This is a genomic window from Shewanella sp. 10N.286.52.B9 (genome assembly GCF_002873635.1).
Taxonomy (GTDB): Bacteria; Pseudomonadota; Gammaproteobacteria; order Enterobacterales; family Shewanellaceae; genus Shewanella.
This window is the reverse complement of record NZ_MCTY01000233.1, coordinates 995-58,665: the sequence shown is the minus strand read 5'-3', so window position 1 is coordinate 58,665 and position 57,671 is coordinate 995. Positions and strand designations below refer to the sequence as shown.

Here is a 57,671-nt window from a genome sequence, read left to right as displayed (position 1 = left end):
AGTGAACACTTGAAGGCTTGCCAGCTCACAAATATTGCCAACTACCGATCTAACTCACAATAAATCAGCATTAAAGCCTGCTTATAAGTAAACTAAAACACGCTAGAACGTTTAAAAATTGCACTGACTCACAAAAATGAATAATAACGCCATTGGGATCAATAAAAAGGTTAATGCAAACACTGAGGATAAAAAAAGGGAGCCCGAAGGCTCCCAGTGGTTTATTTGCTATGAGAAGCAGGGGATCTCATAGCTGATGAAACATCAATTATTGCTAACTAGTGTGCCCCTCCAGCATGCATTATATCAATACCGTAAGTCTTACCTTCAGCATGACAAGTTGCACAAGATTCAACCGGCAGATTAGCAGTTGAAGCTGGATCGCCCTCAACTATCGCACCATTACTCTTGAAGTGAGCCATTGCTGAGGCACTTGAGTGAGCGTGACAAGTACGACATGCTTCAGCGGTTGGGCTAATGAACATTGTTGCACCAGCATCTACTGCAATTGCGCGTTTACCTGAGGTAAGACCACCATCTGCTGCGAATAAACTCACATCATCTTTATGACAAGCTGCACATTCGGTAGCCACTGCTGGGTAACCTTGTGTTTCCATATCAGAATTTAAGTGTATTGCAGGGAAGCCACGGTTATCATCCCAAAGACCTGAATGGAAACGGTGAGCGACAGTGAATAAGTCACGGTTGCTATAGGTTAAGCCTTCAATTGTTTCAAATACTGGGTCGCCATTTTCGTCAACTGCATCTGTTTTATATTCAACAGCCACATGATAAGAGCCACCCCAAGTGTCGTTATGACAACCTACACATTGGTCGAAACGTTCGTTACCGTAATGCTTAGCGATACCTAATGAAGTATGACAAGTATTACATTTAGCTTCATCAGCGGTTACCCGTGCAGGGTCGCTAAAGCGAGATATCGTTGCGCCGCTACCATCAGCATTGGCGAGATTCCAGTAAGCTGGCGCCATAGTGACTGCTACATAACCAACATCATATTGCGCTTCGCCGCTTGAATCTAAACACTCAATAAGCATGCCTTCTGAATCGGCACATACTGAGAAGCGTGGCGTTACAGAAATACTCTTTCCGTCTAGATTAAACTCACCTAATTGAGTCACCATTAACTGACCAGCGGATGCAACAACACCATTTAGATTAACCGAAGCACTACCGTAGTAAGTACCATCAGTGTCTATCCAGCCGGTTTTCATTTCATCGTATTTAGTAAAGTTAGTGAACTCGAAACCATCTTCAACGGCAACACCATCAATAGTGACATCAAATGTAATCACCATTTCATCCATGTCAACTGTTGCGCTTTCAGTGTAACTCACACTATTTAAAGCAATTTCAATTGAATCAGTGGCAATCGCTCTCGCTGCAACATTATGTGCTTGCATTGGGCTTAAGCTACCTGCGCCATGACAACCAGAACAGGCTGCATCACTTTCAGGTACGATACCTAGGTGGTTTTCACCAGTGGCTAAATCTACATCGGTATGACATGACACACATGCTTCTGCGTAAACATTATCATTCCATTGCATACCGTTATCATGACATGCGGTACATTGATTTATTTCTGATGGGAAGCCAATTTCGCCAAACATCTCTGCAGCTTCACCTTCTAGATCGTCAATATGATGACCAGCGTGTAATGTGTGGATCATTGCATTCCAATTAGCGTTAAAGCCTTTTTCTGGATCATCCTCTCCACCCGCATAAGCAGGATTATGACAGGCTACGCAATTTTCAACTTTTTGATAATTATGGTGGGCACCAATATTGGCAATTCGAATATCAGTGGCTTCATACCCATCCATTTGAGTATGACACTTAATACAAGAGGCGTTAGACACTGAATCTTTTTCAGATACAGCTAGCTCACCTGTTGCTGGAATAAAATCAACCGGAGTAGAAAGAAGCTTGTCTGCAATGCCTTCACCAGTGCTGTCTACAACATCATAGCTACGAACCATAACGCGATGTAAGTTATTGGCATCGCCATCTGCAAGCACAACCGGTGCATTGCCTTCATGTTCCCAAGTACCAGTGTAAGTGCCAGGGTTTGCTTCATCTTCAACTAAGGTACAAGCTTCAACTTCTGCGCCGCCGCGGGCTTCTGCCATACCTGTTGGCGTACAATACATACTTGAACCAAATTCATTGGTTAGGGTATGGCTTTCCCACAATAGTGGCGCGCCAGTATCCGTGGTATTGGCCGCTTGATTCATCACATAAAGCGCTACTTTGTCTAAGCCACTAAAGGGCACATCTTCGCCTTTAGCTGTTTTGCCTGTTACCGTAAATTTGATAGCAAAATCATCACCTCCTACTACCACGATATCTGCAGGGGCTAAGCTCAACACAAAATCAGCAGCAGATGCTACTGTATCAACAACACTTCCCGCTGGTGCTCCTGGTGTACCTGGTGTACCTGGCGCGCCGGGTTCTCCTGGGGCACCATCTTTACCATCATCTCCATCACTACAACCCGCTAGACCAATAGCAGCGATTAACGCTGCTGCTAGAATCGACCTTTTATATGTTCTCATTATCGGATCCCCTATATAGGTATTTAAATCTGCTTTAGCAGTAACTTTAATATAAAAGATACCCCTTTAGATGTATCAAAAGAGTTTCATATATGTGACTGAAATTTAAAGATTTAGATCTTGCAATTTTACAAATCGAAGTTGGCAATTTCGATATATGAAATTTGTATAGGTTATTGAGTTTTATACTGATAATGATTGTTATTAACGAAACAGATTTGCGCTAAAAGAATGGTGGAAACAAGCATAAAAAATGCACAGTTCAAGGTGAATGACTCGACAGCCATAGCGCTTCTCTAGCCCATTAAAATGATATTCAGCGGCAGCTCCCCCAGCACAGGGAAATGGCTAAATAGCACATAAGCGATTTAGGCAGCGATTAACTTAAGCACTGAATTAATAATAATCTTTCTGCTGTCATCACAATAGCGGCGGTATGAGGAGGTTCTTTCAATAAGGTGGTATTGCGGCGCGGCGCCATGGCCAAGCAATTTTTCTCTTTCGGTTTCCGGTAAGCTTTCAACACGTAGTGCATTAAAGTGATTTAACACTGCAGCTTCTGATGTGGCTATAAAGCTGAAACTTCGCATGGTCAACAAGTGACAAAACCACTCTTCAATGGAACTAACTCGACTGATATTAAGCGGCTCAATCCCTGATTGACGGCAGTAAATTTGGAAGAAATCTAATTTATCATTAAACCCCTTGGTATCGAGCAGCAAAAAGGGATAGTTAGCTATGTCATCTAAACTTATAGCATCATAGCCCCAAATAGGATGATTCGTTCTAGCCACAATCGAAGTGGAATCACTATGACCGAGGCTTTCAGATAATAAATCGCTGGCGCTGGCTGGGCCAAGGTTAATCCCTAAATCAATGTCACCTTGGTGGATCAACTCTTCAGAATGCTCATTCCATATATGCATTCTGACTTTACCTAACTTATCCATTATGTCGTCGCTGCCAAGCGCCATTGAAAGTGAAGTCATAATGATGGGAGTTACCGCAATATTGAGCACGGTTGATGAATTAGTACAGTTACCTTCATGTACGATGCGTTCAATATTTGAGGCTGACTCGCAAAAACTACATATGGGCTGATAAAGGTGCTCTGCTAGCGCGGTAGGTCTTAACCCTTGTTGACGTCGATAAAATAACTCATCATCAAAGGTTAACCGTAACGCCGTTAAACAACGGCTTATTTTAGGAGCTGAAACGTTTAATTCTTTCGCTGCAAGGTTAGCAAAGCCTGTTTCATAAATAGTTTTAAAGACCAACAAACAGAACACGTCTAATTCGCTGATTTTCTTAAGCGCTTTGAAATCCATGCAATTACCTAGTAATAACCTTGTTAATATTAGGCTTAATCTAACATAATTGTAACAAGTAAAACTTGATCAAGCCCAACCTTATAGAATTAATTTAAGTTTTTTTAAGGTTTTATAAGATTTACTTAAGATTGATTTCAGTTTGAGTGAGCGAGCGAAACTCCCCGACTAACAATTGCTTATCCAAGTTAATATTGCCCACCGACTCACGATGTAAACCAATCACCGGATTCCTGAAGCGGCCAAACATACGCTTAATTTGATGGTACTTACCCTCTTGTAACGTCACCCGTGCTTGATACTCTGAGATGATTTCAAGTTGCGCCGGTAAAGTGGTGATATCTTCAAAACCAAAATACATCCCTTGATTAAAAGCGCTGATATATGAGTCATCAATGGGATTTTCTAACGTCACCAAATACTGTTTGTTTACTTTGGTTTCAGGCGACATCAAAGCTTGCGACCATTGGCTGTCATTGGTAATTAACAGTAAGCCAGTAGAATTTAAATCAAGCCTACCAGCAATATGCATCATTTCAATATTGACGCCAGTTAATAGCGACAAGGCCGTGGGATGAATATCATCTTTTGTCGCGCTCACCACACCCACAGGCTTGTGTAACATATAGTATTGTTTTTGCTGGTTCTGAATAAAGTCACCATCAAGCATAATAGCGGTAAACTCATTAATTTGATGGTCCATCTCTTTACAAGTCTCACCATCAACATTGACCCGCCCAGCCAGTAAAATTAGCCTTACCGCCTTTTTAGGTAGCTGTAATTTTTTAGCTAAAAACTGATCTAAACGACTTCGTTTACTTTGCATTTATAAGCTCAATTTAAGTGATTTATTCTTATTTAACTAGTTAAAAGAATTAACTTATTACTAATCAATTTAGTGGATAGTTTGAGTTGGCAAACTAAATCGCATACCCTATTTGAGAGCGAATCTAAAAGGGAGTGATATGTTTTTGCAGCCAGTCTATCCGATTTTACAGCCAAATATGAGTATTGTAGAGCTAAAACAAGCCATTACTGATTTTGATATTTGGCTAGAGCAACAGATTAGTTGTAGCCCAATTACCGAGATCCTGACATTTCGCGCTCAATTTTTTGATAAACTTCTCAGTCATATTTGGCAAAAGTTTACTTTTGATACAAAAGAAATCTCTCTCAATGCTGTAGGTGGCTACGGCAGGCAAACTCTACACCCTTTTTCTGATATCGATATTTGTATTATTCATGACCACAACTTATCCACCGATGATGCCAATAAACTCAGTGATTTTCTGACTCAATTATGGGACTTGGGTTTAGATTTAGGCCATGCAGTAAGGCGCCTAGATGATACTTTTGTCGCCTGTAAAGAAGATGTCACCATCGCCACCACTTTACTTGAAATTCGCAATATTTGTGGCCATGAAAACCATCAACACCAAGTTATCAGCAAACTCTATGGCGAAAGTATTTGGAGTAGCGCAGCCTTTTTTGAAGCCAAGTTTAATGAGCAACAAGTCAGGCATCATAAAGCCCAAGGCACCGCCTTTAATATTGAGCCCAATTTAAAAAATAGCCCTGGCGGCATGCGTGATATTCAAACGATTACTTGGATAGCTCGCAAACATTTCTCCATTGACGATCTTAAAGATCTTCGTCGTCTTAATTTTTTAACTGCTGATGAATACGCAGAACTAATGGAGTGCCAAAACTTTATTTGGCGAGTGCGATTCTCATTGCATCAAGCGTCAAACCGCTCTGAAAATAGACTTTTATTGCAACATCAAGCTGAAGTCGCTCGCCTACTGGGATTTGGTGACAGCGGTAATATCACCATTGAAAAAATGATGCGCCAATTGTTTAGAGCAATGAAGCGTATTCGTGAATTAAACCTGATGTTGATGGCTTATTTCCAACGCGAGATATCGCCACTGAAACACAATAATTGTATCGATATCAATGACAATTTTGAGATCTTAAATGGCCAAATAAATGCAAAAAATCAAGATGTGTTTATTGATAGACCGCAGATCATGTGGATGTTTTATTATATTGCCGAATACTATCAACAAGTAAAAGGCATTACCCCTGAGACCTTAAGGTTGATCAGGCAAGTACGTCGTCGTTTAATGGGTGATTTACAAGACTTTCATGTCTGCCGTGAACTGTTTGTCAAACTATTCAAGCACCCACAAGGCATGGGGCTGGCAATTACCTTAATGCATCAACATGGCATCCTTACCTCATATTTACCCCAATGGCGTGAAGTGGTTGGCCAGATGCAGTTTGATTTATTTCATGCTTATACTGTGGATGAACACACGCATAAACTGCTAAAAAACTTATATGCACTAACCCATGATGACATTAGTCACGATCACAAATTGGCCGCTGATATCTATGCTCGGTTCCAAGCCAAAGAAACCATTTTATTTGCCGCACTATTTCATGATCTTGCTAAAGGACGTGGTGGTGATCACAGTGAACTCGGCGCAGTAGATGCCAAATTATTTGCCAAATTCCATGGTTTAAAAAACTCACAGCAGCAATTAATTAGCTGGTTAGTGGAACAACATCTATTAATGTCCATCACCTCCCAGCGTATGGATATTCAAGATCCTGATGTCATTACTGCTTTTGCAAAATCCGTGGGCAGCCTCACTAAACTTGATGCTTTATATTGTTTAACGGTGGCCGATATTCAAGCCACCAATGATGATCTATGGAATGATTGGAAAGCCAGTTTATTAACCGACCTCTACTTTGCCACCCGTAAAGCCCTCAGGAATGGTCTTGAAAATGTATTGCAACTGCGCAGCGTGGTTAGGGAGCACAAACAAGAAGCCCTTAATATCATCAATGCCGATTCACAATTAACAGATGAACACCAAATACAGGCTCAATCTGCTGCTATTCAAAAACTATGGAAAAACCTGCCGTTATCCTTTTTCGGTAATGCAGAATCCAGTGAAATAGCAAAATACACCCTAGGAATACTTTCGCATCAGCAACAAGCTCAAGCAGATTCTGAATCGTTAATTATTGTTGATGATAGTAATGTCAAAGGCTGTAGTGATGTTTTTGTGTATACCAAAGACAGAGCAGGCTTGTTTATTTCTCTGTTTAATACCCTATCAACCTTGAAGATATCAGTGAAGCAAGCACAGATTTCACAAACTAAAGACGGTTACGTGGTTGAAGCTTTTAAAGTACTCGACTTTGACGGTAAACCGATTTTCAGTGCTCAGCGCCGCAAACAAGTCACCAGCAAGCTACGTCAAGTGATAGACAATAATGTAATGCCGCCGAAAAAGCGCCCTTTAAGACACACCCAAAGTTTTGATAACAAACCCACCATTGAATTTATTCACTCTAAAAAAGCTAACCGCACCTTAGTGCATATTTTAGCGCTAGAAACCCATGAGTTTATGGGGCAAATAGCCAGTGCATTCAGAGCACTAGAGCTTACAATTCATTCTGCAGCCATCAGCACAGTCGGTGAGCGAGCTGATAACGTGTTTACCCTTTCCAACCAATACGGTGCACAGCTTTCAGAAGAAGAACAAACCGATTTACAGGAAAAATTAGTGAAATCGATCACTTCAACCTTATAATTATCTCAATTAATGTTGTCAATGAGCGATACATGTCTACCAGCGAAACAAAAACAACAGCTTATAGCTATAGTGTTGAATATATTTTAGATCGATCTCATTTTGAAGAAACCTTCGATGAGTCAGTTGTCATTAATACCAGTCCAAAGCGTTACTTAAAATCTGTGGCATTTTTAGTCGCTGGATTTTTAATGACCATCACCGAGTTAAGCCCCTATGTTGCTTACTTCTTTATTGGTTTAGGGGCAGTTGAAGCACTGCAAGTTAGGTTTAATCGCGCTTGGTGGTTAATGAGGCAACTAATAAGTAAGTCAGCGAATAACCCAGTAAATTTAACCATTGACGATAACGGTATTCATTCAAAGTCGACTTATATTGATCATCATTTAGCTTGGGGTGATGTTTATCGCATTGCAGAAACAAGCCAAGGTTTTTTACTCACAACCCAATTAACCAAGCATTATGTTTCTAAGCGCTGCTTAGATGACACTTGCAGTGATTTTATTCGCAAAAAAATGAACTAAGCATCTGTTTACATAACGTGTTAACACTTAGAGGAACAATTATGACTAAACCATCATTAAGTTTAAGTATTGTCGTAAGCCTTGTTATCTGCAGTTTTTTCAGCACAGATACCAATGCCAATGGAATACCAGCCCCTGAGGATACCGTAAAATCATTAACGGCGGCCTGTGAAAATATGGCCGCTGAAGAACAAATTGAAGCCATCGAAAAACAGCAATTTATTACCGACTGCATCAATGCTCAGTTAATTGAAATGGGCTATCAAAGGCAAGCACCGCTAGAGATTGAACAATCAAATACTGAACCAGTTGAGCAAGAATTAAATTAACGCCGTGACGCCTTTGGTTAAAAACGGCTTAATGTAAATTAATCACACCAGTATCAGTTTGTATCATTAAGGTAAAATCAGTGTAGCTAAATAATGAACAATGTTAACATTATGTTTATTGAAGTTTTATTGATTAGGTAGCAGCCTTAGATGTATCGATTATTGCTCATACTTACCATTGTTATTGCTGGTATCAAGCCAGCGCAAGCTGAAGACACCTGTCAAATTGATGGCGACTGCATTGTGGTTGGTCAATGGGATGTCAGTCTAGCTTTGGGCTGGGGCAATAAAACCAACCCAGTAAGTACCTATAAAGATATACCTATCTATGTCATACCCTCCGTCGCCTATTATGGTGAAAGCTGGTTTTTTGACAACTTCAATTTTGGCTACACCCTGGTAGAGCAAGAAAGTTTTACCCTTAATCTCGCGAGCAGTTATAGCGATGAACGTGCTTTCTTTTATCGCTGGGACCCATCAAACATTTTTTTACCCCAAGCCAGTAGCTTTGATGAGACGGTTGAACTCCCTGCAGCGGATCTCACAGAATCTAGAGGTATATCACAACCTGAGGTTTTAAATGAGCTTGAAACCAGACACTTCACTGTATATGGTGGTGTGGAATTTTTTTGGTACGGCAAATTAGGTATATTAAGACTCACCGCAGCCCATGATTTACTTAATGTTCATAATGGACAAGAAGCCAGTGCCAGTTGGTCGTACTCTTTAGCTCTTGATAAATTCCGCTTTGATTTATCATTAGAAGCTGATTGGAAAAGTTCGCAAGTTATTGCTTATTACTATGGTATTAGATCAACTGAAAATCTATACTGGAACACGCAATATCAGCCAGGTTCTGGCTGGAATAAAGCGATTGAGCTAACGACACGTTATAGTCTTTCACAACGCTGGGATTTACTTTTAGCGGCACGTTACACCCGGTTAGCTGATGAAATTATTGACAGTCCAATTATTAATGAAAATTACTCTCGCTCCTACTTCATTGGAGCTGCATATAGGTTCTAATCTTGTTCAGTAAACAAGAATATAACCTCTATCACTTTTTCGGTATATTAATACTGATATTTAGTGCTTTCTGCGTCAAAGCTGATACGCTTGAAACGCAAGCACAGCTTTCGGCTACGCCTCATTTATGCCTCAAAGACGCTCAAAACAAACATTGCGAGATGGATATTGAGCTAAATTGGCAACTGAAAACTGACCAACTCATTTGTATTGAATCTAACTATCAAGCAATGAGTCGCTGGTGTAGTGATTCTACTGATGATCATTCATTGCAATTTTCAGTAAAAACCAATAAAGACATTCACTTTGTCTTGGTGAGTAAAAATAATAATAATGAATTGGCGGACGTAATCCTAAAAGTCACCACAATGTCCGAACCTAAAGTTCGCAGACGTTACCGAAATCCTTGGAGTTTATTTTAATGGCAACCCCCCCATCAACTCATAGAGTTCTGTTGGTAGAAGATGATATTCGTCTTGCCAACTTAATTGTGGACTACCTAAAATCACACGATATGCACGTTGAAGTTGAACGACGTGGCGATACCGTTTTAACACGATTGATTAGTTACAAGCCTGATATCATCCTACTTGATATTATGCTGCCTGGACTTGATGGATTAAGCCTGTGTGAAAAATTACCTGACTACTTCTCAGGCCCTATATTGTTAATGAGTGCGCTTGGCTCTCCAGAAGACCAAATCAAAGGCCTAGAATTAGGCGCTGATGATTATGTTGTCAAACCTGTCGACCCAAGCTTGTTAGTGGCACGTATAAACAACCTATTACGCCGTCAGGCACAACCGCCAAAACCAGAATCTCATTGTTTAAGCTTTGGTAAGTTAAGCATCGACCCGCATACCCAAGCGATTCGCTTAGGCAATACCGAGGTTGATTTAACTAGCCATGAGTTTGAATTATTGTGGTTACTGGCGTCACAAGCGGGGCAAGTATTAAGTAGACAATACATCTACCAATACTTACTCAATATCGATTTTGATGGTAAAGACAGAAAAATTGATGTGCGCATATCTCGCTTACGTAAAAAGCTTGGAGATAGTATCGAAACACCATTCAGAATAAAAACTGTTTGGGGACAAGGTTATTTATTCGCGCCTGAAGCGTGGAATAACTAATTAGGTCATAGAAGACTTTGAAAAGACTCTTCATCAGCCTATACCTATTACTTAGCTTAAGCTTTTTAGGTATAGGCTGGACATTAGATAGCCTCTGGCAACAGCAAGTCGATGAATACGAGAACATTGACTCGCCATTAATCGCCTTTGCATTATTATTGTCTTTGCAACCTAAAGAGCAGCGCTTAGCGCAGCTTAAAATCATTCAAAAGCAACACCCCTACCCGTTAGCTTTATTTGAAAAAGATGAAATTGCTTTAAGTGGCAATGTCGAATTCTTGGCCAATGAAATAGTCACCACCACCACAGATAGCAGCCACGAATTGCAATTTATTGCCGTGGGTGATCAAGTGTTAATGGCAGGCCCAGTAGATATCGATCCCCGCGGGTTGCTGCGTAATATTTTTACGATATTCTTTTATTTGATGCTGGCCTTTGTCGCCTTAATTTGGGTATGGCCATTATCCAAAGATCTCAAAACCCTTAAAAAAGCCACGCAAAACTTTGGTGAAGCCAAATGGGATACCCGTATTGAGCTCAATCCCGGCTCTCAAGTCGCACCGTTAGCCAACACCTTTAATGACATGGCGCGGCATATCAGTGATTTAATTGAAAACCAAAAACACCTCTCTAATGCCGTATCACACGAAATCAGAACCCCGCTAGCAAGGTTAAAGTTTGCTTTAGCCTTACTACCACAATATTGTTTGCCCAATAGCGATGAGCAACGACGCCAGCAATTTCTTGATGACATGCAAATTGATATCAAAGAAATGGAAACCTTACTGCAAGAGCTATTGACCTATGCCAGCTTAGAAGTGCAACAAGAGCCCACATTAGAGCGCTGCGGCTTAGTGTCCATTACAGAAGAGCTGATCACGCGTTTAACCCCATTAAGCGATAAACCGATTAAATTTAAGCATATGTATAGTGAGTTATATGTGATGGCAGAACCACTGCTGATTGAGCGTGCGATTCAAAATCTTGTTACTAACTCCCAACGCTACACCCATAATGAAATTGTTGTGTCTTTGTCTGAAGATGACCAACACCTGCTCCTAACAGTATCTAATGATGGTCCCGCGATCCCTGAAGAAGATCATGAAAGATTATTTGAGCCTTTTTATCGCAGTAAGTCACAGCACCAAGGCAATAAAGGCCATGGTTTAGGCTTAGCCATTATCAAACGCATCATGTTGCGCCACAAAGGCGATGTCACATTAACCAGTGATGATGACAACACTTGTTTCACTTTAATGTGGCCAAAAAGTAAACGCGAACTAGCTGCAGAAAGCGCACATTAATCTCAATGGTTAGCTTAACGCTGAAGCTGACGATAGAAATAATGGAGATTGGCCGTTAGCGGCGCAGGCTGTAATAGACCCACCACATCAAACTCAATAATATTAATTACAGCTAAAGCCTACCTAAAACCACAAGGTTGCAATCACTAATCTAAGCTAAAATCAGCCAAATCAATGTTGTCATCATCAGTTTGTTCATCAAAGTCAAATTGTGGATTAGCCTGAGCTTGCTGCTGTTTTATCGCTATTTGATGGGCTTTAAATTTGGCATATTGTCGGCGGCGCTTTCGCTGCTGGCATAAGCGAATAATATTATGCTTTTGTGCATCAGAAAAATGCAGCCAGTTAAAACGCTCATCTCGATTTCTCAAACAGCCATTACAATATCCGCGCGCATCAGTTTGACACACACCTATGCAAGGACTTGGGACGGAAAAAAAACTTAACTGTTCCATATTTAACTGACGTTTCTCTCCGACAAAATTGAAGTTTTATGCTTCTAACTTAGCATTAATTAACCAAAAAGCCATGTTCAGCGCTGGTTATTTGACCGACGAATTCTGTGTAAGATTGGTTTACTGCAGGCTTTTGATTTAAGCTGATTATTAATTCGCTCAAGAAAACATCCTATAACAAACAGATTCATTGATTAACCGGAGCCACTTATGCTATTTCGTGCGTTATTTACAATGTTACTTCTACTAGGATTAAGCGCCTGCCAAAGCACCACAGGAAAGTCAGACTTTGATACCAAATATGACTTTAGTCAGTTAAAACGATTTCATTTTATTGAAGTGTCAAATCAAGGGGATCAACTTAGCGCCGAGCGGATCAGAGCCAGTATACGTGCCAATTTATTAGCCAAAAACTTTATCGAGCAAGTAGAAAATGACTTAGCCGTGAGTGGTGAAGCCACTGGTAATGACATAACTGGTGACTTTGGCGTCAGCTACGCCTTTTTAACCAAGGACAAACCAAAAAGCTCAGGGCTTTCTATTGGTCTAGGTACTGGTACTAGTGGCAGTAATGGTGGTATTGGGATTGGTACTAGCATGGGAATCCCCATCGGCAGTGACAGCGCTAAAATCCAAGTGATTCAAATTGATATTATAGATTTAAAAGATAACCGACTCATCTGGCGCGGCACTGATGAATATGACTTTGAATCTGGTGGTAATGAAAAAGTCACTGAAACGACCAAAACCATTAATACCATTCTGGCTCAGTTCCCGCCTCAGGCTGCTGTAAAATAACAATTAATCTTATTCTTTATAAGTTGCTAAAATAAAAAGTCCGCAATCGCGGACTTTTTTATAAAAGAATAATCACATTATCACTAATGCCCTTCAGCAAACAGATAATTGAGCCAACCTTGCATCCGCAATAACACTTTACGAATAATCGAAACATGAGTGAAATGCTCGGTATAAATTGCCGCTTGCCCAGCTACACCTGCAGGCAAGCTGGTGCGTAGTTCATCGTCAGCTAACTCGATTAATACTAACACCCGGCCACGCTTAAATAACTCATTTGAAGAGCGCAGCGCACCGCCAAATTGCAGCTCACCTTCTGACATTGCAGGTAATACCTTAACGACTTTACCTTTATGTACTTGGCCAGGCATAGCATCAAGGATAATTTCCGCTTCATCACCTTCTTTTAAGCGCAGTAATGAATTTTGCCAAAATGCACCAGCAAAGTAGCGGTCTTCATCAGGTATAAATGTCATAGTGGGTCGCAGCGGAATAGGCACAGCCATCACCCCCGGACGCAACGCCATTTGAGTGACTATGCCATCAACTGGTGCTTTCACTTCGGTTTGTTCTAAATTAAAGATAGCGGCATCAAGTTCGGCTTTAACCACAGCTACATCAGTATTTACCCCGTCGATGTTTGACTCAAATGCCAGTCTAAAACGGATTTCTTCCGCTAACGCCGATTTAAAAGCAGCTTCTGCTGCTAAATATGATTGGCGTTTATTATCTAACTCAATTTCAGAAAATGGCGAGTTTCTACCACCTTTACGGCGACCTTCATCATAACGCTCAAAGGCAGATTTGGTTCTGTCACGATTAGCCTCTGCTTGCGCTGCGCGGGCAATCGCACTATCCCATGAGGCTTTAATTGTGGCACGGCTTGCAGTGCATCTTCCAGTGCCGCTTCTTTTTGTTTAACGACAGCAATGAAAGGGGTTGGGTCGATTCTAAATAGCACTTCACCTTTTTTGACAGGGACATTGGGCTTAACATTGACTTCAACCACTAAGCCTTTTACTGCAGGATTGATTGGGATTGAAACGAAATATTCACGGGCAAACTTAGTATAAGGATGGTTATAGTTCATCAGTACTAATAAAGTACCAATTAATACTATTCCGCCTAACACCGCCGTTGGCACAGTCCATTTGTTGAGTGGGATTTTAAAAATTTTGAATATCGCCACACATAAAGCGGTATAGGTTAATATCAGTAACAGATCCATCGCTACGCTCCTTGTTCTGGCTGCGGTTGAGGTTTAACAGTATCGGTGACACTTGCTTGTTCCGATGGCGACTCAATAGAGATTAAACGCTCATTTAGGTCATTAACCTTATCTAACAATTCTTTCACTTCACCTTCCAACATAAGCTCTCGCTTCTTACCATCACTAAAGCCCCAGCCTCTATCTTCGCGGTATAAGGTTGCCCAAATCCATAAGAATGGCCAAATAGCGTGTAGGGTAAATAAACTGACCCAACCAGCGATATGCAAAGCATCCTGCTGTGGGTGATTACGCTTTTTAGCAATTTCATAGGGGATATCATGAATCGCGATAACACCGTAAAAAATAACTAATGCTACAAAAAACAGCAGTCCTAGAGCAAAATAATCCAAAAACATATGACACTCCTATCACAATCAAAGCAAAAGAAATAACAACCAAAATCAACAAACTGGCAACCTCAAGATAACACAAGGCAATAGCTAAAATAACCAATTAAAGTGCTTTATTCGCTATAAAAATAAGAGTTTTCACGTGATCTTTTACACACTTATCGGTTTAGCTAATCAATCAAATACGAATAAAAGGTAAACTGCCTCGGCTATTTTTTCCCCCTACAAGGTTAAATAATGAATAACAATGTCCCTTTCACCTTTGGTACCGCTGAAACTGACGGTGCAGTTAAAGCCATGCTGCTAGGTTGTGGTGAGCTTGGTAAAGAAGTCGCTATCGAATTACAACGCTTTGGCATCGAAGTTATTGGCGTAGATCGCTACCCTAATGCTCCAGCCATGCAAATTGCACATCGTTTTCATGTGGTAAACATGTTGGACGAAAAAGCATTACGAGACGTTATTGAATTAGAACAACCGCATCTAGTGATCCCAGAAATTGAAGCTATCGCTACTCAAACCCTAGTTGAGTTAGAAAAAGGCGGCATCAATATCATTCCAACAGCTAAAGCGACTCAGTTAACCATGGATAGAGAAGGCATTCGCCGCCTAGCCGCTGAAACCTTAGGTATTCCAACATCGCCTTATTTCTTTTGCGATACATTCGCTGAGTTTACTGCCGCAATTGAGCAAATTGGTCAGCCCTGTGTGGTTAAACCTGTAATGAGTTCATCAGGTAAAGGTCAAAGCGTGATAAAAACCAATGCGCAAATTGAACAAGCTTGGCAATACGCTCAAGAAGGTGGCCGCGCGGGTGGTGGGCGAGTGATTGTGGAAGGCTTTATTGATTTTGATTATGAAATCACCTTGCTGACCATTAGTGCTGTCAATGGCATTCATTATTGTGATGCCATTGGCCACAGACAAGAAGACGGTGATTACCGTGAGTCTTGGCAGCCTCAAGCAATGTCAGCAGCTGCACTTACCAAAGCGCAGCAAATTGGTGAGCAAGTAGTAACCGCGTTAGGCGGCTATGGTTTATTCGGTGTTGAGCTGTTTATCAAAGGTGATGATGTTTACTTTTCAGAAGTATCACCAAGACCCCATGATACTGGTTTAGTCACGCTTATCAGCCAAGATTTATCTGAGTTTGCTTTGCATGTTCGGGCTATTTTAGGCCTGCCTATTACCGAAATTAAGCAACATGGCGCAAGTGCCTCTGCGGTTATTCTGGCTGAAGGAAAGTCTGAAAATATTCGCTATCAAGGCGTTGCTGAAGCATTAGTGCAAACGGATACCCAAATTAAGCTGTTTGGTAAACCGGATATTGATGGTAGACGCCGTCTGGGTGTTGCCTTAGCCCGTGATAACAATATTGATAATGCCATAACGAAAGCCATAGCATCGGCGGCAAAAGTTAAGGTTATATTTTAGCTTTACACTATGATAACTCGCCTATTACCACGTCATAATTACGCTTTGTGACCTAGGTTAATGATTGCTCGCTGTAGACATAAACGCCTAACCTCAAGCACATAAAGTACTAAGGTTAGGCTTTTTATTGGATAAATTCGATGTGGTATTAACATCACCTTGAAGGGCTTATGAAGCAGTTAGCTGCTTTTTCTTTTAGGCAGTGCTCTACCTTGCAAATGAAATAACACTAAAATTAACATCCTTAATAAGGATTTAAGTTTACCACCTTGCTCGAAACGCCCCGCTATCATCAACTTTTGCAAAACAAATATTTTACCGTAAACATTGGCAACCAGCTCATCAGAGCTTTTACCGATATATTTATCAAACTCAGGGTAATCAATAATGGCCTTGGCCAATAAGCTATTAGCAGTTAAACGATTAAAGTCATAACCTTGTATCATTGATTGCTTAAACACATCGACATCAATTCCTGCCACGATTTGATCAGCACTAAGACCCTGTTTTAGCCCTACAGCGATAAAATTGATATTGGCTTCAATTTCAAATAACAGCGCGCGTTGCTGGCCTTTATGCTTCTCAACCCGCGCATGCTCTTTTTCAAATACATCGTAAAGCGCTTTCCATAAACTCATATTGCACAAATATCCTTATTTGTTTTTCTGGCTAAGTAACCTGATTACATGGGCTGTTTTTTAAAAATTGCGCCACATTATCCACGGCAATATTTAACAGATTTTGCCTTGCCTCTGTTGTTGCCCAAGCGATGTGAGGGGTAATAATGGTATTTTTAGCCGCTAATAACGGGTTATCAGCCATTGGCGGCTCGCTTGAAAGCACATCAAGTGCAGCGCTAAGGCGGTTGTCATTTAACGCATCTGCCAATGCTACTTCATCCACTAAACCGCCTCGAGCGGTATTAACCAATAAAGCGTTAGGCTCAAACAACTCAAGACTTTGAGCATTGATCATTTTATCAGTGGCTTGATTAAGCGGACAATGCAACGACACGATATCTGACTGGCTTAATAACTTATTGAGCGTCTGCCATTGAACACCTGCAGGTAAATCCGTTTTGGGTGTCGATGTGTTAATTAACACATTCATATTAAATGCCAGCGCTAACCTTGCCACTTGTTGACCAATATCACCATAGCCAACAATGCCTATGGTTTTACCTTTTAGCGATGCTAAAGATGAAAGCGTAAAACAAAAGTCTCTTGATTGACTCCACTGACCTTTTTTTACTGCTTTATCATGTAAATCCACCTGCTGGGTATGTTGCAGTATTAAAGCAAATACCATTTGCGCCACAGCATCAGGGCCATAAGCAGGCACATTGGTTACAACTATCTGCTGCGCGCTAGCCGCTGCGATATCAACCACATTGGTACCTGTTGCCGTCACACCTATGTATTTAAGCTGTGGACATTGGCTTATCACCTCAGCATTGATTACCGCTTTATTGGTTAAAATTATATCGGCATCTTTGCTACGGGAGATAATATCTGCCGCCATAGTGTGTTCATAAACGCTAAGCTCACCCAGCGCAGCTAACGATGACCAATCTAAATCACCCGGATTTAATGTATGGCCATCAAGTACAACAATTTTCATGTTCGGTCACCTAATTAAAATTTAACCTCTAAACCAATATTGCCCTGCCCTTGCCACATGATATCGGCAGAAATATTCCACACACATTCATTGGGGCCGCAGAAAAAGCTATTGTTTGAGTTAACGAAAGTAGCGTAGCCTCTTACATCGGCAAATAAGGCCACTTGAGAGGTAATGTCATAGGCTACGCCGCCGCCAAATCCCATTGAAAAACGGGTTTCAGTTGAAAAGTCATTGCTCGGTCGCATGTGCGTGACACCGGCAGTGACGGTAACGTAAGGTTTAACGCGGCCATTGGGGAAAAATAAACTTCCACCGACATGGAAATAATCAACATCAAGATCAGTAAAGACATCCGCACTAAAAGCATTGCTTCTCAAATCAGTTTTTTGCGTGCTATACAGAAAGTAGATATTACCTGGGTCTTTGGTCGTGACTCCTGCCATAAAGCCATAATGCTCAGATTCGGTTATTTTTAGCTTATCTGTTTGCTGACTATTCAGATCGCCAATGTCAAATTCTGTACTGCCAAAACTATAACCGCCAAAAGGAGCAACAAACACCTCAGCTTGAACAGAGGTTGCTAACAACGCCAAACTTACTAGACTCACAGTCGCTTTATATTGCATAGAAAACTCCCTTTAACATCACTTCTTAATGATGATTATTGTGTTTACCACCCCTGCGCTTATTTCATTCCTCGAGATGTTTTAACTGTTTCATAAGCAGATTGAATGTCTTGAGCTTTACTTTTTGCCAGCTCCATCATTTCTTCTGGCAAACCTTTAGCGACCAGTTTATCTGGATGATGCTCATTCATGAGTTTTCGATAAGCACGTTTGATTTCTTGGTCGCTGGAAGACTCCTGCTTACCCAATAGTGAATAAGCGTCTTCAAGCTGCATGTGGCTGCCATTAGCCGTTTGATGATGGTGAAACTCTGCCTGCCAACGATTAAGTAGCGCATCCAAATGAGCTTGGCCTAACCCTAACTCTTTGGCTATGGTTGATAAAATCTGCTTTTCTTTGCTATGTAATTCGCCATCAGACAGTGCGGTTTGAATTTGAATTTCAAGAAACATTTGTAATATTTCACGGCGACCTTGGGTCATCACTCGAAATTCGCGCAGGGTTTTGACTAAGTCGAAATTGGCATCGCGTCCATTTCTAAATGCTGTTTGCGCATCACGTCTTGCATCGCCAGTTAACTTCATTTGATCCATCAGCATAGTGGCAATACGAATATCCACATCCGTCACATGGCCAGAAGCTTTGGCAACATGGCCCATAACTGTAAAGGTTGTATTAAAAAACTCAGCTTGACGCTGATGCCCCTTACGCAGCATCTCGGCAAAACCACTGCGTTTATCGTACATATGCCCAAGCCAAAGCCCTAATAGGGCGCCGAAACCTTTACCAAACATGTAGCCGATAATAAAACCGAAAACCTTACCCCAAATACGCATTCATCTTCCTGTTGTTAATTTGTCTTACTGCTGAGCTCATCACTGTCTATGTCGACTGGTTATTTATGGCACATGTCGTCATGTGCTTACTGCGGCTTGCTTACAATTTACGTTTCTGCCGATATGGTGCCTGTTGCCAAGTAGTTTGTTAACAAGTCTAACCGCTCAATGGTACCTACATCACACCAGTAAGTACTGGTACGACTACCGATAATCTTTTTATCAGCCATTTTGTGACGTAATAATGGCCCTAAGGCTTGCTTACCAGCGCCAATGTCAGCAAACATTTTGGGATGATAAATCCCCATGCCTGAATAGGTTAGCTTATTGGCACCCGCTTGCGCTAATTGCGCTCCAATAATCGCAAAATCACCTTCTGGGTTATGCTGAGGATTATCAACTAACCATAAAAAAGCCTCTAATGCGGGTTCTGCTTTTAATTGTGCCATTGCCTGGGTGATATCAGGCAGTTCATCGATATATATATCGCCATTGATAACCAAAAAAGCTTCGTCACCTAATAGGCTTAGGGCTTGTTTAATACCGCCAGCAGTTTCTAAGGCGTTCTCTTCAGCACTATAGTTAATAGTGAGCCCCCACTGACTGCCATTGCCTAGCGCTTGTACTAATTTATGCCCTAACCAAGCATGGTTGATGACAACTTCTTTGATGCCAGCGGCGGCTAACTTTTCTAAATGGTAAACAATTAGCGGTTTACCCGCTGCTGCAACCAAAGGTTTGGGAAGTGAATCTGTAAGCGGTCGTAATCGCTCACCACGACCCGCAGCCAAAATCATGGCTTTCATATTTTAATGTCCATAAGGTTAAGCTTATCTGTGTATATTAACGGTAGCCGCACGAATATCATTGATCTGTCGCATCTGCAGTAAAATGCGTTAGCACCTTTTGTTGCAACCATTGACCAAAGTCTTGTAGCTCTGGGTATAAAGCGGCAATATCAACGATGTAACTAAGGGTAAGTGGAATATCCTTCAAATAACCGGCTTTGCCATCACGCAAATTCAGCCGTACAAAAATGCCGGCGGCTTTTATGTGGCGCTGCATTCCCATTAAATCAAACCAGCGCTGATATTGGCTAAAGCTTACACCATCATCAATTAATCCATGCTGAATACATAAATTAAAATGATCCATTTGAAGCTGATTAACCACAGCATCTGGCCATCTCACATAACAGTCTCGCAGTAATGACACCGCATCATAGGTAACAGGGCCAATCACCGCATCTTGAAAATCAATTAAGGCTAATTGTTGCTGATTTATGAGAATATTGCGGCAATGAAAATCACGGTGCATTCCGACACTAGGCTGCTCAATTGCATTGGCGGTTAACACCCCAAAAGCATTCTCGATAATGCCATGCTCATCTTCACTCAGGGTTAATTGCAAATGCTTCAATAACAGCCACTCGGTAAAAATGGCTAACTCTCGCTGCACAAAAGCGGCATCGTATTGCGGTAAATCCCCCTTAATGGTGGACTTAACCTGTGCCACTTGCGGCAATAACCCTAACGCTTGCTGATAAAAATCAATCACAGATTGGTCATTCAGGCGTGTTATGAGTTGCTCATCGCCTAAATCTGACTGCAATACAAAGCCGTTAATATCATCTTGTGCTATAACTTCAGGTACCTTTAATCCTGATTGTGCGTATGCAGCTGCTAGCTCAATAAAGGGCGCTATAGGTACCAGTTCAACAGGCGAATCAGAGACGATATACGTATTTGCTAAATGCTGAACGCGAAAATAACGACGAAAACTGGCATCACCACAAATGAGTGTTGGGGTGATATCTGTGTTGAAATGTTGACTTAACCACTTACTCAGTAAAATAAATCTTGTATCAGATAAACTCATCTCAATGGCTCTTATGTAAAAATTGCTTTATTATAGCCAACATAACATTTGGAAACAGCTAAAGATAAAATGTTAGCTGTGGCTCTTTTTTCAATTCATTTTGTCTAGACTAAGAATTCATAATCAATTATTAACATGCAGATCCGTTATTTCCTGGCATTAAGCCTGTTACCAAACCTAGTCTTGGCACAAGAGTCTCCTGAAATTGAAGAGGCTCAGCTTCAGTGTGCAGTGCAGGCCCCCGTTTCACCGTCAATAAACGACCGTGATAGCATTAGCAATATTTCAGCTGAAGATATTGTCATTATTTCCGATCGCTCTGAAGCAGCCATGGGCGATAAAGCCCATTTTTCTGGTAATGTCAGTTTCAGCCAAGGTAGTCGCCATATCAGTGCTGACGAAGCCATCTTAGATCAAAAAAATGAACAATTAGATGCTAATGGCAATCTGATTTTCAGTGATGAGCAATTTACCGTAACCGCAGATTCATTAAATGCGCAAATGCTGACCAACAGTGCCACCCTTACTGGGGCTAAGTATTGGCTTAATGGCCAACAAATTAACGGCGATGCTCAGCAATTAAAAATTACCGAACAAAACAATTTAGAGCTCAGTAACACCAATTTCACCACCTGCCCCCCTGGCGATAACTCTTGGCGCCTTGAAGCCAAAGAAATACGCATCGACAGCAGTGAAGAATGGGGTGAGATCTGGGATGCTAAATTACGCATAGCCGATGTACCGATTATGTACATCCCCTATATGACCATTCCGGTTTCAGATAAAAGAAAGTCAGGCTTCTTATTTCCCAGTTTTAGCACCAGTACCACCAATGGCGTTGAAGTCAGTGTGCCTTATTATTGGAATATCGCCCCAGAATACGATTTAACCTTTACCCCAACCTATATGTCAGCCCGTGGGTTTTACAGTAAAACAGAATTTCGATACTTAGCCGGTGAACAACAAAATGGTCAATTCAACTTTGAATTCCTTGCTAATGACGACAAGTTAGATAATAGCCCTGACCGCTACCTGTACCATTGGCGCCATCAAGGCGCAATAAATGACAATTGGCGTGTACAAGCTAACTTTACAGATGTCTCAGACAATAACTATTTCAATGATCTCAGTTCTGATGTTAATCGATCAACGGATAATCAGCTTTCACGTATTGGTGAAATTAGCTACTTTGAACGAGATTGGAACCTCGGCATGCGGGTACAAGACATTAAAGTTCTCGGCGAAGAAGAGAGCCCTTATCAGGTTATGCCTCAGCTGAACTTTAACTATCAGACTAATGATTTTTGGAATGGGTTAGATTTTAAATTCAATTCTGAGCTAACCAATTTTCAACATACAGAAAATGACTATGCCACGGCGACACGTTTTCATATGGAGCCAAGTATAAGCTGGCCGATACAGGGGCCTGCAGGTTCTGTGACCAGTGAAGTTAAATTACTGCAAACCCAATACTGGCAAGACAACAATAACAGCAATGATGAACTGGATGACACGGTTAACCGAACCATTCCTCAAGTGCGAATTCACGGACAAATTAATTTTGAACGTCAGTTAGCCATGCTTGGCAGTAATTACAAACAAACCTTAGAGCCACAATTTCAATATTTATATGTCGGCTACGAAGACCAATCTAATATTGGGGTTTATGATACTGCCCAGTTACAAGAAGATTACTTTGGCTTATTTAGAGACCGCCGCTTTTCTGGTTTAGATAGAATTGCAGACACCAATCAAATAACCTTAGGGGTTACAACGCGCCTCTTTGATGAGTCCAATGTTGAAAAATTTAAATTCAGCATAGGTCAAATTGTGTTTATTGAAGATAGTAAAATAAATAGTTACAACGACATAGAAGCGGACGCATCAACCTCTGTGCTTGCCGCTGAAATCGATGCCAATATGTATCAAGATTGGTTTATTAGTGGTGCTGTGCAATTTGATACTGAAAACGGTGAGAATAAGAAAAGTGAAGTCACCTTAGATTTTAGGCCCAGTAATGACAAATTATTACAGTTTAGCTATCGCTATGTGCCTGATTTGCTTAACACCAACACTAATGACAGAGTGAACATATCTCAAATAGGCATGCGCACCTCATGGCCAATAAGTGATGATTTATATTTTGTCGGTAACTTTTATTACGACTTAAATGAATCAAGAAATATTGAAACCTATACCGGTGTCCAATACGAATCTTGCTGCTGGGCATTGCGCTTAAGTTACCATTACCGCATTAAAACTAATTACGATGATGATTTAAATCCAAGTTTAGATACCCGAGAAGAGTTTGAAAGTGGTGTATACCTTAACTTTATCATTAAAGGCTTAGGTGGTTCTGGCCCCCTAGGTGTCGAAGACATGCTTGATGACGGATTATTTAACTATCGTAAACCACTTTACTTGAGGAATTAGCCATCATTTGTGGTAGATTGCTGAACCTACTGGAAAACAAACAGTCCTAATAAAAGATAACAACACTGTATGTGGTATATATTCCACTGCAATTAAAACTAAAAGTGCCAAGGATTTCGTGGATGAAACACTGTAAGAAAATGATTTTTGCTTTATTTACTTTGGCAATGAGCCAAGTAACCATCGCGGCGCCAGTTCCCCTCGACCGCGTATCAGTACAAATTAATGAGGGTATTATTCTTGAAAGTGAAATCACTCATATGGTGGCGTCGGTAAAAGCCAATGCGCTAAAAGCAGGCCAAGGCTTACCGTCAGATAATGCACTTCGCACTCAAGTTATTGAACGTTTAATTTTGACTCACTTGCAATTACAAATGGCAGAACGTATTGGTCTATCTATTGGTGACCTACAGCTTGATCAAACCATTGAGAATATTGCTAAAGAGCAAAAGCTAACGGTTTCTCAAATGCAACAACAAATTGAAAGCGAAGGCATGAGCTATGCGCAATACCGTGAGCAATTACGTGAAGAAATCACCCTAGGTGAAATCCAACGTATTCAAGTTCAGCGTCGTATTCAAGTCTCACCTCAAGAGATCAGTAACTTAGTTAAAATGATCCAAGAGCAAGGTTTAAAAGATGTCGAGTTCCAAGTTGGACATATCTTAATTGAAGTGCCAAATAACCCAAGCAGTGAACAACTAGAAGCATCGAGCAAACGGGCGAATATCGTATTAGACCGCTTAAATGAAGGTGAAGATTTTCGCCGCACAGCTATCGCATCTTCATCAGGGCCTAAAGCGCTTGAAGGTGGTATCTGGGATTACATGAGCGTGAACGAAATGCCAACCTTGTTTGCTGAGGTAGTAACTGACGCTAAAACTGGTGATGTCATTGGCCCAATTAAAAGTGCCTCAGGTTTCCATATTATTAAAATCATGGACGCTCGCGGCCTGCAAACCAAAGAAATCAATGAAGTAAGATCACGACATATTCTGCTGAAACCATCACCGATCCTTTCAGAAGATCGTGCTAAAGCAATGCTAGAAAGCTTTTTAGCTCAAGTTCGTTCAGGCGAAGCTGATTTTGCAGCACTTGCCCGCCAATACTCTGAAGATCCAGGTTCTGGGGCAAAAGGTGGTGAATTAGGCTGGGCAGAACCGACTGTATATGTACCTGAGTTTGCTCAAACATTATCAAGCTTAGAAATTAATGAGTATAGTGAACCCTTTAGAACAACCCATGGATGGCACATCGTTCAACTTGAAGAAAAACGTAAAACTGATGCTACTGCTCAGTTTAATAGCAATCGTGCTCACCAGTTGATTTATCGTCGTAAGTTCAATGAAGAGCTACAAAACTGGTTAGATGAAATGCGTTCAGAAGCCTATATTGAAGTTTTTGAACCTGAGAGTACTCGAGGTTAAGCTAACTTAATGACAATACGTATTGCGATTACGCCGGGTGAACCGGCGAGTATCGGCCCAGATCTTGTTATTAAACTTGCTCAGCAGCCATGGCCTGCTGAGTTAGTTGTTTGCGCCGACCCAGAATTATTAACTAGCCGAGCAAAAATGCTTGGCTTGCCGCTGACATTAAGACCTTACCAGCCAACGTTACCTGCTAAGGCTCAGGAAGCTGGCACCTTAACCATTGCGCCATTTACTCTTGCTGCAGAAGTTGAATGCGGCAAATTAAATGAGCTTAACAGTGAATATGTGGTCGACACCTTGCGTTATGCGGGTGAGAAAAACATGACCAATGAATTTGAAGCTGTGGTAACGGGCCCTGTTCATAAAGGCATTATTAATCAAGCGGGTATACCTTTTAGCGGCCATACTGAATTTTTTGCATTACAAGCAAATTGCCAAGATGTGGTAATGATGCTGGCAGCGCCAGGTCTGCAGGTGGCGTTAATGACCACCCACATTCCACTGGCTTATGTTGCAAAAGCCATTACACGCGAGCGTTTACATCATATAATACAAATCTTGCACAGTGAGTTAGTGCAAAAGTTTGGCATTACTTCACCTAAAATATTCGTCTGCGGCCTTAATCCGCATGCTGGTGAAGATGGACACTTAGGCCGAGAAGAGATTGATATCATGATCCCTGCTCTGAATGAACTTAGAGAGCAAGGTATTGATATTGTAGGTCCATTACCTGCAGATACTTTATTCCAGCCTAAATACTTACAAGAAGCAGATGTGGTTCTTGCTATGTATCACGACCAAGGACTTCCAGTACTTAAATCTTTAGGTTTTGGAAAATCGGTTAACATTACCTTAGGTCTTCCGTATATCAGAACCTCTGTCGATCATGGCACAGCTTTAGAGCTAGCCGGAACCGGTGAAGCTGATAGTGGTAGTTTTACCTGTGCATTAAATAAAGCCATTGAATTGGCCTCAAAAGTAAGTAGTTAAATTTTAATGAGCAATAAAGTACATTTAGGCCACACGGCCAGAAAACGTTTTGGACAAAACTTTTTAACTGATGAAAGTGTGATCAGTCGGATCGTGGGCGCCATCTCGCCAGATAATGACCATGTTATGGTTGAAATTGGCCCAGGCCTTGGCGCATTAACTGAACCTGTTGCTGAATCAGTTGATTGCTTAACTGTAGTCGAATTAGATAGAGACTTAGTCGAGCGTTTAGAAAACCACCCAGTATTAAAGCATAAGCTTAATATCAATCAGGGTGATGCACTGAACTTCGACTTTAGCCAGTTGCAACAAGACGGCAAAAAGATGAAAGTATTTGGTAATTTACCGTACAACATCTCAACGCCGTTAATGTTTCACTTATTTGAGTTCGCTGAAATAATTGAAACCATGCACTTTATGCTACAAAAAGAAGTGGTTTTGCGCCTTTCTGCAAGTCCAGGCACTAAAGCTTACGGCCGCCTAACTGTGATGGCGCAGTACTACTGTAAAGTGGTACCTGTACTTGAAGTGCCGCCACAAAGCTTTACTCCGGCGCCAAAGGTCGACTCTGCAGTGGTACGTTTGTTGCCATACGATGTAAAACCATTCCCGTGTAAAGATGTCACCGTTTTACGTCATCTATGTACCACAGCCTTTAATATGCGCCGTAAAACACTACGGAATAACTTAAAGCACATGATAACAGATGATGAGTTCAGCGCGCTGAACATTGATTCGACTCTTCGACCGGAGCAAATAACTGTCGAGCAGTATGTGGCACTTGCAAATTTAGTTTGCGATAAAAATCTATAATTCTAAGGGCACTTTTCATTGAAAGTGCCCTTTCGTTTTTAGGAAGTTTAATGTCCTCTGTAGCCCCCAAAATTAAAATAAAAGTTGAGACTAACTATTTAGAAGAGCAGTCATCAGCAGCAGAATCAAAATATTTATTCAGTTATACCATTACCATCATTAATCTGAGCGACATTGCAGTGACACTCAAAGATCGCCACTGGATTATTACTGACTCAAACGGTGAAAAAAGTGAAGTGCAAGGCCCTGGCGTGGTCGGAGAAACACCGACTATCGAACCTAATACAGCTTACCAATACTCAAGTGGCACAGTATTAGAAACACCCGTTGGCTTTATGGAAGGCTCATACGGCATGAGCAGCGCCCAAGGTGAAGCTTTTAAAGCTGTAATCCCAACATTTAGATTAGCCGTCCCAGGGATTCTACAATAATCCTATGGCACATTATTTTGTTGGCGATATACAAGGCTGTTTTGAAGAATTACAACTGATCCTCGCTAAAGTGGACTTTAACCCTTCAAAGGATGAACTATGGGCTGTCGGCGATTTAGTCGCCAGAGGTAATGGCTCCTTACAAACTTTACGCTATTTAAAATCATTAGAGGCCAGTGCCAAAATAACTTTGGGTAATCACGACCTGCATCTATTAGCCCTTAACGGCAACATTAAAAGACCCAACCCCAAAGATAAGCTTGCTGAATTGCTAAGCGCTGATGATTTACCCGACTTAATTACTTGGATAAGAAAGCAACCCTTGGTGCAGACACTGCCCTCCCACAATATCATCATGAGCCATGCAGGCATTCCACCGCAGTGGGACTTAGCGACCTTACTCACAGAAGCTAATGCGGTGAGCCAAGCATTACAGCAAGATGATTATATCGATTCACTAATTGCAAAAATGTACACCGATGATGCAGAGCGCTGGGACAGTACAGCCATAGGTTTGCCAAGACTGCGATATTGCATCAATGCCCTAACGCGAATGCGCTATTTGTTTGCTGATGGCAGTTTAGACTTTAAATGTAAATCCCCCATTCAAGACAAACCACCACAACTCACGCCTTGGTTCGAATTCAACTCCCCGTTAAAACAAAGCCACACTTTGGTATTTGGTCATTGGGCGGCGTTAATGGGCGTGGTTAACCAACCTAATATGCAAGCACTGGATACAGGATGTTGCTGGGGAGAGCATTTAACCCTATGGCATTTAGAAACCAACGAAAAAATACAACAGCACAAAATAAAATCATAAATAAATAATTAAACTTTCCAGTAACAAAGCCGATACAGTTATTGGATCTCCAATGATCATACAGCCCTGAGTGATCAAAGAGATAAATTCGGGATAAAATAATAACAGCCGGAGTAAGCTATGAAAATTAATGTTGCCACCAGAGTGATTGGCGGTTTTACCGTTGTGACTCTCCTTTTGATAGTTTTAGGTGGCGTGTCTTTGCTCACCAACAATAGCATCAAGGACAGTACTAGCACCTTACAACAAGTTAGTTTGCCAGCCCTTACTGCTACCGGTGAATTAACGCAAAACTTAAGCGCCCAGCAAATTCACATTCTATTCGGTTACTACACTGATCAATCAGCTCAAATTCCAGCAGTCAAAAAAAATATAAACACTGAATCAGTGGAATTTAACAAAAAACTCAATAACTTGACTGGGTTAATTTCTGGTAGACAAGAGTTTTCCAGTAACCTTTCTCAGCTTAAAAACAGCTACCATAATTTTGAAAAAAATAGCGCTTTAATGCTAATAGAGCATGAAAATGCATTATTAAAACATGAACAACTATTACAACTTCGAGATAATTTAGAAGACAGCGCAGATGATGCATCATCGATTTTATTAGACCTGATAGATCTAGAGTTGAGTGAAGATACCACTAAACAAAGTATTGCAGCTGCAGCGGGAGTCGTTGATAGTAATTTCATCAATATTATTACCACCATTTATGATTTAGTTGCCGCTAAAGAAAACGCTAAATATGAAGTAATAGTGAATGAGCTAGAGTACATGCTCAACGATACCCGCACAAAGATTGAGCATATCAACTTACAAGGCCGCGGTATTATTAGCGATAGCACTCTTAATGATTTAAACGTAGAAAGTGATGCTGTATTTGCCCTAGTGACAGGTAATAACTCCATAGTTACCTTGAAAGGCCAGCAACTAAAGCATGATCAAACCGCTGCCGAAATGTTAGCTGCAACCGATAAAGACCGTTTAGACGTTAATGCTAGAATGAACGAGCTAGCTAATAAAATTGAAAACTTCACAGCTAAAATAAGTGACGATGCAATTAAAAATATCGATTCGGCTACTATCCAAACAATGCTGGTAGTTATTCTGGCCATTGTGGTGGCAATTATCGTCAGTTACGCCGTAGTGAAACCATTAACTCGCTCATTAGAAAAAGTAAACCAGGCGCTAAATATTCTTGCCTCTGGAGATTTAACTCATAAATTAGATGATACTGGTCACGATGAATTTGCCCTATTGGCTAAAAACTGTAACAGCCTAGTCGATAGCTTAAGTAATTTAATTGTCGGCATTTTAGACCGCTCGAATCAGTTGGCTGCTGCAGCAGAAGAAACGTCAGCAATAACCACCCAAACTACATCTGGTATTCAAGAGCAAAAAAATCAAGTGGATCAAGTGGCCACCGCAACTACTGAGCTAAGCTCTAGCGCCCAACAAGTTTCAATGAGCGCCGATCAAGCCCTTGAACAAATTAAGCAAGCCGATCAAGAAACTCAGCATATGCGCACACTTGCTGAAGAGAATAAAGTCACTATTCTTGCCTTAGCAGAAGAAGTCGCTAAAGCGGGCGTGGTGATCAATAAGGTCCATACTGATAGCGCATCAATCGGCTCTATTCTTGATGTAATTCGTGGTATTGCAGAGCAAACTAACTTACTGGCATTAAACGCTGCGATTGAAGCTGCCCGCGCGGGTGAGCAAGGCCGTGGTTTTGCTGTTGTCGCCGATGAAGTGCGCAGTCTTGCTTCTAGAACCCAAGAATCGACTAGCGAAATTCAGCAAATGATTGAAGTGTTACAACAAGGTGCACAACAAGCAGTGACGGTCATGGAATTAGGCCGCACACAAGCAACCAGCTGTGTCGATAAAACAGAACAAGCTAACTTGGCCTTAGAAACCATTAGTCAGTCAGTACATAAAGCTTACGACTCTGGTAATCACATTGCCCAAGCCGCTCAAGAGCAAAACTTGGTCAGTCAGCAAGTCTCTGAAATGCTAGAGCACATTGCTGCTATTTCAGAAGAAACCGCCATAGGCGCAGATCAAACAGCACAATCAAGTCAGCAAGTAGCAATGCTGTCTGAAGAGCTACAAAGCTCTGTGAAGGAATTTAAAGTTTAACAACTCACAGTATCTAAATGTAGAAAAGGCTCTTTAGAGCCTTTTTTATTGCCTTTAAAGCCTAATAGCGCCATGACTTAGCAATGATTTGCGGCAATAAAAACCATAAGCAACAAAAAACCGCCCTAAGGCGGTTTTGGCAGTCAAAGCTATCAACTTTATTTATGCATAAGATTATATTTGATAATTCACAATTGCTATCACCAAATTAATCAATGCGCTTTACTCACCACTATTAATGCGATCTTGAACTGCAGCAGTAATAGCACTACCACTATGGCCATTGCTATTAGCCCAATCAAGAATGCTTTTCCCGTCGGCTTCTGGTGAACTTAAATCACCAGCAGGAAGACGTTTAGCGATGTACTCACCCACTTCAAATGAATTTGCATTATAAGCGGTTCTTAATAAGCTTGCGCCATCACAAGAAACACCGGTATAGATATTACGTAATTTAACACGACTTTCTTTGAGTTTTTTACGTAGTCGATTTTTATCATTCGATTTAACGTAATCACAAATACTTGCCACAAGTTGATCGGTATCAGCGACTGCTGGGGTTGAAACTGAAGATGCTGCAATTAGGACGGCGACGGCCACAGGCATTAAACGCATCCGATACTCCTTTGTAGGTATTATTATTTTCAGCTTACCATCAAGGGTAAACCTCTATTCAGGGTAAAACAGCTTGTAATTTAACATTTTTTCACAAAAGTGTTAAAGCTATATTGCAATTGTGTTACATTAACCTGATTAACCTTATCTTGTAACGTCCAGCTATCATCATCCCACTCGGGGAAAAAAGTATCGCCATCAACAGTTAGCTCAATGAAGGTTAGATATAATATATCGGCCAGCGGTAAAATTTCTTTATAGAGCTGCCCACCACCAATGACAACTAATTCATCACAATCTGTAACAAGTTGTTTAGCTTGCTCAAATGAACTCACACATGAAACGCCTTCAATGTGATAATCTGCTTGGCGGCTGATGACAATATTATGTCTACCTGGAAGCGGTCTACCAATAGATTCAAAGGTTTTACGCCCCATCACCACAGGCTTACCTAAGGTCATCGCCTTAAAATGCTTTAAATCTTCAGGTAAGTGCCAAGGCATTTTATTATCTTTACCAATGACACGATTATTGGCCATGGCGGCTATCATTGCGATGCGCATATAAAAATCCTTATTTGATGCTAAAACGGGGGTTAAATAATAGGTCTGGTTCGATAATACACTAATGAGGGCATTGCTAAGCCGACTGATAATGCCCCAAGAATGAATACGGTTTTCAGGCCATTAAGAATGACTATCGAAGTTAAATCACTGCTGACTTGCTCTTGAACACTCAGTTGTACCAAAGCTATCAAGGTATTGTATGCATAGGTACCCGGTACCATGGGTATGATAGCTGCAACAGCATACATTAGCGGCGGCGCGAGGTGACGCTTAGCAAAGCGTATCGTAATAATACCAACGATGGCTGCAGCTGCAAATGTCGCCCACTCTATGGGCATATCAAAATGCATAAGTAGGCTTCTTGAACTATGCCCTATGGCGCCAGCTACCGCACAAAAAGGTAAGTATCGCTTCGGGACATTAAACAACATCGCAAAGCCTAGCGCTGGTATTGCTGAAAAAAGTCCATCATGCAGCAATTCTAAAATAAGATTCATATAAACAAAACCCCACCCAATGCCATTGAAAGTGTAATCCCAATGACAGTAGCCAGTGTTAAGAGTGTCGCGTGGCCCCAGCGAGATATACCCACATTCATATGGCCTTTAACCATATCTGATATCGCATTAATTAACGGAAAACCGGGCACTAACATCAGCACACTGGCAGCCATTGGGGTTTTAGGGGTTGAGGTTAAATCAGTGATGAAGCCGATTTGGGCAATGATTGTGGTGATAAAAGCGGTAATGGCAAAGATAATGAGTGCATTAAAGTGCTTTTTGACTAATGATAATCGCACTGACATACCAATAGCTGAAGCACAGAATGTAATAAGACACGCGGTAATATCACCACCAAACAAGTGACAAAAACTCGCACAAGATAGCCCAATCATCGGGATCAAATATTTTGCAGGATAACTCTTAGGCTCAATGATCTCTAAGCGGCGTTTAACTTGTTTGGCATTGCACACTCCGCGCTCTGCCAAGAGGCAAATGCGTTGTACTTCACACACCACCTTCATATTGATGCCATGCTCTCGAATGCGTCGGGTTGTAGTTATACAGCGGCCATGGACTAAACTGGTCAGTACAAGGGAGTTGGAGGAAATTGAAAGTTCAACGCTGGCAAGACCCAGCGCTTTACCTAAGCGCTGACTGATCTCTTCAACAAGATCAGACTCAGCGCCATAGGCTAGAAGTAATTGTGCACTTCGTACAACAAGACGAGTGATATCATTTTGAGTTTCTGCGTACACTTGTCTCTCGACTATTAACGTTGGTAAATGATTTCCACATCGTAGTCATCGTCATCGAAGTCATCATCAAAGTCGTCGTCGTAATTTTCATTTACCGATTCAACGCTAGCTTCATGGTAGTTATCCCATTTAAACTCAACTTCATCATCTGGGCTAGTGCCTTCATCTTCAGGAGGAAGTGAATTGATGAAATCTAATAGTTTTAAGCTAATGTCTTTAGTGTTCGTTCGGTTGAATGCTGACATAGTGTAAATGTCACCCTTCCAATCCATTTCCTTAACAATGCGATCCATTCTTTCTGCAAGTTCATCTTCATGCAATAAATCGATTTTGTTAAAGACTAACCAACGTGGCTTAGCTGCAAGCTTTGGTGAATACTTTTCAAGTTCAGCCACAATTGAACGCGCAGATTCAACCGGATCACTGCCATCAATAGGATCGATATCGATGATGTGTAATAACACACGACAACGTTCCAAATGCTTCAAGAAACGAATACCAAGACCAGCACCATCTGAGGCACCTTCAATCAAGCCAGGAATATCGGCGATAACGAAGTTTTGCCCAGGTCGTGGACTTACCACACCAAGGTTTGGTACTAGTGTCGTAAACGGATAATCAGCAACTTTTGGTGTTGCACGAGATACCGCACGAATAAAGGTTGATTTACCTGCATTTGGTAAGCCCAATAGGCCGACATCAGCAAGTAACAATAATTCCAGTTTTAAGAAACGTACTTCACCAGGCGTACCTAATGTTTTCTGTCTCGGCGCACGGTTGGTACTGCTTTTAAAGCGCGTATTACCTAAACCGTGGAAACCACCTTTAGCCACAAGTAACTTTTGGCCATGGGTAGTCAAATCACCTAATAATTCTTCAGTATCGAAATCAACAGCACGCGTACCCACAGGTACTTTAAGCATTAAATCTTCACCGCCATGACCGGTACAATCACGGCCACGTCCATTTTTACCACGCTCAGCAATATGCGAGCTGACAAAACGGAAATCAATAAGCGTGTTCATGTTTTCATCTGCGACTAAAAATACACTACCACCATCACCGCCGTCACCACCATCAGGGCCGCCGTCTGGCACATATTTTTCACGTCTGAAGCTAACGCAGCCACTGCCACCGTCACCCGCTTCAACTCTGATTTTAGCCTCATCAATAAACTTCATACATACTCCTGACACCACTTAATGTGTCAATTATAACCTCAAAAGATTGAGATGTGCAGGGAAGCGTAGAAGATACAATCACCATAAATCGCTTACTGCAAAATAAATAATCAACGATGCAAAACATCGCAAATACCGCACGTAAATTTAATCCACTAATTTTTAATAAACTAAAGTCTAGCTAACTAAATCAACAATGAAGTAAAAAAACACAAAAGCCCCGCCAGAAGGCGGGGCTTTCAAAGACTGATTAGAGTCTAGATTAAGCTTCGATGCTAATAAACTTACGGTTATTAGGACCTTTTACTTGAAACTTAACTTTACCGTCTGTTAATGCAAATAAAGTATGGTCACGACCAATACCTACGTTTACACCAGCGTGGAATTTAGTACCACGTTGACGAACGATGATGTTACCAGCTACAACTGATTCACCACCAAAACGCTTAACACCAAGACGTTTACTTTCCGAATCGCGGCCGTTACGAGTAGAACCGCCAGCTTTTTTATGTGCCATGAGTTAGACTCCTAAATTATGCGCTGATCGCTGTGATTTTAACTTCAGTGAACCATTGACGATGGCCCATTTTCTTTTCGTGATGCTTACGACGATTGAACTTTTGAATAGTTACTTTCTCACCGCGACCGTGGCTAACCACTTCAGCAACAACTTTACCAGTTGCAACTAGAGGTGCACCAACGTGAACGTTCTCACCATCAGCAACCAATAATACTTGATCAAACTCTACAGTTTCACCAGTAGCAACTTCAATTTTTTCTAAACGAACTGTATGACCTTCAGCAACACGATGTTGCTTTCCGCCACTTTGAAAAACAGCGTACATAGCTATTTCACTCCAAATGGACTAACACTCCGGTTCATTGTTATGTTGATACCGGGTGCTAAAAACTTTTAATGACAATGGGCGCGGATTCTACGGCAAGATTTGCATTCTGGCAAGCGTTAAATTTGAATCAATAAAAAAAGCTCGGCTTAACTCCCACTATCTAAGAACAAAAGCTGCCTAAAGCATGAAAATTCGGTAAAATTTGTTAATATACAATTTGAACCTTATATAGTGGGCAATATAATTTTGTCCGGTAGCCTAATAACTAGAGACCATTATGGATTTAAACGCCATTCGTCAACTAGCTGATAACGACATGCAAGCCGTAAATCAGTTAATTTACAAACAACTTGAGTCTGATGTTGCATTAATAAACCAACTCGGTTTTTACATTATCAATGGCGGTGGTAAACGACTACGTCCATTGCTTTCAGTTTTAGCCGCTCGTGCTATCGACTATAAAGGTGAAGAACACCTAAAGTTAGCTGCCATTATAGAGTTTATTCATACGGCATCACTACTACATGATGATGTTGTTGATGAATCAACCTTACGACGTGGCCGTAAAACCGCTAATGCCCTTTTTGGCAATAGCGCTAGCGTGCTTGTTGGTGACTTCTTATACACTCGCTCATTCCAGATGATGACTGAGTTAGATAGCATGAAAGTACTGCGCGTACTGGCTGACACCACTAACATTCTTGCCGAAGGCGAGGTTTTACAATTAATGAATTGTAATGACCCTGAAACCACCGAAGAGAATTATATGCGAGTGATTTACTGCAAAACAGCTAAATTATTCGAAGCCGCGACCTTACTCACAGGTGTTATTGCAGATGTGAGCAAAGAGCAACAACACGCATTAGGTGAATACGGTAAATTTTTAGGTACCGCATTCCAACTAACCGATGACTTGCTTGATTACACTGCAGATGCTGATGAGCTAGGTAAAAATATTGGTGACGACTTAGCCGAAGGGAAACCTACCTTACCGCTAATCTATGCCATGGCACACGGTAATGATGAAGCTAAAGCGCTGATCAAAGACGCAATTGAAAATGGAGATGGCACCAAAGCTATCGACGAAATCGTCGCAGCCTTAAAAGATTCAGGTGCATTAGAGTACACCAAGCAAAAAGCCGATGAAGAAGCGGATAAAGCCATTGCGGCATTAGCGCCAATTGCTGATAGCGAATACAAAACCGCGCTTATCTCATTAGCTAAGATTTCAGTTCAGCGTAATAACTAAAAACCACTAAACTAAGCTGTTACTGAATATTAAAATGCACTTGATTGCTATCAAGTGCATTTTTTATTGCTAAGACCTACACTTGCCAATCAATTGGCGCACTATTTTTTGCCACTAATAATTGATTAATAATTGAAAAATGTTTGCAACCAAAGAACCCACGATAAGCCGATAACGGCGACGGGTGCGGCCCTGAAAGAATATGATGCTGAGGTGAGGTTATCCAGCGGCCTTTTTTTATCGCGTGAGCGCCCCACAGCACAAATATAATAGGTTCAATTTGTTGATTAAGGCATTGCATTACTTGGTCAGTAAAATGCTCCCAGCCCGCTTTTGAGTGCGAATGAGCCTTACTTTCTTCAACGGTTAATACCGTATTAAGCAATAACACCCCTTGTTTAGCCCAAGCCGTTAGGTTGCCATGTTCGGGAATGATAAAACCACTGATATCTTGCTTAAGCTCTTTGTAGATATTTACCAAAGAAGGCGGCGTTTTCACTCCAGCTTGTACCGAAAAACATAAACCGTGAGCTTGCCCTGCCCCATGATAAGGATCTTGCCCTAATACAACCACTTTTACCTGCTTCAATGGCGTTAGATCAAAAGCTGCAAAGGTCTCATTTTCTGGAGGGTATATCACCTTGTCTTGCTGGCGCTCTGTCGCTAAAAAATTCATTAATTCAATATAATAGCCTTGCTGTTGTTGCTCATTAAACAGCTGCTGCCAATTCGCATATTTCATCTCATACCTACCTATAACCCCTAAACCAATCTACAATTATTTAACAACACATTACTAAAGATGCCTAAATGCAAATTGAAAAGCTCAAAATAACTCAAACTGGGTTTACGCTTATTGAACTGGTTGTCGTCATTATTATACTGGCTATTTTAGCCGTCATCGCTTTGCCTAAGTTTATCAACCTTCAACAAGATGCGCATGTGGCAAATGTAAAAGCCACTGGCGGCAGCTTCGCAACCGGTATCAGCCTCGCGCATATAAAATGGGCTGCGTTAGGCCATTCAGGCCCTGCTGATAATCTGCCAATATTTGAAAATGCCGGTACTGATGGCCAATTAGATATTAATGAGTGGGGATATCCAGCACAAAACTGGCCTCCGTTTGAGTCATCACCAAGGCTAAACAACGTCGCTGATTGTATATCGGTATGGGAAACCGTACTACAAGATGCCCCCAGTGTTTCCACCACTGCCGATGAAAACGTATCAGATTACCAAGCCACCTATATAAATCCTGATCAATGTCGCTATTTTTATAACTCTCTAACGACTTTATCTATTTACTATGACTCTCGAAATGGTCAAGTGATCACTGACTCTGACCCAGACAGTTAAAATGACGTTATTGCTTAATAATTGGATCGAATCCGCAAACTCAATGGTTTTTTACCTGAATTTAAGTTTTAAAGTGGGTAAACTAATTGCAATTAAACCAGTACTAAAAAGTGGAAAATATGTCAGAAGAAAAAACTGAAACAACAATGTACCAAATTGCTGATCAATTTATCGCGCTAGCAAACCAACTTAGCCAGCAAGAAAACGATATTGGCAAAGTCGGTACTGCCCTTCGCTTTGCTGCAGCACGTTACAATGCATTTGAAGCTGCAATTAAGTCTTCAAATTTAGAAGCTGAAAAAGATAATGCCTTAGAGTGGTTTTCTGAGGAGTTCAAAGGAATGTTAAGTGAAAACTTAAATGACCATATAAAGAACCCACCAGGAAGCCAGCAGGCATCAGAAGAGGCCGTTGTAGAGAAAGACGATTCAGTACAAGTATTTAAGAACTAACAACTGCTTTAACCAAAAAAAGCCATCGCAAGATGGCTTTTTTGTTCTCTCTATCTGTAATAAATACTATTTAAAATAGATTTATCAACACCCGAACTGCCAGCAAGATAAGTACCACACCCGATAACTTATCAATCAATGCCGCTTTGTTTCGTAACCGATTTAAGATCGGCCCATGGGATAACACCACGGCAATAAGGGTGTACCAAAGCCCATCAACAACCAAGGGCGTTAGCACAATAACGGTTTGACCTGCCATGGTTTCAGCTGCAAGCACAAACTGACTAAATAATGCTAAAAAGAATAATAAAATCTTTGGGTTAAATAATGATATCGCTAAACCGTCTCTTGCAGCCTCAAGTAAAGATGCTGGCACTCCTGCTTGTAGCTTTTGCTCCATACCACCTTTAGAGTTTAGTGCTTGAAACCCCATCCAGGCCAAATAAAGCGCCCCCAGAATCGCAATACCGTTAAACACAATTGGCGACTTTTCTAGCACCACTGCAAGCCCTAATAAGGTCACCAAAGCATAAACACCAATACCTATTGAATGTGCCCAGGCACAAACAACACCATGTAATCGCCCACCAGATAAAGTATGTTTTAACACCATAGCTAAACTAGGACCTGGAGACATGGCACCTAAACAACAGATAGCCAATAGACCTAACCACGTACTAAACGCCATTTTATTTCCCAAATCATTAATGAGTGAATATTCTTACAATTAAATACAGATGATTATATTCATTTAATTATCTGCTGTTTAATAAAGGCGTAACGTTACCATGAATGACCACTGACAACATGGGTTTAACCTCAAATTAAGTAAAACTTGATATAGTCGCCTATATCTTCTGCATAATTAACTGAGAACACATCCTATGGCCTTATTGCTGCCAATATTACTTGGATTACTACTAACCGGTATCGGTTTACTGATTATCCTAAAAATAAAAGGGAATAATATTCCTACTGCGATCATCGTGTTACTTAGTTTTATGACCTTATGTTTTGGCGGGGTGTATGCTTTTTTACAAAAAGATGAAGATTACAATGCTTATAAACGCTTGCAGTGGCAAACGCTTAACCCAAGCCAAATAGCGCCTTTAGTTGAGCAAGGCTATACTGTATTTGTGGATGTATACGCGGACTGGTGCTTGCCTTGTCGAACCAACCAAGCCAATGTCACCCATAGAGAAAAAGTCGTTAATGTACTTACTGCAGATAATATCATTTTAATGCAAGGCAATTGGACTGAACCTAATGCACTTATCGAAACCTATGTAACCAATGAAGGCGGCATGGGTACGCCATTCAATAAAGTTTACGGCCCTAAGTACCCACAAGGGGTTAAGCTGCCAACAGTGCTCACCATTGAATCATTGTTTGATACTTTAGATGCGGTTAACTGATTCGATTAGTGTTTAGCAAGTTCAACTCAATAAATTTATCGCAAAAAAAAGACTGCAGATGCAGTCTTTCTTGTTCAAGTTAAACGCTTAAAAGCTGTAAGTTAACTTACCGTAGTAGAAGCCACCGTTATAATCGAATGGACCACTTTCATAGTAAACTGCACCTAGAGCACCTAAAGTTCCGTCTTTAAGCTTTTGAGCTTCTTGGTCGAAGATATTATTCGCACCCACTGAAATAGTTAATGCATCAACTACCGTATAACTCACTTCAAGGTCAACAGTGAAAGCAGAATCTGCCGTTTCAGAACCCCAATCAGACGTATCATCAGCATGGGTTGCATAGTATTCACCAAAGTAATTACCACGTAACGATACGTTTAAATCGTCCCAGGTTTGATTCCACGTTAAGGTCGCACGATGAGCAGGAATACCATCTTCTAAACGACGCACTTTACCTTCGTCAGTAGTATCTGGATCAAACTTATCAACATTTGTATCCGTCCAGCCATAGGCAAGACTGAACATTGAGTCACCAGACATCAGCTCTGTTTCATACGAACCCACAATATCAATACCTTGAGTTGTAGTATCAAAGTCATTGGTATAATAAGTAACCGCCGAAATTAACTCAGGAAACTCTACTCCCGCCGCTCTTAACGCATCATAATCATCCGCTTGTACTTCAATTTGACTTGACTGCGCCAGACGACCTGTCACTTCAATATTGTAGTAATCAACCGTTAAGAAAAAGTCTTCATACTCAAATACCGTACCTAACGCATAGCTGATGGATTCTTCCGGTTCTAAAACTTCACCACCATAAAATGCCGCTAATGGATCCGTTGGTGGAGCAATAAATGTCTGGATCAAATCACCGTTTACAATCGAGGTTTGAGTGTTAACCACATTCTCTTGACCGACTGTTGGCGCTCTAAACCCAGTGCTGTGTGAGCCACGAATTGACAAGTAATCATTCACTGAGTATTGGGTTGAAATCTTATAATTTAAGGTATCGCCGAAAGTAGAAAAGTCCTCATAACGCAGCGCTAAACCCAATAACCAATCATCAGTTAAATACGCTTCAACATCGGCATAAATACCAATATTGGTTCGAGAGTTTTTACCCGCAGCTTCAGGACCAAAACCTTTAAAGCCATGGGAACCAATATTGAAACCTTGATCTGCGTATGGGCCAGCTAACCAAGAAGCTTCTTCACCTTGAGTAATTTCAAATGACTCGTCACGCCACTCAAAACCCGTTGCAAAGCTAATATCTTCAATTGAGCCAATGGTGAAATAACGCGAGAAGTCGAGGTTGACTGTGGTTTCAACTTGCTCGTAAGCACCGGTATCAAAATCAGTTTGAGTATCTTCAGGGTTAGCCGCTAAACCTAAAGAAGGGTTAAGCGAGTTCCTTAAGCTAAAACTTGCTTTGTTGGCACCGGTACCTGCACTGGCATCATAAGCCCACTCACCAAATTCGCCTTCAAAACCTAAGAAGAAAGACATATCTTCAATGGTCCCAGCAAATTGAGGGGTATAACCACCTGGGCGCACTTGGTTCATTGAGAAACAGTTAGGATCTGCAACCATTGCTGCATATTCAGGGGTATCAAGTACATTAGGTACATTTGCAGGCACAACATCACATGTTGATGGATCGCCATTTACTGCCCCCACTAGCAAGGTTTCGCCGCCATCAAGGGAGTAAACATTGCCACGGTTATGGGGGTTACGGTAATAGAAGCCACCCACAGCATCTCTTGACGATACGTTACCAAATGCATAAAGGCTGTGCTTGTCATTAAAGTCAAAGCCAAGATTCGCAAATACAGTGTAATCATCTTTAATTTCTGGGTTACCCCATATTTGGGCAGGATCATTAACGAATGTGTTTCCTCCCGCAATTAAACCCGCAGCATCAGGGCGCTGTACACTGCGACTGGTTGCATCAGCAGTTTTGTATTGCGCACTAATATTAACGAAGCCAGCATCTGTTAACGGCAATCCGATGTTGCCATCCACGGTTGTCGTTGCACCATCGCCTTCATAATATTCACCGTGAGAAACAGAGACAGAGCCACCTTCAGCGCTATCTTTTAATTGGAAGTTCATTACACCTGCAATGGCATCAGAACCATATTGCGCCGCGGCGCCATCACGCAGCACTTCAACTTGCTTTAACGCAATACTTGGAATCACCGAAATGTCAGGCCCTTGAGCACCATCATTTATGCCACCTCCTTGGAATGCAATGACAGACGCACGATGACGTCGCTTACCATTAACAAGGATTAAAGTACTGTCTGAAGGCAATCCACGTAAATTAACTGGGCGTACAAGGGTTGCAGCATCACTAATCGGCTGAGCGCGCGAGTTAAATGATGGTACCGAGGTGACCAACATATCAATCATGTCGGTAGAGCCATTCTTCCTTAAATCATCAGCGCTAATGATATCGATAGGTACAGGGGACTCACCCACTGAACGAGGTGCAGCGCGGCTACCTACAACAGCAATTTTTTCTACATTGTCTGCAACTTCTTCCGCAGCTGCGACTTGAGTAGACATGACTGAACCAGTCAATGCTACTGTAATTGCGAGGCTTAATGAGCTAAAGCCAAACTTGGTTGTTTTCTTTAGATTGGTCATCATGTGGTCTCTTTATTTATTATATTTTTGCTTGTGACTCATTTTTATTCATAAACATATGATTAAAAATCGTCTCTCCCAAAATGAAATACATCATCTCAGTTACATTTCTATAACAAATGCAAGCTAATTGCGAACAATTTCGATTACCTCTCAAAATAATCTACGCATTTCGAGGTAATAACAGAGTAAAAGACTAAAACACTAACTAAATGAATAGCAAGGCAGTTGATAACGCTGACTTTATACTTACAAACCAATTAACCATGAGGCTCAAGAACACCTTTCTAGTTCAAAAAACCATCAAAACTGAACGAATAGATAATGCTAACCATCAGCCATTATAGAGCAAAAACTCCATACTTTTTAATACTATAATTTTACAAAGCTATAGAATGTTGTTGACCTGTTAACTAAAACCACTCTAATCTAAACGCCTGTTTGAAATGCAGCAAAAAAACAACAAAGGGGATAAGCATGGGGTATGACGCAGATAAAGAACTCAATCTACAGCAATATGATTCATTGGTAGATTTGATCGAACAAACTTGCCAACGTTATGGGGATAATGTGGCTTATGCTTGTTTGGGGAAACAAACCACCTTTAAAGAACTCGAACTTGCTTCACGTCAGTTTGCCGCCTACATGCAAAACCATAGTCAGCTAAAACCTGGGGATCGCATCGCGATTCAGTTGCCAAACATCACTCAATTTGTGATTGCCGCATACGGTGCAATTCGTGCGGGGCTAATCATAGTCAACACTAACCCGCTGTATACTGAACGTGAGCTAATCCATCAGTTTAATGATTCCGGCGCAAAAGCCTTGGTGGTGTTATCTGACTTATTACCCACATTAAATAATGTAGTTGCGAAAACTGATATTGAATTAGTCATCAGCACCCATGCACTGGATTTAATTAATCCTCAGCCTCAAGCCGACACCCCTTTTGCAAAAGTCGAATTTAACCACATGCTCGCCTTAGGTGAACAATCAAGCTTTAGTCCTTACAAACCTCAGCAAGAAGATCTAGCCGCGCTGCAATACACTGGCGGCACCACGGGCTTATCAAAAGGTGCCATGCTAAGTCATCGCAATATGTTGGCTAACTCAGGCCAAGTAAAATCGCGTATTGCCAGCACTATGACTGAAGGCAAGGACATTTTTGTCGCGCCGTTACCGATTTATCATATCTATGCCTTTATGGTGAATTTAGTCCTGTATTTTGAATCTGGCAGCTGCTCAGTGCTAATCCCTAACCCACGCGATATTGCAGGCTTAATAAAGACTATGGCCAGTTATCCGTTTACTGGCTTTGCAGGGCTTAATACTTTATTTGTTGGCCTATGCCACCAACCAGAATTTCAAGCATTGGATTTTAGTAAGTTAACCATTACGCTCTCTGGCGGCACAGCACTGACAAGTGCTGCGGCAAATATTTGGCAAAAAACTACTGGCAGTATGATATCTGAGGGTTATGGCTTATCAGAAACCGCCCCGGTAGTGAGCTTAAATGCGCCGGGTTACCAAAAGTTAGGCACTATTGGTAAACCTGTATTGGCCACCGAGGTTAAAATATTAGATATAAACGATGAAGAAGTGCCATTAGGTGAAGCTGGCGAACTTGCAGTTAAAGGCCCACAAGTGATGCAAGGCTATTGGCAAAAGCCTGAAGAAACCGCCAAAGTCATGACCCGTAACGGTTATTTTAAAACCGGCGATATTGCAGTCGCTACTGAAGATGGTTTTCACAAAATAGTCGATCGCAAAAAAGACATGATTATCGTTTCAGGTTTTAATGTTTATCCCAATGAAGTGGAAGATATTTTATCCCAAAACGAATTAGTGCTTGAGTGCGCGGTAGTCGGTGTCGAAGATGAAAAATCCGGTGAAGCAGTTAAAGCAGTGATCGTTTTAAAAGATCCCTCAATTGATGAAGCGCAAACCAAACAGCAAATTTCAAATTATTGCCGCAGCCAATTAACAGCCTATAAAATTCCACGCATTATTGAGTTTACCGAGGAACTGCCGAAAAGCACTGTGGGTAAAATCTTACGCCGCGAGTTAAGAAAGTAGCAGTCCACGGTATATGATTTAAAAGAAATATCATTCGTAACAACATCAAAAATGCCTTCACAATTGAAGGCATTTTTTTATCGCTGGCTAAACTGAAAATAGTCAGCGCTGAGCAGATTCTTGCCCTATGTCAATGTCAGCGAGTAATTGCAAGCTGGCAAACGCGTTATAAATTTCACTTGTATGCATTAGCTCTTGGTGTGTGCCCACAGCAACGACTTGGCCTTTTTCTAACACCACAATTCTGTCGGCATTAATCACTGTGGCTAATCGATGGGCAATGATCAAGGTGGTTCTGCCCTGCATCAGATTATCTAAACCTTGCTTTACATACACTTCACTCACCGCATCTAGGGCACTGGTGGCTTCATCTAATAATAGAATAGGTCTGTCTGCCAATATGGCTCTGGCAATGGCAATGCGCTGTTTTTGACCACCTGAGAGCTTAACGCCTCTCTCACCTAAATAGGTATGATAGCCGTCAGGTAACTCATTAATAAATTCATCAGCTTTAGCTGTTTTACAAGCGTTAATAACCTCATCTTCGCTGGCATCAACCCGGCCATAGCGAACATTTTCAAGTACGTTAGTGGCGAAAATAACTGAGTCTTGTGGCACTAATGCATACTGCTCGCGTAATTGGTTTAAGCTCAACTGCGAGATATCAAATCCATCTAACTTAACAGCGCCTGAGCGAGGTTGATAAAAACGTAGCAGCAATTCAAATAAGGTACTTTTACCGGCGCCACTTTCCCCCACCAGCGCCACACGTTCGCCCGCCTTAATATGTAAATCAATGCCTTTAATGACATCATCGGCAACACTAGGGTAAGCAAAACGTAACTGCTCTAGACTCAGTTGGCCTTTAACCTCATCAGGTAGCATCTGAGGCGTTGTAACTTGTGGTAAATCAATAGGAGTGTTCACTAACTCAACTAATCGCTCTGCAGCGCCTGAGGCGCGCTGAATTTCACTGAACACTTCACTAATGGTGGCCACTGCACCTGCTGCCATTACCGCATAAAACATAAAGGCGGATAATTCACCAGCGGTAATATTTTGCGCCATCACATCTTGCGCCCCAACCCACAGCACCAAGGCAATAGCGGCAATACTTAAAAACATTACTGAAGATATTAAAATAGAGCGATAGAGAATACGGCTTTTAGCCGCGGTCATCACAGCTTCAACTTGCTCATTGAACACGTAGCGATCTTTACTTTCATGGCCGTAGGCTTGCACGGTATGAATTTCATGGAGGGTTTCATCGATATACGCCCCCAGATCGCCCACTTTATCTTGGCTGGTACGTGAATACTGACGCACTTTTTTACCAAGAAAAATAACCGGAACAAACACCATAGGCACAGCCAGTAACACTAAGCCCGTTAACTTAATACTGGTCAGCGCCATCATCACTATAGCGCCGAGCACGGTAACACTTGAGCGAAACGCCATCGACAAACTACTGCCCACCACACTTTGCAATAACGTGCTGTCAGCGGTAAAGCGTGAAATCACTTCACCAGTGCGCTGCTCGGCAAAAAATGCCGGCGATAATGACAATAAATGGTTATATACTTTCAAGCGAATATCAGCGATAACCCGCTCACCTAGCCAAGTCATTAAGTAAAAGCGACAAAAGACCGCCATGCCACTTACTGCGGTTATCACTAATATAAACAAGACGATTTCATTGAGCCGGCCAGCGTTATCAGCCACAAAGCCTTCATCGACCATCATCTTCACTCCTTGGCCTAATGATAACCAAGCAAATGAGCCGATAAATAAAAAGATAATTGCCGCTACCACTCTCATTCGATAAGGCTTAAGAAATGTCATAATCCACGGCAATACTGGAAATGCTTGTTTAGACGATGGCTTTTGTTCAAGTGGCTGTGAAGGCGAGTCAGTAGTCAAAATAGATACCAATAAAAACTAAGTAGCCAAATAGTACCAATAAACAATCAAGCAGATGAAGATAAATATAGCATTGACAATACTGAGCCAATTATTGAACTCAGCATTGTTGCAAAATGGTGCAGGGTTTTACTATTGCTTGCAGTAAAACAAAACAGTAGATTAGCTCAAGCTGTTACTGTCGATGGTTTTCAGTGAGCGTAAAAATATCCCTAAGCCGCCAACACTCAGCACTAAGATAACAATTAATTCGAACGCGCTCATTTGGGTAAAGCGAAAATTAATTGAGCTAATCACGCCGAAGATAAGCGCAACCAGTGAGCCAAAGGTTAGGATCCAGCCGAAAATATTTTTGGCATTGTAAAACATCAAACCTACTCCAAACATAAATGGGATCATGATCATGCCACTGGTCAGGTTCATACCGCCCATTCTGTATAGACTATGCCCCATACCAAATGAACTGGTGATTTTAATGGCATTCAGTAGCATATAAAAACCACCGCACATCATAATCAAACCAATAAAAAATGACCCAATTCCACCTGACGTTCCACCTGCACCTTTCATACAATTCCTTTGTAAATGTTAATGTTATTAGCGCGTTGAGCTTAATCTATTGCCTATGTAATCTAGCATCAGTCACCTTGGCGCTGCAAACCTTATCAGCCTATGTCGAACAAATACGCCACAGGGCAATTTGGGTGTAAGGCGTCATCATTTTAGATATGGCGATTAAACGGGGCGATTAACTGCAGATAAGCCCTGAGTTCCTCTCGCACAATAAACGCTTATCTGCGATAATTATCGGCTATTTTGATGATGTTGATGACAGGTAATTATAATGACGGCAAACCAATTCTCATGTGAAGGAATTGAGTTAACACTTTTTCGCTATCCAAAGCAGCAAGAGTCCAACCTGCAAGCTTGGGATGCCGCCGATGAACACCTGATAAAACATATTATTGAGTCAAGCCAGATTCAGTCAAACACGAGCCCAGTTAATACCGCCATCATTAATGATAATTTTGGGGCGCTGCAATGCGGCCTTGTTGCGATTGAGCCAAGCTGGCCTTTATTTGTGGAAACCGACGCGAAAACCAGTTTACTGGGGGCTGAGTTAAACTTAGCAGCCAATCAACTGCCATCAGATAATATCCAGCGTTTTCATAGCCGTGAGCTATTACCTGACACCTTGCAGCTAGTGTTAATGAAGCTGCCAAAAAACCTCAGTTATTTTGCTCATCAATTGCAGCGCTTATCTCAGGTTTTACCAAAAGGTACTCAGGTACTCATTGGCGCTAAAGCAAAAACCATCAATAAAGCGATTTTAGCCGTCATTGAGAAAAATTTAGGCGCTGCTAATGCTAGCTTAACTTGGAAGAAAACCCGCGTAATCACTTGTATTGCTGACGGTAATAAACGCCAACTTCCACAAGCTGTCAACTGGCCTGTTGATGAGTTATCACTTAACATCAGTAACTTAAGCAATGTATTTGCCGCTAACAAGCTCGATATTGGTGCTCGTATCATGCTAGATAACTTGCCAGAAGGTGAGTTTAATACCGTTATAGATCTTGGTTGTGGTAATGGTATTTTAGGCCTGCGAGCCGGACAACTTTACCCGCAAGCAACTATCCACTTTGTAGACGACTCAGAAATGGCCGTTGCATCGAGTCGTCACAATTGGCAAGCAAATGGCTTTGCTCGTGAAAAAGCGCAGTTTCATTGGGATGATTGTTTAACCCACTTAGATGCTGAAATGGTGGCTGATTTGGTGTTGTGTAACCCTCCTTTTCACCAGGGGGAAGCAATAACCGATCACATTGCATGGCAGATGTTTGTTGATGCCCGTAAACGTTTAGCCCCTGGCGGCATGTTACAAGTCGTGGGCAATCGGCATTTGGCTTACCATGTAAAATTGAAGCGTTTATTTAAAAACTGCAACACTGTGGCGTCAAATGGTAAGTTTGTTATTTTACAAGCAATTAAGTAAACCCTGCCAGACTCAACCTTTGTTCAAGCTTCGATTAAGCCTTTAACTTAAAGGCTTAATCGCGCTAACAGTTAAACGACTCATTGTGGCTAATCAGTGCAGTTAATCTGTGCCGCTAATCTGTGTTAGTCATATCAGGCCCTAGTTTCAATACTTCTCCCCCACAGATACTTTACTCGGCCGAGTCAAAACAGTTAACCGCCAAGACGAGCATTACCACTTAAGTTGTTACTCATGTAAGTTTATTACCAGCTGTAACAATCGAGCTTACCATAACGGCTAATGATCGAAGACTGGCTATAAAATAAAGCGCCTAATAAATCGATATTGATATGACACCCTATAGCAAATTATAACGCTATTAACTAACCCGAGACGCTATTATTCAAGCTAATAAGCTGCCACCAGCCCCTAAATAAAAGCTTAGATAAGGCAATTTAATTGGTAATAACAACAGAAAAAATTGGTATACCAATAGACCAGCTAGATGATCTTCGTAACCAACGCCAAAAATACAAACAAATATCATTCTCAGAAAATTTGTTACAATTTAGTAATAAAAAAACTTTTAAGATAGCAAGGTAATTACATGCTTTTTAAGCACCTATCATCACTTTTTCACTGTAAATCAATAAAAGCTTATCCCGAAGGTTTAATATAATGTCCAATAAACTGACAATCCTTGTTAATTGATAAGGTAAAATATCACCAGGGTTAGACTCTAGACCAACTCGGCTTAAGTCATTAAATTAGTGATTTGAATTAGCGATTTGAATTAGCGATAAGAGTAAAAAAGACAACCTTTAACCGCAGCCCTTGCTTTGGCCGCTGATTTTGTACAAAAAAACAAACAGAATTCTCTACAACCATAAAAAAAGGACGCTTAGCGTCCTTTAAAGTGTGTATTGATGGTTAACTTAATCTGTTAACCAAGTTATCAATTGAATATAAATCACGCTTCTCACTGTTTTTACGTTTCACTTCTTCAAGTGATTTAGCCTCAACAGTATCAAACAATACATTAATCAAGCGATTAAAGTGTTTGTGCATAGCTGCACGCGCCTCTGAAGCATCTGCTGCGGCTAGAGCCTCATAAATGGCAGTATGTTCATCTAAGGTCTTCTGGTTGTCTTTACTACAAACGCTATCGTAGTCGTCAATAATTTTTGGACTTGATGCCCGCAATGCCCACAAGCTTTCAAACATTTTGATTAATGCACCGTTACGAGTGGAGTTAGCAATGATGTTATGAAACATTTGATCTGCTTCTTCTACATAAGACTTATTTTCCATCATAACCAACGTCTTATTTAACTCTACCAATTCTTCTTCGGTAATAGTATTTGCAGCAAGTGCAGCTATCTCACCTTCAACAAGTGCTCTAGCCTGGGTTAATTCAAAGGCGTTGATTTTGTTTTTTAGCTGGGACTGATTGACTGATTGTAAGACGTAAACACCCGAACCCGTTTTAACTTCAATTTTCTCTCGCACTTCCAGTGCAATAATCGCCTCACGAATGGTTGGACGGCTAACATCAAACTTTTCAGCTAGCTCCCTTTCTGGAGGTAAACGACTACCAGGTACATATTCGCCGCGAGTAATAGACGCTTCAATCTCTTCTACGATGCGCCAAAACATACGTCTATTTTTCATGTTTGGTCCTTCAATATTTTAAAAAATAACAATTTGCATAACCTACATCATATCGATTTAGTCATTCAACGCAAAGCCTATTTATCACTTTAGAGTGCAATTCAGCAATCATACAAGCAGTAATCATTGTTACCTTAATGTTATTGGTAATAACAAAAAAGTAAAGTCAATTTAATATTGGTAACACAAAATGGTTGACACGCACCATGACCATTGGTTAGTTTCTATGCAGCGAAAGGTTGTATTTAAAGATCATGTTTAAAGGATTGTGTTCGCATTTAAATACAATATTTTATCTGGGGAGATAAACGTGAAACTTAATAAAATAAGCGACGCATTAAGGTTAAGTAAGCTTAACTGGCAGCCAAAATATTGTGCCTGATGCAAATCTATTTGGTTTCTCACCACAAGTGGCATCTGCGTCAGTGTATTGGGAAGGTGATTGGGCAACATTCAGAGTACTTTATAAGTACCGAGAATCGTATTTCCAACCTAATAACTTGCCGTTTCCAGATTGTTCAAACCGTTATGTGCAAGACTCTGATTACTTATCTGTATCACTTAAAGCGCTAAACCTGCTAGACGAGCCACAAATCATGACTCGTGGTAATGACACCACAGTTTCTGACTACTCTCGTTCAGGGCCTAAGTACTTCCTTGGCGCGAAAGTTAAGTTTTAATCCGCATTAGAAACTTAGCATTGGCACTCCTACCCCACTATTGAGCTAGGAGTTTATTTACGATTAAAACAACACTAAAACTCAGTATAAAAATAACAATGAGCGTACTAATGCAATATCAATATTTACCTAGCAAGGATAAAAACTTAAAACATATTGCTCTTATGCTGTGTCTATCGGCATTAAGCCCTTTCTTATCGCTCAATGCAGCCACTTACACAGTGAAGACGCCTGTGGAATATAACCAAACAATAAAAAATATTGTCGCAGGTGATGAAATCATCTTGGCTGACGGTATTTGGCAAGACTTTGAAATCAACTTTAGCGGTCAAGGCACAAAAGCGGCCCCCATCACACTGTCAGCGCAAACCAAAGGCAAAGTCATATTATCAGGACAATCTAATTTGCGTTTATCTGGCCAGTATTTACATGTAAGCGGCTTAGTATTTAAAAATGGCTACAGTCCAAGCCGTGAAGTGATTGCCTTTAGAAGCAGTGATGATGATTTTGCTCATCATTCGCGAGTATCTGAAGTGGTCATCGACAACTTCAATAAGCCAGAGCGATTTGATTCTGATCAGTGGGTGACGCTGTATGGTAAAAATAACCGCTTCGACCACAATCATTTAGTGGGTAAGCGTAATAAAGGCGTGACCTTAACGGTGCGATTAAAATCGCCGTTAAGTCAGCAAAATAATCATCAGATTGATCATAACTACTTTGGTCCTCGGCCAACCTTGGGATCCAATGGCGGTGAAACAATCCGCATTGGCACTAGCCATCATTCCATGTCGGCATCGCAAACTGTCATCGAAAATAACTACTTTGACCGCTGTGATGGCGAAGTAGAAATCATCTCCGTTAAGTCCGGCAACAACACCATTCGTAACAACACCTTTTTTGCATCCCGCGGCACCTTAACCCTACGTCATGGTAATGCTAACCAAATAAGCAGCAATGTATTTTTAGGTAATGGCGTAGAGCACACTGGCGGCGTTCGGGTGATCAATCGCGATCAAATCGTCACCAACAACTACTTTGAAGGCTTAACGGGTTATCGCTTTGGCAGTGGCTTCACCATTATGAATGGCGTACCTAACTCGCCTTTAAATCGTTATCACCAAGTGGTTAATGCCAATATTAATCACAACAGTTTTATTGATGTAAACCATATTCATTTAGCTGCAGGTAGCGATGCTGAACGCTCTGCTGCGCCGCTAGAAACTCAGTTTTCAAAAAACCTGTTAGTTAATCGCAATCAACTATCACCGTTCGCCATATTTGATGATATTTCAGGGATAAGCTTTACTAACAACGTTTCTAATAAGCTTAACAATAACAGCATTACTCAAGGCATTGATGCGCAATCGATTAAACTCGTGCGGGCTGAAAATGGCCTGTTATATCCAAGCAATAACGCCTTAAGCGCCTATGGCATATCGACCTCACTCACTCCCACTTTAAAAAGCGCAACTGGCGTGAGTTGGTATCCGAAAACAGAACCAGAAATCGCCTTTGATTCAGGTAACCAAATCGCAGTTTCAACCGCGCAAGAGCTTAAGCAAGCCGTTAACCATGCAAGCGCTGGCGATGTTATCGCACTCAATAACGGCGAATATCAGCTTGAACAAGTGTTACTTATCAATAAGCCGCTCACCATCAAGGCACGAGTAAAGCAACAAGCCAAACTGAGTTTTAGCCAATCCAGCCTATTTGAAATTCAAAATAACGGCAGTTTAAAGCTCGATGGTTTAGTCATTAGCGGTAAAAATAGTACCAATATTGCAGGTAACGATATTGCAGCTAACGATGTTGCAGAAAACAGTGTGGTAAAAACCACCAGCTCCGGCATGTTAACCAATTATCGATTCAGCTTATTAAATAGTGAAATCAAACAACTTGATAACCAGCCTTCATTTCACTTTTTTGACTCAGGTGCGCGAGCTTTTGCCAATAATATTGTCATTAGCAATAATCACTTTATCAATATCAGCGGTGATATTTTAAGGCTCAATAAAGAGACTGATGATAAAGGCATTTATAACGCTGAGTATGTACAAGTAAACAACAATCAGTTTGAGCATATTCAAGGCTCACTGGTTAATTTATATCGCGGCGGTAAAGACGAAAGTACCTTCGGCCCTCACCTTACATTTGTGAATAATCACATCAATCAGGTTGGCCTTGGAAAACGTAATCCCTTCAAAGCCAGCTTATACCTTCATGGCGTGCAAGTGACCGATATGGCTAATAATCAATTTACTGACAGTGCCGCAGTCAAAATAGAACACACCACAGGTGACCCCGTCACTCAACTCAGTCATAACCAATTTACTCATACGCTACTACCAACCATTAGCGCGCTTTATGAAAACCCTAAATTTATCCATAAAAACCAATAACTAAAAATAAGCAGTAGGAGTCACAATGAAACAGAGCGAACATTTTTCATTTGGAAATGAAACAGAAATTGAAGACATTGGCGGCGGTTTAAAGCGTCAAATGCTTGGGTTTAATCAAGAGCTAATGGCAGTAAAAATTTGGTTTGAGAAAGGAGCCATTGGTTACAATCATGCCCACAGACACTCACAAGTTTCATACGTTGTGGAAGGTGAATTTCACTTTAATATCGATGGCGTCACTAAAATTCTAAGAGCGGGTGATAGCTGTATGATCCCGCCTCATGCAGACCATGGGGCCACTTGCCCAACAGGCGGTATTTTAATTGATACCTTTAGTCCCGCAAGAGAAGATTTCATTGAGGGACTAAAATGAAAATAAGAAACTTACGCTGGTGGGTGATTCTACTCATCGCATTAGCTACGGTAATTAATTATATCGACCGTTCAGCGCTAAGCGTGCTTTGGCCTGATATTGTTGAAGATATATTCCCTAATGAAACCGCACTAGAGCGCAAACAGATCTATGCCAATATTTCTATTGTATTCATATTATCTTATGCCTTTGGTCAGGCGATATTTGGTAAAATATTTGACTGGATTGGTACCCGACTAGGCTTTGTGCTCTCAATTGGGGTGTGGTCGATTGCAACAGCTGCGCATGCATTCGCACAAGGCATGCTGAGCTTCAGTATCTTTAGAGCAATTCTGGGTCTGGCTGAGGCTGGTAACTGGCCAGGCGCAGCTAAAAGTAATGCTGATTGGTTTCCTACAAAAGAGCGTGCTTTAGCTCAAGGCATTTTTAACTCAGGCGCTGCGATTGGCGGCATTATATCGATTCCACTTATCGCTTATATGACCGTTTATTTTAGCTGGCAAATGGTCTTCGTTGTCATTGGTTTGGTTGGTTTATTATGGTTAATCCCTTGGATTATCTTAGTTAAAGCACCGCCTAAGTCTCACCCTTGGATTACCGAGGAGGAGCGACAATACATTTTAACAGGTCAGAAATGCACTAACGCTGACGATGAAGTTGATGCAAAAGAATATAACCCGACCACCACAGAGCTACTTTCTCATAAGCAAAGTTGGGGGGTGATTATTGCGTCCGCAGCAATCGATCCTATCTGGTGGTTGTTTGTTTTCTGGATCCCTATTTACCTCAATGAAGTGTACGCCATGGATGTTAAGTCTATTGGGATATACGGCTGGGTGCCTTATGTGGGAGCAATGCTTGGGGCATGGTTTGGTGGCTTACTGGCACAAAACCGTTTAAAAGCAGGTTGGGATACCAATAAAACCCGTAAGCTGACGATTACCTTAGGTTGTTTGATTATGTTGCCATCGCTTTTATCTATGGCAAACCCAGGTGGGCCAACGACCGCGGTAATGATCATGGCGGTGATCTTGTTCGGCTTTCAAACGGCTATTGGTAATGTACAAACACTGCCCAGTGATTTATTTGGGAAAAAAGCTGTGGGTACACTAGCAGGGGTTTCAGGAATGGCTGCCAAGCTAGGGGCATTAGGGTTAACAGCGTTAGTGCCCTATTTAACAGCTGACGGTAACTACACGCCAGCATTTGTTATTGGTGCATCTTTAGCTCTCATTGCCATTGCTGCGGTGTGGATATTGATCCCCAGAATTGAGCCTGTTAGCCCCAAAAGCAAATAGCCTCAGCAAGGAATTAGCTTTAAACAATTTAGCATTACATTATCTAGTAATAAACCTTATGTTCTGAGCAAACATAAAGTGACTAGTTAATTGTCGCTGGGGCTGAACCCAAATAGCCCTTTTTTATTTGGTGAGACCTACTTTTCATGTACTCAACCCCTTCCGAGTATCTGTTAAGTAGGTTAAACCTTTCTTTAAAAATCCGTCATCATTATCGAGTCTGGCTCTGCTCTTCCTCAAGGTGGTTAAGGTTTTCAGTATGACTATTGGGCTTAGCATCAACTTGAGCCGGCGGCGACAATAACACCGCTAATCTTTGCTTTAATGTTAACCCCGCCATAGTCACTTCCTTAAACATGTCTCGCCACTCAGCAAAGCTCACGATTATAGGATTAAAACTATTAACCGGCTTGGTAATACCATAAATCACCGTGTCATTTTCAGGCTCAAAGGTGTTAAATAACTTATCCCAAATGATCAGCACGCCTGCATAATTTTTATCAATATATTGTGGGTTACGGCCATGGTGCACCCGATGATGTGACGGCGTATTAAAAATAAGCTCAAGCGGGCCAAGAGATTTAATCGCTTGGGTATGCACAAAAAACTGTAACCCCAAATTAAGCAGTACTACAAATACCACCCAATTGGGGTCAAACCCAATCACCACCAATGGCAGCCAAAACAGCCACATTCCCGCTAAGGGGTAAAGCAAACTCTGCCTAAAAGCAGTGCTGAAATTCATATTTTCAGAGCTATGGTGAACAACATGAGCCGCCCACATCCAGCGCACACGGTGGCTTGCGCGGTGAAACCAGTAATAACAGAAATCTTGGGCGATCATCAACGCAATAAAACTGCCAATTCCCATTTGAATATCAAGTAGCTTCCAATCAAATACCATCAGGTATAATTTTGCGATAAATAATCCGGCTAAAATGTCAGTTAGTTGATGCATTGCGGCAAGGCAAAAATTACACGCAACTTCCATAGGGGCGTACTTGGCTGATTCGGGTAACTTATTGGCTCTAGTGCCTAGATACCACTCCAGTAAAATGCACAGGAAAAATAGTGGCGCCAGCACCAGTAGCAAGATCTCGGGGTGAGTGATCAGTATATTCAAATCCATTGAAAACCTTCTTTATTTTTTATTATTGTATTTTATGAATCTATTTATAAATGCATTAACCCATTGGCGCTAACAGGCTTAGGTTCATTACCACTTTGCAAAATGATCTTCGGTTAATCCAAGTTGATTTTGTAACTGATGCACTCGGCCATTATTGTCGGTTATCTGGCCACTAAAATAACCAATATACTGCCTGAAATTACTTTTAAGAAACCCAAGGTTAATCTTCTCACTGCGACACTTTAATGCGTGAAAGCTTAAATCAATTTGATTGTCCCCCCCGGTGATGTACCAATCATCGTCACTGCGCTGGCGATTAAACTCAAACCTTACCGCGGGCATAAAATGGCGTTCACCATTAATCCATAACACGTTCTCAGTGGCGCCTGTTTCATTAACGCCCGCGGCTAAGTTAAGCCCCAACACACCCGATTCAACTTGAGTATTGATTGACGCCCAGCGCCAGCTGGTTTCTCGGCGCATGTATCCGGCAGAAAAATCATAACTCGCTAAAGCCTGATTCAGCGGCTGCGGTTCATCATTGACCGTTAAACTGCCTGATACTTTTAAACCATTGTGTTTTTGGGTATAGGTCCAACCGTTATAGCCGGTTGGCGTGCATAAACTCATCGGCAAACTTAACATGGGCGCTGTTAATGTAAGCTCAGCCTGAATATTGTCTGCGGCGATATATAACTGCCAGACACCGTCTTTAATAACAAATTCAATCTGAGATTGGCGATGCTTAATGCGCGACTGACCATTTTTAGGTGACTGAGACAGTGACATACCCAGCGCTAACGGTTTTAAGGTTTGCGTCTGTGTTAAGCGATTTTTTTCTATGTCATAGAGGTAACAAAAACTGCTGCCAACATAGCGAATATCGGCAATAGCCACCCCAATGATATAACGAGGGGTAGTAATATTAATAAATTGAAATTGCTTAAAATCGACATGTTTTGCAAACCATGAACTGGGCTTATCCATGTCAGTAAAGTAACTAAATTGCTTAACACCAAGATCTGCGACAATGCCATCAAAATGCCCATATATAGGTTGGCCGTCATTTTTAATTAACGATTCTGGCGCTAATGCCGAAGTGGGTTGTCGATGATGTAAAGCCATTTAGCATCCAATGAATAATATGATTAGACTCTAACCTCTATACTTTCAGGGCTAAAGTCAATGGTTTGTTACCATGGGATATCACCACTAATCTCTCATCATCATGGCGAAATAATCCAGACTAATAAATGAACCAGTGAAACTGATTAACTCAGGTTATTGGGCTGGCAAGGCAGTAAAAATCTGTTATTCTGAGGCCATCATTTTTTACCGTTTTGTGACATGAAATCATTACCTTTGTTGTTATGCAGCTCGTTATTTCTTTCAGCTTGCGCCAGTTACACCCCGACCCATATTGCGCTTAACCCCAGTGTCCCCCAACCACTGAATCAAATCGACCAATATGCCACTGTTGCGGTAAACACCATTGATGTCCGCAAAGCTAACTTTATTGTTCGCTTTAATAAAGAAGGTGAAGCAGCAGAATTAATTAGCCCAAGTGAACCTATCAGGCAGCAACTGGACAATGTATTTAAGCAAGCCATGACCAAGGCGGGCTATCAAGTTGACCCTGCAGCGACCAATTCGGCTGAATTTCAATTAGATTATTTACTGACAGATGTCACCGAGTCGACTTTCGGTTTTGAGGCAAAGACGACATTAACCATCAATGTGGTCGCTAAAAATCAAACCCAAGAATTTACTAAGATATATAACGCTAAAGGTTTATTAAAGGGCCCATTTAGCCCAGATTACGCCACCCTTGAGCTGGATATGAATAAGCTCATCGATGAACTGACCAGCAAAATTATTAATGATGCTGAACTGCACCATTTCTTACAACAATAACCCAGGAAGAAGCCATGCTTAAGTGGATGTTAGCCAGCGTACTTGCATTATCAACCATGGTTGCTCAAGCAGCCGTGGATATTCAGCCCGATACGCTTTACCCAAAAGTTGAGTTTGATACCAGCATGGGCAAGGTCGTGGTTGAGCTAGATAGAACCCGTGCGCCACTCACTGTGGATAATTTTTTGACCTATGTGGTCAAAGGCGATTATGACAATACGATTTTTCATCGCGTCATTGCCGATTTTGTGGTTCAAGGTGGCGGATTAACCTCGGAGTTTGAAGAACTTCCATCGCTAGACCCTATCGTTAATGAATCCGGTAATGGTTTATCCAATGCTATGGGCACCATTGCTATGGCTCGCGATAACGACCCCCACTCTGCCACGCGTCAGTTTTACTTCAATGTAGGCGATAATAAAAACCTCAATCCTTCCAAGCGCCGTTGGGGTTATGCGGTATTTGGC

Annotated in this window: 54 protein-coding genes and 1 pseudogene; 28 read left to right on the top strand and 27 right to left on the bottom strand. The window is 41.3% G+C overall.

Features of this window, described 5'->3' with window-relative positions:
- Positions 1–278 precede the first annotated feature (278 nt).
- The 3 genes from BCU91_RS19800 to BCU91_RS19790 form a co-directional block, all read right to left on the bottom strand.
- Complete coding sequence (locus tag BCU91_RS19800; RefSeq protein ID WP_102532210.1) at positions 279–2,579, bottom strand: OmcA/MtrC family decaheme c-type cytochrome; 2,301 nt, start codon at positions 2,577–2,579, stop codon at positions 279–281.
- Positions 2,580–2,947: 368 nt separating this feature from the next.
- A complete protein-coding gene (locus BCU91_RS19795) occupies positions 2,948–3,907 on the bottom strand; it encodes a LysR family transcriptional regulator (RefSeq protein ID WP_102438815.1) in 960 nt (319 codons plus the stop codon).
- A gap of 121 nt (positions 3,908–4,028) precedes the next feature.
- Positions 4,029–4,733 (bottom strand): 16S rRNA pseudouridine(516) synthase, encoded by a 705-nt coding sequence (locus BCU91_RS19790; RefSeq protein ID WP_102438817.1) that lies wholly within the window; start codon positions 4,731–4,733, stop codon positions 4,029–4,031.
- Positions 4,734–4,872: 139 nt separating this feature from the next.
- On the opposite strand from BCU91_RS19790, the gene glnD reads away from it, so the two are divergent.
- The 7 genes from glnD (at position 4,873) to BCU91_RS19755 (ending at position 11,836) form a co-directional block, all read left to right on the top strand.
- Positions 4,873–7,518, top strand: coding sequence for a [protein-PII] uridylyltransferase (gene glnD, locus BCU91_RS19785; protein ID WP_102532209.1), 2,646 nt, complete (start codon positions 4,873–4,875; stop codon positions 7,516–7,518).
- Between the two features lie 32 nt (positions 7,519–7,550).
- Entirely contained in the window at positions 7,551–8,042 is a 492-nt protein-coding gene (locus BCU91_RS19780; protein ID WP_102532208.1) for a YcxB family protein, read from the top strand.
- 41 nt (positions 8,043–8,083) lie between these two features.
- Positions 8,084–8,371, top strand: coding sequence for a hypothetical protein (locus BCU91_RS19775; protein ID WP_102475559.1), 288 nt, complete (start codon positions 8,084–8,086; stop codon positions 8,369–8,371).
- A 150-nt stretch (positions 8,372–8,521) separates the two neighbouring features.
- Entirely contained in the window at positions 8,522–9,397 is an 876-nt protein-coding gene (locus BCU91_RS19770; protein ID WP_102475560.1) for a MipA/OmpV family protein, read from the top strand.
- A gap of 2 nt (positions 9,398–9,399) precedes the next feature.
- Entirely contained in the window at positions 9,400–9,819 is a 420-nt protein-coding gene (locus BCU91_RS19765) for a DUF3019 domain-containing protein (protein ID WP_076541170.1), read from the top strand.
- A complete protein-coding gene (locus BCU91_RS19760) occupies positions 9,819–10,532 on the top strand; it encodes a winged helix-turn-helix domain-containing protein (protein WP_076541172.1) in 714 nt (237 codons plus the stop codon). The genes BCU91_RS19765 and BCU91_RS19760 overlap by 1 nt, the downstream gene beginning before the upstream one ends.
- Positions 10,533–10,549: 17 nt before the next feature.
- Positions 10,550–11,836: an ATP-binding protein gene (locus BCU91_RS19755; protein ID WP_102475561.1), complete on the top strand. Its 1,287-nt coding sequence runs from the start codon at positions 10,550–10,552 to the stop codon at positions 11,834–11,836.
- A 146-nt stretch (positions 11,837–11,982) separates the two neighbouring features.
- Here BCU91_RS19755 and BCU91_RS19750 read toward each other — a convergent pair whose 3' ends face one another.
- Positions 11,983–12,291 (bottom strand): DUF1289 domain-containing protein, encoded by a 309-nt coding sequence (locus BCU91_RS19750; RefSeq protein WP_102438832.1) that lies wholly within the window; start codon positions 12,289–12,291, stop codon positions 11,983–11,985.
- 210 nt (positions 12,292–12,501) lie between these two features.
- On the opposite strand from BCU91_RS19750, the gene BCU91_RS19745 reads away from it, so the two are divergent.
- A complete protein-coding gene (locus BCU91_RS19745; RefSeq protein ID WP_102438834.1) occupies positions 12,502–13,089 on the top strand; it encodes a DUF4136 domain-containing protein in 588 nt (195 codons plus the stop codon).
- Positions 13,090–13,172: 83 nt separating this feature from the next.
- Here BCU91_RS19745 and BCU91_RS19740 read toward each other — a convergent pair.
- Positions 13,173–14,317: pseudogene (locus BCU91_RS19740) on the bottom strand (HlyD family secretion protein).
- A gap of 2 nt (positions 14,318–14,319) precedes the next feature.
- A complete protein-coding gene (locus tag BCU91_RS20650; protein ID WP_241904125.1) occupies positions 14,320–14,715 on the bottom strand; it encodes a DUF3302 domain-containing protein in 396 nt (131 codons plus the stop codon).
- A gap of 231 nt (positions 14,716–14,946) precedes the next feature.
- Between BCU91_RS20650 and purT the strand changes: the two genes are divergently transcribed.
- Entirely contained in the window at positions 14,947–16,143 is a 1,197-nt protein-coding gene (purT, locus tag BCU91_RS19730) for a formate-dependent phosphoribosylglycinamide formyltransferase (protein WP_102438838.1), read from the top strand.
- 179 nt (positions 16,144–16,322) lie between these two features.
- Here the strand turns inward: purT and BCU91_RS19725 are convergent, their stop codons facing one another.
- From BCU91_RS19725 to BCU91_RS19700, 6 genes are all read right to left on the bottom strand, one after another.
- Positions 16,323–16,781 carry a hypothetical protein gene (locus tag BCU91_RS19725; protein WP_102438840.1) on the bottom strand — a complete coding sequence of 153 codons (459 nt, stop codon included), beginning with the start codon at positions 16,779–16,781 and terminating at the stop codon, positions 16,323–16,325.
- A gap of 31 nt (positions 16,782–16,812) precedes the next feature.
- Complete coding sequence (locus BCU91_RS19720) at positions 16,813–17,763, bottom strand: D-2-hydroxyacid dehydrogenase (protein ID WP_102532207.1); 951 nt, start codon at positions 17,761–17,763, stop codon at positions 16,813–16,815.
- Between the two features lie 14 nt (positions 17,764–17,777).
- Positions 17,778–18,392 (bottom strand): outer membrane beta-barrel protein, encoded by a 615-nt coding sequence (locus BCU91_RS19715; RefSeq protein ID WP_102475563.1) that lies wholly within the window; start codon positions 18,390–18,392, stop codon positions 17,778–17,780.
- Between the two features lie 59 nt (positions 18,393–18,451).
- Positions 18,452–19,228, bottom strand: coding sequence for a co-chaperone DjlA (gene djlA / locus BCU91_RS19710; RefSeq protein WP_076541194.1), 777 nt, complete (start codon positions 19,226–19,228; stop codon positions 18,452–18,454).
- 107 nt (positions 19,229–19,335) lie between these two features.
- The gene (murU, locus tag BCU91_RS19705; RefSeq protein WP_102475564.1) at positions 19,336–20,034 is read right to left on the bottom strand and encodes an N-acetylmuramate alpha-1-phosphate uridylyltransferase MurU; all 699 of its coding nucleotides are present in this window, start codon (positions 20,032–20,034) and stop codon (positions 19,336–19,338) included.
- Positions 20,035–20,092: 58 nt separating this feature from the next.
- The gene (locus tag BCU91_RS19700) at positions 20,093–21,106 is read right to left on the bottom strand and encodes a phosphotransferase (RefSeq protein WP_198590507.1); all 1,014 of its coding nucleotides are present in this window, start codon (positions 21,104–21,106) and stop codon (positions 20,093–20,095) included.
- A gap of 135 nt (positions 21,107–21,241) precedes the next feature.
- Between BCU91_RS19700 and lptD the strand changes: the two genes are divergently transcribed.
- The 7 genes from lptD (at position 21,242) to BCU91_RS19665 (ending at position 30,171) form a co-directional block, all read left to right on the top strand.
- Positions 21,242–23,539 (top strand): LPS assembly protein LptD, encoded by a 2,298-nt coding sequence (lptD, locus tag BCU91_RS19695; protein ID WP_102532206.1) that lies wholly within the window; start codon positions 21,242–21,244, stop codon positions 23,537–23,539.
- 122 nt (positions 23,540–23,661) lie between these two features.
- Complete coding sequence (gene surA / locus BCU91_RS19690) at positions 23,662–24,966, top strand: peptidylprolyl isomerase SurA (RefSeq protein WP_102438850.1); 1,305 nt, start codon at positions 23,662–23,664, stop codon at positions 24,964–24,966.
- 9 nt (positions 24,967–24,975) lie between these two features.
- Positions 24,976–25,962 (top strand): 4-hydroxythreonine-4-phosphate dehydrogenase PdxA, encoded by a 987-nt coding sequence (gene pdxA, locus BCU91_RS19685; RefSeq protein ID WP_102438852.1) that lies wholly within the window; start codon positions 24,976–24,978, stop codon positions 25,960–25,962.
- A 6-nt stretch (positions 25,963–25,968) separates the two neighbouring features.
- On the top strand, positions 25,969–26,775 hold the full coding sequence (gene rsmA / locus BCU91_RS19680) for a 16S rRNA (adenine(1518)-N(6)/adenine(1519)-N(6))-dimethyltransferase RsmA (RefSeq protein ID WP_076541204.1): 807 nt from the start codon (positions 25,969–25,971) through the stop codon (positions 26,773–26,775).
- 50 nt (positions 26,776–26,825) lie between these two features.
- Positions 26,826–27,206 (top strand): Co2+/Mg2+ efflux protein ApaG, encoded by a 381-nt coding sequence (gene apaG / locus BCU91_RS19675; protein WP_102532205.1) that lies wholly within the window; start codon positions 26,826–26,828, stop codon positions 27,204–27,206.
- Positions 27,207–27,210: 4 nt separating this feature from the next.
- A complete protein-coding gene (locus tag BCU91_RS19670; protein ID WP_102532204.1) occupies positions 27,211–28,029 on the top strand; it encodes a symmetrical bis(5'-nucleosyl)-tetraphosphatase in 819 nt (272 codons plus the stop codon).
- A gap of 120 nt (positions 28,030–28,149) precedes the next feature.
- Positions 28,150–30,171 carry a methyl-accepting chemotaxis protein gene (locus BCU91_RS19665; protein WP_102532203.1) on the top strand — a complete coding sequence of 674 codons (2,022 nt, stop codon included), beginning with the start codon at positions 28,150–28,152 and terminating at the stop codon, positions 30,169–30,171.
- 222 nt (positions 30,172–30,393) lie between these two features.
- Here the strand turns inward: BCU91_RS19665 and BCU91_RS19660 are convergent, their stop codons facing one another.
- The 7 genes from BCU91_RS19660 to rplU form a co-directional block, all read right to left on the bottom strand.
- Positions 30,394–30,786 (bottom strand): DUF3718 domain-containing protein, encoded by a 393-nt coding sequence (locus tag BCU91_RS19660; RefSeq protein WP_102438859.1) that lies wholly within the window; start codon positions 30,784–30,786, stop codon positions 30,394–30,396.
- An 80-nt stretch (positions 30,787–30,866) separates the two neighbouring features.
- A complete protein-coding gene (folA, locus tag BCU91_RS19655) occupies positions 30,867–31,349 on the bottom strand; it encodes a type 3 dihydrofolate reductase (protein WP_102532202.1) in 483 nt (160 codons plus the stop codon).
- A gap of 32 nt (positions 31,350–31,381) precedes the next feature.
- Complete coding sequence (locus BCU91_RS19650) at positions 31,382–31,849, bottom strand: threonine/serine exporter family protein (RefSeq protein ID WP_102438863.1); 468 nt, start codon at positions 31,847–31,849, stop codon at positions 31,382–31,384.
- Positions 31,846–32,610: a threonine/serine exporter family protein gene (locus tag BCU91_RS19645; protein ID WP_102532201.1), complete on the bottom strand. Its 765-nt coding sequence runs from the start codon at positions 32,608–32,610 to the stop codon at positions 31,846–31,848. The genes BCU91_RS19650 and BCU91_RS19645 overlap by 4 nt, the downstream gene beginning before the upstream one ends.
- A 14-nt stretch (positions 32,611–32,624) precedes the next feature.
- Positions 32,625–33,791, bottom strand: coding sequence for an Obg family GTPase CgtA (gene cgtA, locus BCU91_RS19640; protein WP_076541219.1), 1,167 nt, complete (start codon positions 33,789–33,791; stop codon positions 32,625–32,627).
- A 262-nt stretch (positions 33,792–34,053) separates the two neighbouring features.
- A complete protein-coding gene (gene rpmA / locus BCU91_RS19635) occupies positions 34,054–34,308 on the bottom strand; it encodes a 50S ribosomal protein L27 (RefSeq protein ID WP_055024328.1) in 255 nt (84 codons plus the stop codon).
- Between the two features lie 16 nt (positions 34,309–34,324).
- On the bottom strand, positions 34,325–34,636 hold the full coding sequence (gene rplU / locus BCU91_RS19630; RefSeq protein WP_076541221.1) for a 50S ribosomal protein L21: 312 nt from the start codon (positions 34,634–34,636) through the stop codon (positions 34,325–34,327).
- A 280-nt stretch (positions 34,637–34,916) separates the two neighbouring features.
- On the opposite strand from rplU, the gene ispB reads away from it, so the two are divergent.
- A complete protein-coding gene (gene ispB, locus BCU91_RS19625; RefSeq protein WP_102438869.1) occupies positions 34,917–35,888 on the top strand; it encodes an octaprenyl diphosphate synthase in 972 nt (323 codons plus the stop codon).
- Positions 35,889–35,964: 76 nt separating this feature from the next.
- Here the strand turns inward: ispB and ung are convergent, their stop codons facing one another.
- Positions 35,965–36,630 (bottom strand): uracil-DNA glycosylase, encoded by a 666-nt coding sequence (gene ung / locus BCU91_RS19620; protein WP_102532200.1) that lies wholly within the window; start codon positions 36,628–36,630, stop codon positions 35,965–35,967.
- Between the two features lie 68 nt (positions 36,631–36,698).
- Between ung and BCU91_RS19615 the strand changes: the two genes are divergently transcribed.
- Both BCU91_RS19615 and BCU91_RS19610 read left to right on the top strand, forming a co-directional pair.
- Positions 36,699–37,244, top strand: coding sequence for a prepilin-type N-terminal cleavage/methylation domain-containing protein (locus BCU91_RS19615; protein ID WP_102532199.1), 546 nt, complete (start codon positions 36,699–36,701; stop codon positions 37,242–37,244).
- Positions 37,245–37,363: 119 nt separating this feature from the next.
- A complete protein-coding gene (locus tag BCU91_RS19610; RefSeq protein WP_102438875.1) occupies positions 37,364–37,696 on the top strand; it encodes a DUF3144 domain-containing protein in 333 nt (110 codons plus the stop codon).
- Between the two features lie 70 nt (positions 37,697–37,766).
- Here BCU91_RS19610 and BCU91_RS19605 read toward each other — a convergent pair whose 3' ends face one another.
- Complete coding sequence (locus tag BCU91_RS19605; RefSeq protein ID WP_102438877.1) at positions 37,767–38,384, bottom strand: LysE family translocator; 618 nt, start codon at positions 38,382–38,384, stop codon at positions 37,767–37,769.
- 196 nt (positions 38,385–38,580) lie between these two features.
- Between BCU91_RS19605 and BCU91_RS19600 the strand changes: the two genes are divergently transcribed.
- Positions 38,581–39,111: a thioredoxin family protein gene (locus BCU91_RS19600; protein ID WP_102519357.1), complete on the top strand. Its 531-nt coding sequence runs from the start codon at positions 38,581–38,583 to the stop codon at positions 39,109–39,111.
- Positions 39,112–39,198: 87 nt separating this feature from the next.
- Here the strand turns inward: BCU91_RS19600 and BCU91_RS19595 are convergent, their stop codons facing one another.
- Positions 39,199–41,766, bottom strand: a complete 2,568-nt coding sequence (locus tag BCU91_RS19595; protein WP_102532198.1) for a TonB-dependent receptor — start codon at positions 41,764–41,766, stop codon at positions 39,199–39,201.
- Positions 41,767–42,240: 474 nt separating this feature from the next.
- Here BCU91_RS19595 and BCU91_RS19590 point away from each other — a divergent pair, with 474 nt between their 5' ends.
- The gene (locus BCU91_RS19590) at positions 42,241–43,839 is read left to right on the top strand and encodes an AMP-binding protein (RefSeq protein ID WP_102532197.1); all 1,599 of its coding nucleotides are present in this window, start codon (positions 42,241–42,243) and stop codon (positions 43,837–43,839) included.
- Between the two features lie 102 nt (positions 43,840–43,941).
- Here BCU91_RS19590 and BCU91_RS19585 read toward each other — a convergent pair whose 3' ends face one another.
- Positions 43,942–45,693, bottom strand: coding sequence for an ABC transporter transmembrane domain-containing protein (locus tag BCU91_RS19585; RefSeq protein WP_277869349.1), 1,752 nt, complete (start codon positions 45,691–45,693; stop codon positions 43,942–43,944).
- Positions 45,694–45,921: 228 nt separating this feature from the next.
- Positions 45,922–46,329: a hypothetical protein gene (locus tag BCU91_RS19580; protein WP_102475573.1), complete on the bottom strand. Its 408-nt coding sequence runs from the start codon at positions 46,327–46,329 to the stop codon at positions 45,922–45,924.
- Positions 46,330–46,603: 274 nt separating this feature from the next.
- Here BCU91_RS19580 and BCU91_RS19575 point away from each other — a divergent pair, with 274 nt between their 5' ends.
- On the top strand, positions 46,604–47,755 hold the full coding sequence (locus tag BCU91_RS19575; protein WP_102532196.1) for a methyltransferase: 1,152 nt from the start codon (positions 46,604–46,606) through the stop codon (positions 47,753–47,755).
- Between the two features lie 912 nt (positions 47,756–48,667).
- On the opposite strand, the gene BCU91_RS19570 is transcribed toward BCU91_RS19575, so the two are convergent.
- Positions 48,668–49,408, bottom strand: a complete 741-nt coding sequence (locus tag BCU91_RS19570; RefSeq protein WP_102519360.1) for a FadR/GntR family transcriptional regulator — start codon at positions 49,406–49,408, stop codon at positions 48,668–48,670.
- Positions 49,409–49,782: 374 nt separating this feature from the next.
- On the opposite strand from BCU91_RS19570, the gene BCU91_RS19565 reads away from it, so the two are divergent.
- The 4 genes from BCU91_RS19565 to BCU91_RS19550 all read left to right on the top strand — a co-directional run bounded on the left by BCU91_RS19565 (position 49,783) and on the right by BCU91_RS19550 (position 54,161).
- A complete protein-coding gene (locus tag BCU91_RS19565; RefSeq protein WP_102532195.1) occupies positions 49,783–50,088 on the top strand; it encodes a hypothetical protein in 306 nt (101 codons plus the stop codon).
- Positions 50,089–50,198: 110 nt separating this feature from the next.
- Positions 50,199–52,490, top strand: a complete 2,292-nt coding sequence (locus tag BCU91_RS19560; RefSeq protein WP_241904124.1) for a polysaccharide lyase 6 family protein — start codon at positions 50,199–50,201, stop codon at positions 52,488–52,490.
- Between the two features lie 25 nt (positions 52,491–52,515).
- Positions 52,516–52,863: a cupin domain-containing protein gene (locus BCU91_RS19555; RefSeq protein ID WP_102438895.1), complete on the top strand. Its 348-nt coding sequence runs from the start codon at positions 52,516–52,518 to the stop codon at positions 52,861–52,863.
- The gene (locus BCU91_RS19550) at positions 52,860–54,161 is read left to right on the top strand and encodes an MFS transporter (protein WP_102475577.1); all 1,302 of its coding nucleotides are present in this window, start codon (positions 52,860–52,862) and stop codon (positions 54,159–54,161) included. The genes BCU91_RS19555 and BCU91_RS19550 overlap by 4 nt, the downstream gene beginning before the upstream one ends.
- Before the next feature lie 211 nt (positions 54,162–54,372).
- On the opposite strand, the gene BCU91_RS19545 is transcribed toward BCU91_RS19550, so the two are convergent.
- Together BCU91_RS19545 and BCU91_RS19540 are read right to left on the bottom strand one after the other, a co-directional pair.
- A complete protein-coding gene (locus BCU91_RS19545; protein ID WP_102532194.1) occupies positions 54,373–55,290 on the bottom strand; it encodes a sterol desaturase family protein in 918 nt (305 codons plus the stop codon).
- Between the two features lie 87 nt (positions 55,291–55,377).
- Positions 55,378–56,415, bottom strand: a complete 1,038-nt coding sequence (locus BCU91_RS19540) for a DUF2804 domain-containing protein (RefSeq protein WP_102532193.1) — start codon at positions 56,413–56,415, stop codon at positions 55,378–55,380.
- 222 nt (positions 56,416–56,637) lie between these two features.
- Between BCU91_RS19540 and BCU91_RS19535 the strand changes: the two genes are divergently transcribed.
- Positions 56,638–57,204, top strand: a complete 567-nt coding sequence (locus tag BCU91_RS19535; RefSeq protein WP_102438903.1) for a YajG family lipoprotein — start codon at positions 56,638–56,640, stop codon at positions 57,202–57,204.
- A gap of 14 nt (positions 57,205–57,218) precedes the next feature.
- Positions 57,219–57,671, top strand: a 453-nt coding sequence (locus tag BCU91_RS19530) for a peptidylprolyl isomerase (protein ID WP_102532192.1), incomplete at its 3' end; no start/stop codon positions are given.

Bases quoted from the DNA above. Each gene is read 5' to 3' on its own strand.
- BCU91_RS19555 (WP_102438895.1), top strand. From the start codon at position 52,516: ATGAAACAGAGCGAACATTTTTCATTTGGAAATGAAACAGAAATTGAA.
- BCU91_RS19665 (WP_102532203.1), top strand. From the start codon at position 28,150: ATGAAAATTAATGTTGCCACCAGAGTGATTGGCGGTTTTACCGTTGTG.
- BCU91_RS19780 (WP_102532208.1), top strand. From the start codon at position 7,551: ATGTCTACCAGCGAAACAAAAACAACAGCTTATAGCTATAGTGTTGAA.
- BCU91_RS19560 (WP_241904124.1), top strand. From the start codon at position 50,199: ATGCAATATCAATATTTACCTAGCAAGGATAAAAACTTAAAACATATT.
- BCU91_RS19535 (WP_102438903.1), top strand. From the start codon at position 56,638: ATGAAATCATTACCTTTGTTGTTATGCAGCTCGTTATTTCTTTCAGCT.
- BCU91_RS19570 (WP_102519360.1), bottom strand. From the start codon at position 49,408: ATGAAAAATAGACGTATGTTTTGGCGCATCGTAGAAGAGATTGAAGCG.
- BCU91_RS19800 (WP_102532210.1), bottom strand. From the start codon at position 2,579: ATGAGAACATATAAAAGGTCGATTCTAGCAGCAGCGTTAATCGCTGCT.
- BCU91_RS19575 (WP_102532196.1), top strand. From the start codon at position 46,604: ATGACGGCAAACCAATTCTCATGTGAAGGAATTGAGTTAACACTTTTT.
- pdxA (WP_102438852.1), top strand. From the start codon at position 24,976: ATGACAATACGTATTGCGATTACGCCGGGTGAACCGGCGAGTATCGGC.
- purT (WP_102438838.1), top strand. From the start codon at position 14,947: ATGAATAACAATGTCCCTTTCACCTTTGGTACCGCTGAAACTGACGGT.
- rsmA (WP_076541204.1), top strand. From the start codon at position 25,969: ATGAGCAATAAAGTACATTTAGGCCACACGGCCAGAAAACGTTTTGGA.
- murU (WP_102475564.1), bottom strand. From the start codon at position 20,034: ATGAAAGCCATGATTTTGGCTGCGGGTCGTGGTGAGCGATTACGACCG.
- djlA (WP_076541194.1), bottom strand. From the start codon at position 19,228: ATGCGTATTTGGGGTAAGGTTTTCGGTTTTATTATCGGCTACATGTTT.
- apaG (WP_102532205.1), top strand. From the start codon at position 26,826: ATGTCCTCTGTAGCCCCCAAAATTAAAATAAAAGTTGAGACTAACTAT.
- BCU91_RS19600 (WP_102519357.1), top strand. From the start codon at position 38,581: ATGGCCTTATTGCTGCCAATATTACTTGGATTACTACTAACCGGTATC.
- lptD (WP_102532206.1), top strand. From the start codon at position 21,242: ATGCAGATCCGTTATTTCCTGGCATTAAGCCTGTTACCAAACCTAGTC.
- BCU91_RS19590 (WP_102532197.1), top strand. From the start codon at position 42,241: ATGGGGTATGACGCAGATAAAGAACTCAATCTACAGCAATATGATTCA.
- BCU91_RS19610 (WP_102438875.1), top strand. From the start codon at position 37,364: ATGTCAGAAGAAAAAACTGAAACAACAATGTACCAAATTGCTGATCAA.
- cgtA (WP_076541219.1), bottom strand. From the start codon at position 33,791: ATGAAGTTTATTGATGAGGCTAAAATCAGAGTTGAAGCGGGTGACGGT.
- BCU91_RS19760 (WP_076541172.1), top strand. From the start codon at position 9,819: ATGGCAACCCCCCCATCAACTCATAGAGTTCTGTTGGTAGAAGATGAT.
- surA (WP_102438850.1), top strand. From the start codon at position 23,662: ATGAAACACTGTAAGAAAATGATTTTTGCTTTATTTACTTTGGCAATG.
- BCU91_RS19790 (WP_102438817.1), bottom strand. From the start codon at position 4,733: ATGCAAAGTAAACGAAGTCGTTTAGATCAGTTTTTAGCTAAAAAATTA.
- BCU91_RS19605 (WP_102438877.1), bottom strand. From the start codon at position 38,384: ATGGCGTTTAGTACGTGGTTAGGTCTATTGGCTATCTGTTGTTTAGGT.
- BCU91_RS19660 (WP_102438859.1), bottom strand. From the start codon at position 30,786: ATGCGTTTAATGCCTGTGGCCGTCGCCGTCCTAATTGCAGCATCTTCA.
- BCU91_RS19745 (WP_102438834.1), top strand. From the start codon at position 12,502: ATGCTATTTCGTGCGTTATTTACAATGTTACTTCTACTAGGATTAAGC.
- BCU91_RS19715 (WP_102475563.1), bottom strand. From the start codon at position 18,392: ATGCAATATAAAGCGACTGTGAGTCTAGTAAGTTTGGCGTTGTTAGCA.
- glnD (WP_102532209.1), top strand. From the start codon at position 4,873: ATGTTTTTGCAGCCAGTCTATCCGATTTTACAGCCAAATATGAGTATT.
- folA (WP_102532202.1), bottom strand. From the start codon at position 31,349: ATGCGCATCGCAATGATAGCCGCCATGGCCAATAATCGTGTCATTGGT.
- BCU91_RS19545 (WP_102532194.1), bottom strand. From the start codon at position 55,290: ATGGATTTGAATATACTGATCACTCACCCCGAGATCTTGCTACTGGTG.
- BCU91_RS19775 (WP_102475559.1), top strand. From the start codon at position 8,084: ATGACTAAACCATCATTAAGTTTAAGTATTGTCGTAAGCCTTGTTATC.
- BCU91_RS19550 (WP_102475577.1), top strand. From the start codon at position 52,860: ATGAAAATAAGAAACTTACGCTGGTGGGTGATTCTACTCATCGCATTA.
- BCU91_RS19720 (WP_102532207.1), bottom strand. From the start codon at position 17,763: ATGAAAATTGTTGTACTTGATGGCCATACATTAAATCCGGGTGATTTA.
- BCU91_RS19580 (WP_102475573.1), bottom strand. From the start codon at position 46,329: ATGAAAGGTGCAGGTGGAACGTCAGGTGGAATTGGGTCATTTTTTATT.
- BCU91_RS19540 (WP_102532193.1), bottom strand. From the start codon at position 56,415: ATGGCTTTACATCATCGACAACCCACTTCGGCATTAGCGCCAGAATCG.
- BCU91_RS19650 (WP_102438863.1), bottom strand. From the start codon at position 31,849: ATGAATCTTATTTTAGAATTGCTGCATGATGGACTTTTTTCAGCAATA.
- BCU91_RS19615 (WP_102532199.1), top strand. From the start codon at position 36,699: ATGCAAATTGAAAAGCTCAAAATAACTCAAACTGGGTTTACGCTTATT.
- BCU91_RS19795 (WP_102438815.1), bottom strand. From the start codon at position 3,907: ATGGATTTCAAAGCGCTTAAGAAAATCAGCGAATTAGACGTGTTCTGT.
- BCU91_RS19770 (WP_102475560.1), top strand. From the start codon at position 8,522: ATGTATCGATTATTGCTCATACTTACCATTGTTATTGCTGGTATCAAG.
- ung (WP_102532200.1), bottom strand. From the start codon at position 36,630: ATGAAATATGCGAATTGGCAGCAGCTGTTTAATGAGCAACAACAGCAA.
- BCU91_RS20650 (WP_241904125.1), bottom strand. From the start codon at position 14,715: ATGTTTTTGGATTATTTTGCTCTAGGACTGCTGTTTTTTGTAGCATTA.
- BCU91_RS19670 (WP_102532204.1), top strand. From the start codon at position 27,211: ATGGCACATTATTTTGTTGGCGATATACAAGGCTGTTTTGAAGAATTA.
- ispB (WP_102438869.1), top strand. From the start codon at position 34,917: ATGGATTTAAACGCCATTCGTCAACTAGCTGATAACGACATGCAAGCC.
- BCU91_RS19750 (WP_102438832.1), bottom strand. From the start codon at position 12,291: ATGGAACAGTTAAGTTTTTTTTCCGTCCCAAGTCCTTGCATAGGTGTG.
- rpmA (WP_055024328.1), bottom strand. From the start codon at position 34,308: ATGGCACATAAAAAAGCTGGCGGTTCTACTCGTAACGGCCGCGATTCG.
- rplU (WP_076541221.1), bottom strand. From the start codon at position 34,636: ATGTACGCTGTTTTTCAAAGTGGCGGAAAGCAACATCGTGTTGCTGAA.
- BCU91_RS19700 (WP_198590507.1), bottom strand. From the start codon at position 21,106: ATGAGTTTATCTGATACAAGATTTATTTTACTGAGTAAGTGGTTAAGT.
- BCU91_RS19725 (WP_102438840.1), bottom strand. From the start codon at position 16,781: ATGAGTTTATGGAAAGCGCTTTACGATGTATTTGAAAAAGAGCATGCG.
- BCU91_RS19595 (WP_102532198.1), bottom strand. From the start codon at position 41,766: ATGATGACCAATCTAAAGAAAACAACCAAGTTTGGCTTTAGCTCATTA.